The 57,671-nt window shown below is 65.6% G+C and carries 51 protein-coding genes and 4 pseudogenes (2 of these 55 running past the window's edge); 17 read left to right on the top strand and 38 right to left on the bottom strand.

Features of this window, described 5'->3' with window-relative positions:
- Positions 1-730, top strand: a protein-coding gene (locus FA740_RS06660) for an IS5 family transposase (RefSeq protein WP_136856002.1) whose coding sequence is annotated in 2 segments (ribosomal slippage) — positions 1-294 and positions 294-730 — 795 coding nt in all (it extends 64 nt beyond the left edge of the window). Because the reading frame shifts where the segments join, the coding sequence is not laid out codon by codon here.
- Between the two features lie 135 nt (positions 731-865).
- Here FA740_RS06660 and FA740_RS06665 read toward each other — a convergent pair.
- A complete protein-coding gene (locus FA740_RS06665) occupies positions 866-1,489 on the bottom strand; it encodes a TetR/AcrR family transcriptional regulator (RefSeq protein WP_136856003.1) in 624 nt (207 codons plus the stop codon).
- Between the two features lie 129 nt (positions 1,490-1,618).
- Here FA740_RS06665 and hpbA point away from each other — a divergent pair, with 129 nt between their 5' ends.
- From hpbA to FA740_RS06685, 4 genes are all read left to right on the top strand, one after another.
- Entirely contained in the window at positions 1,619-3,655 is a 2,037-nt protein-coding gene (hpbA, locus tag FA740_RS06670; RefSeq protein WP_136856004.1) for an N-methyl-L-proline N-demethylase HpbA, read from the top strand.
- Positions 3,656-3,717: 62 nt separating this feature from the next.
- The gene (locus FA740_RS06675) at positions 3,718-4,704 is read left to right on the top strand and encodes an ABC transporter substrate-binding protein (protein WP_136856005.1); all 987 of its coding nucleotides are present in this window, start codon (positions 3,718-3,720) and stop codon (positions 4,702-4,704) included.
- A 66-nt stretch (positions 4,705-4,770) separates the two neighbouring features.
- Positions 4,771-5,814 (top strand): ABC transporter permease, encoded by a 1,044-nt coding sequence (locus tag FA740_RS06680; protein WP_136856006.1) that lies wholly within the window; start codon positions 4,771-4,773, stop codon positions 5,812-5,814.
- Entirely contained in the window at positions 5,814-6,836 is a 1,023-nt protein-coding gene (locus FA740_RS06685) for a quaternary amine ABC transporter ATP-binding protein (RefSeq protein WP_136856007.1), read from the top strand. The genes FA740_RS06680 and FA740_RS06685 overlap by 1 nt, the downstream gene beginning before the upstream one ends.
- A 347-nt stretch (positions 6,837-7,183) precedes the next feature.
- On the opposite strand, the gene FA740_RS06690 is transcribed toward FA740_RS06685, so the two are convergent.
- From FA740_RS06690 to FA740_RS20005, 5 genes and pseudogenes are all read right to left on the bottom strand, one after another.
- Positions 7,184-8,563: a TrkH family potassium uptake protein gene (locus FA740_RS06690; RefSeq protein WP_420873132.1), complete on the bottom strand. Its 1,380-nt coding sequence runs from the start codon at positions 8,561-8,563 to the stop codon at positions 7,184-7,186.
- Complete coding sequence (locus tag FA740_RS06695; RefSeq protein ID WP_136856008.1) at positions 8,560-9,210, bottom strand: potassium channel family protein; 651 nt, start codon at positions 9,208-9,210, stop codon at positions 8,560-8,562. Before FA740_RS06695 ends, FA740_RS06690 begins: the two co-directional genes overlap by 4 nt.
- A 231-nt stretch (positions 9,211-9,441) precedes the next feature.
- Positions 9,442-9,750, bottom strand: a pseudogene (locus FA740_RS06700) (IS481 family transposase); the annotation flags it as partial.
- Between the two features lie 345 nt (positions 9,751-10,095).
- Positions 10,096-11,100, bottom strand: coding sequence for an IS110 family RNA-guided transposase (locus tag FA740_RS06705; RefSeq protein WP_136856009.1), 1,005 nt, complete (start codon positions 11,098-11,100; stop codon positions 10,096-10,098).
- A gap of 102 nt (positions 11,101-11,202) precedes the next feature.
- Positions 11,203-11,392, bottom strand: a pseudogene (locus tag FA740_RS20005) (IS481 family transposase); the annotation flags it as partial.
- Between the two features lie 370 nt (positions 11,393-11,762).
- Between FA740_RS20005 and FA740_RS20485 the strand changes: the two are divergent.
- Together FA740_RS20485 and FA740_RS06720 are read left to right on the top strand one after the other, a co-directional pair.
- Positions 11,763-12,014, top strand: a pseudogene (locus tag FA740_RS20485) (TRAP transporter large permease subunit); the annotation flags it as partial.
- The gene (locus tag FA740_RS06720) at positions 11,971-12,465 is read left to right on the top strand and encodes a TRAP transporter large permease subunit (RefSeq protein WP_136856011.1); all 495 of its coding nucleotides are present in this window, start codon (positions 11,971-11,973) and stop codon (positions 12,463-12,465) included. The pseudogene FA740_RS20485 and the gene FA740_RS06720, both read left to right, overlap by 44 nt.
- A 12-nt stretch (positions 12,466-12,477) precedes the next feature.
- Here the strand turns inward: FA740_RS06720 and FA740_RS06725 are convergent, their stop codons facing one another.
- The 8 genes from FA740_RS06725 to FA740_RS06760 form a co-directional block, all read right to left on the bottom strand.
- On the bottom strand, positions 12,478-13,416 hold the full coding sequence (locus FA740_RS06725; protein WP_136856012.1) for a DMT family transporter: 939 nt from the start codon (positions 13,414-13,416) through the stop codon (positions 12,478-12,480).
- Positions 13,417-13,652: 236 nt separating this feature from the next.
- The gene (locus FA740_RS06730) at positions 13,653-13,931 is read right to left on the bottom strand and encodes a DUF6522 family protein (protein ID WP_136856013.1); all 279 of its coding nucleotides are present in this window, start codon (positions 13,929-13,931) and stop codon (positions 13,653-13,655) included.
- Between the two features lie 509 nt (positions 13,932-14,440).
- Positions 14,441-14,776 carry an NO-inducible flavohemoprotein gene (locus FA740_RS06735; RefSeq protein ID WP_136856014.1) on the bottom strand — a complete coding sequence of 112 codons (336 nt, stop codon included), beginning with the start codon at positions 14,774-14,776 and terminating at the stop codon, positions 14,441-14,443.
- A 464-nt stretch (positions 14,777-15,240) separates the two neighbouring features.
- Positions 15,241-17,025 carry a 4-alpha-glucanotransferase gene (gene malQ / locus FA740_RS06740; RefSeq protein ID WP_136856015.1) on the bottom strand — a complete coding sequence of 595 codons (1,785 nt, stop codon included), beginning with the start codon at positions 17,023-17,025 and terminating at the stop codon, positions 15,241-15,243.
- Positions 17,022-18,794, bottom strand: coding sequence for a malto-oligosyltrehalose trehalohydrolase (gene treZ / locus FA740_RS06745; RefSeq protein ID WP_136856016.1), 1,773 nt, complete (start codon positions 18,792-18,794; stop codon positions 17,022-17,024). The genes malQ and treZ overlap by 4 nt, the downstream gene beginning before the upstream one ends.
- Entirely contained in the window at positions 18,791-20,971 is a 2,181-nt protein-coding gene (glgB, locus tag FA740_RS06750) for a 1,4-alpha-glucan branching protein GlgB (RefSeq protein ID WP_136856017.1), read from the bottom strand. The genes treZ and glgB overlap by 4 nt, the downstream gene beginning before the upstream one ends.
- Positions 20,968-24,270, bottom strand: coding sequence for a maltose alpha-D-glucosyltransferase (gene treS, locus FA740_RS06755; RefSeq protein ID WP_136856018.1), 3,303 nt, complete (start codon positions 24,268-24,270; stop codon positions 20,968-20,970). Before treS ends, glgB begins: the two co-directional genes overlap by 4 nt.
- Complete coding sequence (locus FA740_RS06760; RefSeq protein ID WP_246053506.1) at positions 24,267-26,228, bottom strand: alpha-1,4-glucan--maltose-1-phosphate maltosyltransferase; 1,962 nt, start codon at positions 26,226-26,228, stop codon at positions 24,267-24,269. The genes treS and FA740_RS06760 overlap by 4 nt, the downstream gene beginning before the upstream one ends.
- A gap of 429 nt (positions 26,229-26,657) precedes the next feature.
- Here FA740_RS06760 and FA740_RS06765 point away from each other — a divergent pair, with 429 nt between their 5' ends.
- On the top strand, positions 26,658-28,151 hold the full coding sequence (locus FA740_RS06765) for a chemotaxis protein CheB (protein ID WP_136856020.1): 1,494 nt from the start codon (positions 26,658-26,660) through the stop codon (positions 28,149-28,151).
- Between the two features lie 153 nt (positions 28,152-28,304).
- Here FA740_RS06765 and FA740_RS06770 read toward each other — a convergent pair whose 3' ends face one another.
- The 4 genes from FA740_RS06770 to FA740_RS20330 all read right to left on the bottom strand — a co-directional run bounded on the left by FA740_RS06770 (position 28,305) and on the right by FA740_RS20330 (position 32,543).
- Positions 28,305-28,910, bottom strand: coding sequence for a CDP-alcohol phosphatidyltransferase family protein (locus tag FA740_RS06770; protein WP_136856021.1), 606 nt, complete (start codon positions 28,908-28,910; stop codon positions 28,305-28,307).
- On the bottom strand, positions 28,907-31,057 hold the full coding sequence (locus FA740_RS06775) for an FAD-dependent oxidoreductase (RefSeq protein ID WP_136856022.1): 2,151 nt from the start codon (positions 31,055-31,057) through the stop codon (positions 28,907-28,909). Before FA740_RS06775 ends, FA740_RS06770 begins: the two co-directional genes overlap by 4 nt.
- Positions 31,058-31,477: 420 nt before the next feature.
- Positions 31,478-32,167, bottom strand: coding sequence for a haloacid dehalogenase type II (locus tag FA740_RS06780; protein ID WP_246053496.1), 690 nt, complete (start codon positions 32,165-32,167; stop codon positions 31,478-31,480).
- Between the two features lie 241 nt (positions 32,168-32,408).
- Entirely contained in the window at positions 32,409-32,543 is a 135-nt protein-coding gene (locus tag FA740_RS20330; RefSeq protein ID WP_277355193.1) for a hypothetical protein, read from the bottom strand.
- 261 nt (positions 32,544-32,804) lie between these two features.
- Between FA740_RS20330 and FA740_RS06785 the strand changes: the two genes are divergently transcribed.
- Positions 32,805-33,281 carry a DUF421 domain-containing protein gene (locus tag FA740_RS06785; protein ID WP_136856024.1) on the top strand — a complete coding sequence of 159 codons (477 nt, stop codon included), beginning with the start codon at positions 32,805-32,807 and terminating at the stop codon, positions 33,279-33,281.
- Between the two features lie 67 nt (positions 33,282-33,348).
- Positions 33,349-34,557, top strand: coding sequence for an MFS transporter (locus FA740_RS06790; protein WP_211243653.1), 1,209 nt, complete (start codon positions 33,349-33,351; stop codon positions 34,555-34,557).
- An 18-nt stretch (positions 34,558-34,575) separates the two neighbouring features.
- Here FA740_RS06790 and FA740_RS06795 read toward each other — a convergent pair whose 3' ends face one another.
- The 7 genes from FA740_RS06795 to FA740_RS06815 form a co-directional block, all read right to left on the bottom strand.
- Positions 34,576-36,213, bottom strand: coding sequence for a TonB-dependent receptor (locus FA740_RS06795; RefSeq protein ID WP_246053497.1), 1,638 nt, complete (start codon positions 36,211-36,213; stop codon positions 34,576-34,578).
- The gene (locus FA740_RS20015; RefSeq protein ID WP_246053498.1) at positions 36,210-36,689 is read right to left on the bottom strand and encodes a TonB-dependent receptor plug domain-containing protein; all 480 of its coding nucleotides are present in this window, start codon (positions 36,687-36,689) and stop codon (positions 36,210-36,212) included. Before FA740_RS20015 ends, FA740_RS06795 begins: the two co-directional genes overlap by 4 nt.
- Before the next feature lie 117 nt (positions 36,690-36,806).
- Entirely contained in the window at positions 36,807-37,607 is an 801-nt protein-coding gene (locus FA740_RS06800; protein WP_420873136.1) for an ABC transporter ATP-binding protein, read from the bottom strand.
- Positions 37,608-37,609: 2 nt separating this feature from the next.
- The gene (locus tag FA740_RS06805; protein ID WP_136856027.1) at positions 37,610-38,635 is read right to left on the bottom strand and encodes a FecCD family ABC transporter permease; all 1,026 of its coding nucleotides are present in this window, start codon (positions 38,633-38,635) and stop codon (positions 37,610-37,612) included.
- Complete coding sequence (locus FA740_RS06810; RefSeq protein WP_420873133.1) at positions 38,632-39,438, bottom strand: FecCD family ABC transporter permease; 807 nt, start codon at positions 39,436-39,438, stop codon at positions 38,632-38,634. Before FA740_RS06810 ends, FA740_RS06805 begins: the two co-directional genes overlap by 4 nt.
- Before the next feature lie 39 nt (positions 39,439-39,477).
- Positions 39,478-39,639 carry a hypothetical protein gene (locus FA740_RS20415; protein WP_338119659.1) on the bottom strand — a complete coding sequence of 54 codons (162 nt, stop codon included), beginning with the start codon at positions 39,637-39,639 and terminating at the stop codon, positions 39,478-39,480.
- Complete coding sequence (locus tag FA740_RS06815; RefSeq protein ID WP_136856028.1) at positions 39,636-40,622, bottom strand: iron-siderophore ABC transporter substrate-binding protein; 987 nt, start codon at positions 40,620-40,622, stop codon at positions 39,636-39,638. Before FA740_RS06815 ends, FA740_RS20415 begins: the two co-directional genes overlap by 4 nt.
- 118 nt (positions 40,623-40,740) lie before the next feature.
- Here FA740_RS06815 and FA740_RS06820 point away from each other — a divergent pair, with 118 nt between their 5' ends.
- Together FA740_RS06820 and FA740_RS06825 are read left to right on the top strand one after the other, a co-directional pair.
- On the top strand, positions 40,741-41,391 hold the full coding sequence (locus FA740_RS06820; protein ID WP_136856029.1) for a pyridoxamine 5'-phosphate oxidase family protein: 651 nt from the start codon (positions 40,741-40,743) through the stop codon (positions 41,389-41,391).
- A gap of 116 nt (positions 41,392-41,507) precedes the next feature.
- Positions 41,508-42,584: a siderophore-interacting protein gene (locus FA740_RS06825; RefSeq protein WP_136856030.1), complete on the top strand. Its 1,077-nt coding sequence runs from the start codon at positions 41,508-41,510 to the stop codon at positions 42,582-42,584.
- A gap of 48 nt (positions 42,585-42,632) precedes the next feature.
- Here the strand turns inward: FA740_RS06825 and FA740_RS06830 are convergent, their stop codons facing one another.
- The 4 genes from FA740_RS06830 to FA740_RS06845 form a co-directional block, all read right to left on the bottom strand.
- Positions 42,633-42,938, bottom strand: coding sequence for a hypothetical protein (locus tag FA740_RS06830; RefSeq protein ID WP_211243654.1), 306 nt, complete (start codon positions 42,936-42,938; stop codon positions 42,633-42,635).
- A 67-nt stretch (positions 42,939-43,005) separates the two neighbouring features.
- Complete coding sequence (locus FA740_RS06835; RefSeq protein ID WP_169306240.1) at positions 43,006-43,911, bottom strand: MarR family transcriptional regulator; 906 nt, start codon at positions 43,909-43,911, stop codon at positions 43,006-43,008.
- Positions 43,912-44,258: 347 nt separating this feature from the next.
- The gene (locus tag FA740_RS06840) at positions 44,259-45,356 is read right to left on the bottom strand and encodes a ParB/RepB/Spo0J family partition protein (RefSeq protein WP_136856032.1); all 1,098 of its coding nucleotides are present in this window, start codon (positions 45,354-45,356) and stop codon (positions 44,259-44,261) included.
- Positions 45,353-46,657, bottom strand: a complete 1,305-nt coding sequence (locus tag FA740_RS06845) for an AAA family ATPase (RefSeq protein ID WP_136856033.1) — start codon at positions 46,655-46,657, stop codon at positions 45,353-45,355. The genes FA740_RS06840 and FA740_RS06845 overlap by 4 nt, the downstream gene beginning before the upstream one ends.
- Before the next feature lie 439 nt (positions 46,658-47,096).
- Between FA740_RS06845 and FA740_RS06850 the strand changes: the two genes are divergently transcribed.
- From FA740_RS06850 to FA740_RS06860, 3 genes are all read left to right on the top strand, one after another.
- Complete coding sequence (locus FA740_RS06850; RefSeq protein WP_136856034.1) at positions 47,097-47,777, top strand: DnaA N-terminal domain-containing protein; 681 nt, start codon at positions 47,097-47,099, stop codon at positions 47,775-47,777.
- Positions 47,778-47,842: 65 nt separating this feature from the next.
- Positions 47,843-48,079 (top strand): type II toxin-antitoxin system Phd/YefM family antitoxin, encoded by a 237-nt coding sequence (locus FA740_RS06855; protein ID WP_136856035.1) that lies wholly within the window; start codon positions 47,843-47,845, stop codon positions 48,077-48,079.
- Entirely contained in the window at positions 48,076-48,462 is a 387-nt protein-coding gene (locus FA740_RS06860) for a type II toxin-antitoxin system VapC family toxin (RefSeq protein ID WP_136856036.1), read from the top strand. The genes FA740_RS06855 and FA740_RS06860 overlap by 4 nt, the downstream gene beginning before the upstream one ends.
- A 4-nt stretch (positions 48,463-48,466) precedes the next feature.
- On the opposite strand, the pseudogene FA740_RS06865 reads toward FA740_RS06860, so the two are convergent.
- Positions 48,467-49,349: pseudogene (locus tag FA740_RS06865) on the bottom strand (recombinase family protein).
- 1,241 nt (positions 49,350-50,590) lie between these two features.
- On the opposite strand from FA740_RS06865, the gene FA740_RS20020 reads away from it, so the two are divergent.
- Complete coding sequence (locus FA740_RS20020) at positions 50,591-51,550, top strand: SOS response-associated peptidase family protein (RefSeq protein ID WP_246053499.1); 960 nt, start codon at positions 50,591-50,593, stop codon at positions 51,548-51,550.
- A gap of 35 nt (positions 51,551-51,585) precedes the next feature.
- On the opposite strand, the gene FA740_RS06875 is transcribed toward FA740_RS20020, so the two are convergent.
- Together FA740_RS06875 and FA740_RS06880 are read right to left on the bottom strand one after the other, a co-directional pair.
- Positions 51,586-52,287 carry a thermonuclease family protein gene (locus FA740_RS06875; protein WP_136856038.1) on the bottom strand — a complete coding sequence of 234 codons (702 nt, stop codon included), beginning with the start codon at positions 52,285-52,287 and terminating at the stop codon, positions 51,586-51,588.
- 138 nt (positions 52,288-52,425) lie between these two features.
- Positions 52,426-52,989: an MOSC domain-containing protein gene (locus FA740_RS06880; protein WP_246053500.1), complete on the bottom strand. Its 564-nt coding sequence runs from the start codon at positions 52,987-52,989 to the stop codon at positions 52,426-52,428.
- 28 nt (positions 52,990-53,017) lie between these two features.
- Here FA740_RS06880 and FA740_RS06885 point away from each other — a divergent pair.
- A protein-coding gene (locus FA740_RS06885) for an IS3 family transposase (RefSeq protein ID WP_136856039.1) occupies positions 53,018-54,243 on the top strand; the annotation gives its coding sequence in 2 pieces (ribosomal slippage) (positions 53,018-53,360 and positions 53,360-54,243; 1,227 coding nt in all).
- Positions 54,244-54,833: 590 nt separating this feature from the next.
- Here FA740_RS06885 and FA740_RS06890 read toward each other — a convergent pair.
- The 6 genes in view from FA740_RS06890 to FA740_RS06915 are tightly spaced (at most 41 nt apart) and all read right to left on the bottom strand, a layout consistent with a single transcriptional unit that may run on beyond the window.
- Entirely contained in the window at positions 54,834-55,049 is a 216-nt protein-coding gene (locus tag FA740_RS06890; protein ID WP_136856040.1) for a hypothetical protein, read from the bottom strand.
- A gap of 41 nt (positions 55,050-55,090) precedes the next feature.
- A complete protein-coding gene (locus FA740_RS06895; protein WP_136856041.1) occupies positions 55,091-55,630 on the bottom strand; it encodes a L,D-transpeptidase family protein in 540 nt (179 codons plus the stop codon).
- A 31-nt stretch (positions 55,631-55,661) separates the two neighbouring features.
- Positions 55,662-56,129, bottom strand: a complete 468-nt coding sequence (locus FA740_RS06900) for a DUF411 domain-containing protein (RefSeq protein WP_136856042.1) — start codon at positions 56,127-56,129, stop codon at positions 55,662-55,664.
- Between the two features lie 3 nt (positions 56,130-56,132).
- Positions 56,133-56,759 (bottom strand): SCO family protein, encoded by a 627-nt coding sequence (locus tag FA740_RS06905; RefSeq protein ID WP_136856043.1) that lies wholly within the window; start codon positions 56,757-56,759, stop codon positions 56,133-56,135.
- Positions 56,741-57,190 (bottom strand): copper chaperone PCu(A)C, encoded by a 450-nt coding sequence (locus FA740_RS06910; RefSeq protein ID WP_246053501.1) that lies wholly within the window; start codon positions 57,188-57,190, stop codon positions 56,741-56,743. Before FA740_RS06910 ends, FA740_RS06905 begins: the two co-directional genes overlap by 19 nt.
- Positions 57,191-57,221: 31 nt before the next feature.
- Positions 57,222-57,671 carry the 3' portion of an SCO family protein gene (locus FA740_RS06915; protein ID WP_136856045.1) on the bottom strand. The gene runs 132 nt beyond the window's last position, so 450 of the gene's 582 nt are visible here — the last part of the coding sequence; its start codon lies off the right edge, out of view — the gene reads right to left on this strand; it ends in the stop codon at positions 57,222-57,224.

Below are 57,671 nucleotides of genomic sequence, written 5' to 3' on the forward strand. Positions count from 1 at the left end.
GCCATGGCCGCCCGCGTGTTGATGATTTGCGCGTTCTCAGTGGCATTATCTTCATCAATCGCAATGGCTTGCGGTGGTGCGATGGTGAGGGCATGAACGCCACCGGTTCGAGAGAATGCCCGAACGGAGAATACGGACCGGCCAAGACGCTCTACAATCGCTGGAAGCGTTGGAGCGATAATGGGGTCTTCGCGCGGATCATGGTCGGTCTGGCCGCCGAATGCGCCGATCCCAAGACGATCATGATCGATGCCACGTATCTGAAGGCGCATCGCACGGCTTGTAGCCTGCGCGCGAAAAAGGGGGGCGGGGTCGCCAGATCGGCCGAACAAAAGGCGGTATGAACACGAAGCTGCATGCCGTCACCGATGCGAAAGGCCGTCCCATCCGTTTCTTCATATCGGCAGGGCAGGTCAGCGATTACACCGGTGCGGCAGCGCTTTTGGGCAGCCTGCCGAAGGCGGACTGGTTTCTGGCTGACAGGGGATATGACGCCGACTGGCTGCGAGAAGCATTGGAAGACAAAGGGATAAGCGCCTGCATCCCCGGCCGGAAATCCCGCAAAAAGACCGTGAAATACGACAAGCGGCGCTATAAAAGGCGCAATCGTATCGAGATCATGTTCGGTCGTCTGAAGGACTGCAGACGTGTCGCCACGCGTTACGACAGGTGCCCGGAAACCTACCTCTCCGCAATCGCATTGGCCGCAACCGTCCTGTTCTGGCTGTGATCAAGAACGAGCCCTGAACCTAGGCTCTCCAGCAATTGTAATGCGGCATAAGCGTGAGGTCGATGGTGCCCCAAATGGGATGGGAACACGGCCTTGTCAGGATAACATCTGTTCAACGACGGTTCGCCTGTCGGGCTAGCCGTTCTGGAACCTTGCATTGAAACGTGCGATTTCGTGCGGATCCGGCAGCGTTCCGGTATAGATCTGCACATAGGACGGGATGCGCGTCAGTCGGGTCGCCAGATCCTCTGACGATTGCATTGAGATATAGCCGATCTGGACCAGATAGATCGTGCGTGCGCGGACATCGGCCGCCATCGCATCGTGCCCCCAGGTCATCAGCATGGCCGACAGCGCCTCTAGGCGCAGGGCGTCCGCGACGGTGACGCGTTGGGCAATGGCCGGGTCCCGCAGGGCCCAGCTTCGCACCGCGAACTCCAGCCGGGAATCAAAGGCGTCGGACAGAAAGCAACCGATGACGGTCAGCATCGCCTCGGCCTGCGTCTGTGCGGGTTCGCGGGTGGCGGCGATCAGGGGACCGGTCGTGTGGCTGTCCCACATGTCCAGCAACGCGTTCAGCAGCGCCTCGCGGTCGTGAAAGAACCAATAGAAGCTCGTGCGCGACAGGCCAAGCCTGCGGGCCAGCGTCATGACCTTGACGCCATCGATGCCGGTTTCGATCAGCGCGTCATAGCCTGCCTGCAACCACCCCTCACGGGAACCCCGCCAGCCCGTGGTCGATATCGCTTTGTCATCCATGCGGCGATGTTACCGGGAGCCCCTTTTCCTAGCAAGCCGCGCCATCGTGCAGCGGCAACGACGAATAAATTGACACAGGTGAACATTTTGGTGTTCCCTTGCTTGAAACCCCGCGTAAGGCTGTCAGTCATGTCCACAGATCCCCTGTTGCAGCCCTATCGCCTCAAGCATCTGACGCTGCGCAACCGGATCATGATCACCAGCCACGAACCGGCCTATCCCGAAGACGGGATGCCCAAGGATCGCTATCGCGCCTATCATGTCGAACGGGCCCGCGCGGGGGTCGCGCTGACCATGACCGCGGGGTCGGCGGCGGTGTCGCGCGACAGCCCGCCGGTCTTCAACAACATCCTGGCCTACAAGGACGAGGTCGTGGGCTGGATGCGCAAGCTGGTCGACGAGTGCCACGATCACGGGGCCGCGGTGATGATCCAGCTGACCCATCTGGGCCGCCGCACCCGGTGGGACAAGGGCGACTGGCTGCCCGTGGTGGCCCCCGGTCACGAACGCGAGGCCGCGCACCGCGCCTTTCCCAAGCGGATCGAGGATTGGGACATCGCCCGCATCATCCGCGACTTTGCGGATTCCGCCGAACGCATGCAGGCCGCGGGCGTCGACGGCATCGAGCTGGAGGCCTATGGCCACCTGCTGGAGCAGTTCTGGTCGCCCCTGACCAACGACCTGGAGGCACCCTGGGGCGGCAACCTGGAGAACCGCCTGCGCTTTACGATGCAGGTGCTGCAGGCGATCCGCGACCGCTGCGGGCCGGATTTCATCGTGGGGCTGCGCTATACCGGCGATCAGGTGCTGTCGGGCGGCATGGGCGCGGAGGAGGGGTTCCGGGTGTCGCACCTGCTGAAGGACAGCGGGCTGGTCGATTTCCTGAACGTCGTGCGCGGCCATATCGACACCGATGCCGGGCTGACCGACCTGATCCCGGTGCAGGGCATGCGCAATGCCCCGCATCTGGAATTCGCAGGCCGGATCCGGGCCGAGACGGGCTTTCCTACCTTCCACGCCGCCAAGATCCCCGATGTGGCGACCGCGCGCCATGCCATCGCCGCGGGCCTGCTGGACATGGTCGGCATGACGCGCGCGCACATGGCTGACGCGCATCTGGTGCGCAAGATCACCCAAGGGCGCGAGGATGATATCCGCCCCTGCGTCGGCGCCAATTATTGCCTGGACCGCATCTATCAGGGCGGGCTGGCCTTCTGCCTGCACAACGCCGCCACCGGGCGCGAGGAGACGATGCCCCACGACATCCCGCCAGCGTCCGACAAGCGCCGCGTGACCATCGTGGGCGCCGGTCCTGCCGGGCTGGAGGCCGCCCGTGTGGCCGCCGAACGCGGGCATGCCGTGACCGTCTTCGAGGCCGCGGACAAGCCCGGCGGCCAGATCCGCCTGACCGCCCAGCAGGAGCGGCGGCGCGAGATGATCTCGATCATCTCGTGGCGGATGGCGATGTGCGAAAAGCGCGGCGTGTCGTTCCGCTTCAACAGCTATGCCGAGGCCGCCGACGTCCTGGCCACCGACCCCGACGAGGTGATCGTGGCCACCGGCGGGCTGCCCCATACGGATGTTCTGGAGGTGGGGAACGACCTGGTCTGTTCGGCCTGGGACATCCTGTCGGGCGATGTGAAGCCGGGCCAGGACGTGCTGATCTTTGACGACGCGGGCGACCATGCGGGCCTGCAGGCCGCCGACATCATCGCCGCCACCGGCGCGCGGGTGGAGATCGTGACCCCCGACCGCAGCTTTGCCCCCGAGGTGATGGCGATGAACCTGGTCCCCTACATGCGCAGCCTGCAGCGCCGGGACGTGACCTTCACCGTGACGTGGCGCCTGCTGTCGGTGGTGCGCGACGGCAACCGCCTGCGCGCCACGCTTGGCAGCGATTACGGCGACATGACGCGCGAACGGCTGGTCGATCAGGTGGTGGTGAACCACGGCACGCGGCCCCTGGACGAGCTGTATTTCGATCTGAAGCCTCTGTCGCGCAATCTAGGCGCCGTCGATTACGACGCGCTGATCGCGGGCGACGCCCAAGGCGCGGCCCCGAACCCCGACGGGCGGTTCCGCCTTTTCCGCATCGGCGACGCGGTCGCCGCCCGCAACACCCATGCCGCGATCTATGACGCGCTGCGGCTGGTCAAGGATCTTTGATACGTCACGGCGACCGCAGAAGTCGCCGGGCATCCCAACAGACATCAACCGGGAGACTGACGATGAAATACCTTCTATCCACGACGGTTCTGGCCCTTGGCACAGCCCTTGCCGCCCCCGCGATGGCGCAGGACGCGCCCGCCGCCTGCGGCGAGCTGTCAATCGCCCAGATGGGCTGGACCTCGGCCGAGATCATCACCGAGGTGGCCAAGTTCCTGCTGGAACAGGGCTATGGCTGCGACGTGACGCTGGTCAAGTCGGACACCATCCCGGCCATCACCTCGGTCGCCGAGAACGGAGAGCCGGACATCGTCACCGACCTGTGGCTGAATTCGGCAGGCGAAGCCTATACAAGGCTGGAGGCCGCGGGCACCATGGTCACGCTGGCCAACGTGCTGGATCCGGGCGGGATCGAGGGATGGTGGATTCCCACCTATCTGGCCGAGGCGCATCCCGAACTGACCACCATCCAGGGCGTGCTGGACAACCCCGAACTGGTGGGGCGATTCAACAACTGCCCCGAGGGCTGGGGCTGCCGCGTGGTCAGCGACAACCTGATCCGCGCGCTGGACCTGGAAGGCGCGGGGATCGAGGTGTTCAACCACGGATCGGGCGAAACGCTGGCATCGTCGATGGGGTCGGCAGTCAGCGCGCAAGAGCCGTGGTTCGGGTACTACTGGGGCCCGACCGTGCCGCTTGGCAAATACGACATGACCCGGATCGACCTTGGCGGCTATGACGAGGCCAAGTTCACGCCCCTGACGAACCCCGATGCCCCCGACCCGCAGGCGTCCGATTTCCCCGAGGCGCCCAGTGTCACCGCCGTCACCGCAGCGCTGGTCGACGACCAGCCCGAGGTGGTGGAATTCCTGCGCAAGATGACCTTCAAGACCGACGACCTGAACACCCTGCTGGCGTGGCAGGATGAGAACAGCGCCTCGGCCCAGGAGGTGGCGGTCCATTACCTGACGACCAACACGGACGACTGGTCCGGCTGGCTGTCGGACGATGCCAAGGTCAAGCCGTCGGCCCTGCTGGGCCAGAACTGATCGGCGGGCCGGGCCGGGGGCTGTCCTGGCCCGGCATCGCGGAGGCGCATCCATCGGGGGACTGACATGGCGACCTATGACGGGCTGTTCAACGCCCTAGGACTGAGGGACTGGTGCGATGCGGGCGGCGGGGGCGGCGGGCCAATGTCGATGGCCGACCTGATGGCCCGGGCATCGGGCAACACGGCGGCGCAGGAGGTGTCGTGGTGGGACCTGCCGCTGCCGTCGCTGAACAACCTGCACGCGGCCTGCGGTGCGATCTGGCAGACGCGTGACCTGACCCTGGGGCTGGAACGCGCGTTCCTGTCGGCGCGCGACGCGCTGCGCATCGTGCTGGACCCGGCGACGCAACCGCTCAGCTGGATGCTGCGCCAGATGATCTGGCTGATGGTGGCAACGCCGTGGTTCATCATGCTGCCCGTGCTGCTGGCCGTCACCTGGGCGGTGGCGCGGTCCTGGCGCGTGGTCGGGCTGGTGGCGGTGTCCCTTGGATTCCTGGCCTTTGTCGATCATTACACCGAAGCGATGCAGACGCTGGCGATCATCTTTGTCTGCGCCTTCATCTGCGTGCTGATCGGGGTGCCGGTGGGCATCGCCATGTCGCGCAGCAACACCCTGCGCCGGATCGGCACGCCGGTGCTGGACATGCTGCAGACCCTGCCGGCCTTCGTCTACCTGATCCCGCTGATCTTCCTGTTCAGCGTGACCGAACCCAAGCTGTATGGCATCGCGATCATCCTTTACGCCATCGTGCCGGTCATCCGCCTGACGGACCTGGGCATCCGCCTGGTCGATCCCGACGTGATCGAGGCCGCGGACGCCTTTGGCATGACCCGCGGACAAAAGCTGTGGCGCGTGCAGATCCCGCTGGCGCTGCCCAACATCATGGCGGGCGTGAACCAGACCATCATGATGAGCCTTGCGATGGTGGTCATCGCATCCCTGGTCTCGGCGCCGGGTCTGGGCGTGCTGGTGCTGCGCGGCATCCGCAACCTGGAACTGGGCGTTGGGCTTGTGGCGGGGTTCGGCATCGTGCTGCTGGCCATCATCCTGGACCGCGTGACCAAGGCATCGCTGGCGCGCATCGATGTCAGCCGGGACGGCCGCTGATGGACGCCCCGGTCAAGATCCGCATCCGCAACCTGTACAAGATCTTTGGCAGCAGGCCCGCCGCCGTTCTGCCTCAGGTGCTGGAGGGCCTGTCGAAACCCGACCTGCTGGCGCGCCACAACCACGTGCTGGGCCTGCGCGACATCAACGTCGACATCCGCGAAGGCCAGATCACCGTCATCATGGGGCTGTCCGGGTCGGGCAAGTCCACGCTGATCCGCCACCTGAACCGTCTGATCGAACCCACCGCCGGAGAGGTGCTGGTCGATGGCGACAACATCCTGACCTGGAACGACCGCCGCCTGCGCGACCTGCGGCGCAAGACCATGTCGATGGTGTTCCAGAAATTCGCCCTGCTGCCGCATCGCACGGTGCTGGACAATGCAGGCATGGCGCTGTTCACACAGGGCGTCCCGCGCAAGGGCTACGAGGCCGATGCCCGCAAGTGGCTGGACCGGGTGGGCCTGGGCGGATACGGCGCGCATTTCCCGCACCAGCTGTCCGGCGGCATGCAGCAGCGGGTGGGGATCGCACGCGCGCTGACCTCGAACGCGGGCATCATGCTGATGGACGAGGCGTTTTCCGCGCTGGACCCGCTGATCCGCACCGACATGCAGAACCTGCTGCTGGAACTGCAGGCGGAACTGCACAAGACCATCGTCTTCATCACCCACGACCTGGACGAGGCGCTGAAGCTGGCGGACCACCTGGTGATCCTCAAGGACGGTCAGGTCATCCAGCAGGGGGAACCGCAGCACATCCTGCTGAACCCCGCCGACCCCTATATCGAGGCATTCATCGCCGACATCAACCGCGCCCGCGTGTTGCGCGTCCGCTCCATCATGCGCCAGCCGATAGGCGACGGGGCGGTCGATGGAGAGATTGAGGCCGATGCCACGCTGGAGCAGGTGATCGCCGCGTCCCAAGGCGACCTGTCCCGCCACTACCGGGTCATCGAGGATGGCAGGCCGGTCGGAATGCTGGACATGCCCAGCCTTGTTCGCGCCCTGGTTCCACGCTGAGCGCCCTTGGCCGGACCGGGCGGCGTGCAAGAGATGGGTTCTGCAAGGCAGGCTGTTTGACCCAACGGTTTGATGGTGCGGTCCTTGCCTTGGAATGGTGGGAGGCATGATGGCCCGTGACCATTCAGGTGGTTCGGTTCGTCCGAACAGGCTCCGGGCATTTTCCAAGTGCTTTTCCGCCTCGGTCTGCCGCTGCCGCTACTGGCACCGGCAAGTTACAGTAGGCATGGTCGGGCGCTTTCCCTGCAACTGATGAACGCGGCCGGGGTATCTTGAACGTCCTGACCGAGCCTCGGATACGCGGGCATAAATGCAGGATCTGCGCCCGCTCAGAGGCCAACAGGCAATCAGCCAAGATGGACCTGACCGGCGGGATAACGCACGCGCGGCACCATCCGCGTCGCCAGGAAGAAGCCGAGCGTGAGGGGGCCGACCCGGCCCAGGAACATCACCGCCATGATGACCAGGCGGCCAAAGTCGCTCAGCTCGCCCGTGTAGCCGCGCGACAGGCCGGTGGTGCCGAAGGCCGAGGCGACCTCGAAGCTGATGTCGATGAATTCGCCGTCATGGCTGAGGGTGAGCAGGAAGACCGCCGTGAAGACCAGCGCGGCCGCGATCGAGATCAGGGCCATCGCCTTGAGCACGTCGCCAAGCGGGATGGAGCGGCCAAAGGCCCAGATCTCGGTCCGGCGGCGCAGGAACGCGACCGTCGCCAGCACCATCACCGCGATGGTGGTCACCTTCACCCCGCCCGCGGTCGAGGTCGGCCCACCGCCGATCGCCATCAGCGCCATGTAGAGCAACGACGTCGAGTCGTGCAGACCCCCGATATCGGTGCTGTTGAAGCCTGCGGTCCGGGTCGTCACCCCCTGAAACCACGCCACGGTCAGCCGGGCTCCGGCGCTGTCGAACTGCCCGAGCGTGCGTGGGTTCGTCCATTCCAGGACAGCCGTCAGACCGACGCCGATGACGCTCAGGACCCCGGTGCCGATGATCATCAGCCGCGTGTGCAGGCTCCAGCCGCGCCAGAAGGGGCGGTTCCAGACATCAGCGACGACGACATAGCCGATGCCGCCCACGATGAACAACGCCGGGATCACCGTGTTCACGATTGGATCGAGCGCATAGCCTGTCAGCCCCGGTGAAAAGGTCGAAAAGCCCGCGTTGTTGAACGCCGAGACCGAGTGGAAGATCGCGTGCCACAATCCATCTGCCAACCCGTGATGGGGCATGAAGGACAGGCACAGCAGCATGGCGCCCGCAACCTCAGCGATGATCACGACGCGGAAGATGGTCCAGACAAGCCGCGTCAGCCGGACATAGGACGTCTGGTTCAAGTCCTCGCGGAGGTAGTTGCCCTGCGTGATGCCCAGGGTCAGGCCCAGGGCCGACCAGACCAGAACGGCGAAGGTCATCAGCCCCAGGCCGCCCAACTGGATCAGGACCGCGACAACCAGCTGCCCCCAGAAGGTCAGGTCGGTCTCCGTATCGATCACCGCAAGCCCCGTCACGGTCACTGCCGAGGTCGAGGTGAACAGTGCATCCATCAGCGTGATCGGCTGGACCGTCATCGGCGGCAGCAGCAGCAGAACCGCCCCCATGCCGATCAACGCCAGATAGCCCGAGGCCAGCACCGCAGGCGGCGGCGTCCGGCCCAGCCAGCGTTTCAACGCCCCCGTCAGCCGGTCCGGCAGGCGCGGCCGCCGGCGCGCGCCGGTCTGGCTCACAGCCGGTCCCCGAAACGGGTCAGATCGACGCGCTTGCCCAGCAGCAGCACGCGGTCGTTCGTCGCCAGCAGCATGTCGGGGTCGCGGCGGTATTCGGTGCCGCGCATCACGCCCAGGATCTCGATGCCGGGGCCGGCCTCCAGTTCGGGCAGGCGCCGGCCGGCAAGCCGCTGCGGGATCATCAGGTTCACCACCGAATAGCCATTGCCGAGTGCCACATAGTCCTGCACCGCCGGATTGTTCAGCATCTGCGCGGCATGGCGGCCCATCTCCAGCCCGGGCATGATCACCCGGTCGGCGCCGATCTTGGACAGGATGCGGTGATGCGTGCGGCTTTCGGCCTTGGCCCAGACCGTACCCACACCGACAAGGCGCAGGTTCATCGTCGCGATGACATTGCTTTCCAGGTCGTTGCCGATCGAGACGAGGCCGACATCATAGCGGTCCACCCCCGCCTCGCGAAGCGCGCCCTCATCCGTGGCATCAAGGATGACCGACGAGGGAAGCTGCTCGGCCAGCGCGGCAACACGGCGCGCATCCTTGTCGATCCCGAGAACATGATTGCCGAAACGCGCCAGTTCCAGCGCGACCACACTGCCAAAGGCGCCAAGGCCGATGACAACGAAGCTGCGGGTCTTCCTGCCCATGGTGGTCCTCCGGGCCCAACGTTGTGGGTGCAGGCAGAGCACCGGCAAGAGCAGCCGTCAAGCCCCGGAACCATCGGCCTCGTTAGTAAAGCAGACGCCGAAGCGGCCGATCCTCGTCGCGGTCAGAGGCCCCACAGCGCGATTGACGAAGTTTTTTGCGGGTTCGATCAGATCTGCCGCTGCCGATCATGCGTCGGAATAACGTGCAATGACGGCTTTTGGTTAAGGGACTTACGTGTTCAGTCCCGGCATCTGGTTGATCGGGTTTAGGATGACTCTGTCTGGCTCGGATGTCCAGATCTTGCAGATGTATTTGTGGGGCGTGAGCCCTCCGAGGGTCTTGAGCCAGCGGGCGAAATTGCATTCTGCCATGAAGACCGCCAGGTGGGTGCGGAACTGGTCGTGATCGTCGTAATGGAAGCGTTTGACGGCCGCGTCCTTGATCGGGCGACGCGTCCACTCGACCTGCCCATTCGTCCAAGGGTGGTTTGGCGTCGTGAGGCGGTGCTCGATCCCGTTGGCCTCGCAGATCATGTCGAAGCGCATGGGCCGGGAAGAGATGGTGTTGCGGTTCCGCGGTTGCTTGGGCCGAGCTGAATGCCCCTCGCCATCGGGCTTGAACCGTGTATGGATGGCTCCCGCGTGGCAAGAGGCTTGTGATATTCGGCATCTGGTCGGGTGCAGCCATGTATTCGGCGTCTGATCTGCGGTAATCCGCGCGCCCTGATGAACGTCCGCCTGAGGTGTGGGTCCCTATCAATGGCACGCGCCCAAGGCGCTCCGGTTCAAACGGGGTGTCCCTGCCTCTTTTCCGTCAGTTTGCCATCATCTCACGGTGCCCTCGCCATTTCGGTCAGGCCGCGAGCGGCCTGTAGTTCAAATCGCTCATGTTGGGCGCCAGACCTCGCCCGTTTTCAACATGGCCCAGATGGCCCGCGCCATGCGATTGGCCAAGGCTATGGCAGCAACCTTGAGCGGCTTGGTCGCGATCAGTCGTCCTAGCCAGTCGGTGCCGGGGTCAGAGCGTTTGCGAGCGGAGATCACGCCCATGGCGCCAAGATAAAGCAGGCGTCGGATATACCGGTTGCCCATCTTTGAGATCGACCCAAACCGTTCTTTGCCTCCGCTGGAATGGGGCTTTGGCGTGAGGCCCAGCCAAGCCGGTAAGTCACGGGCTGATCTGAAGCTCGACACATCGGGCAGCGTTGCGGCCAGCACGCTGGCGGTAATGGGTCCAATGCCCGGCACAGTCTGGAGACGGCACGCGGTCTCGTCTTTCTCTGCGTCGGCTTTGAGCTGACCGGTCATGACATCGATGCGCTGCTTCGTGTCGCGGAACTGGCCGGCAAGCAGATCGAGCGGCATCCGCGCCTCGGGCGGCAGATCGGCTGTTTCCGCCTCGGCAATGAGGCGGCCCATGTTGTGAACGCCCTTTGGGACCACGATGCCGAACTCTCCCAGATGCGCGCGGATTGCGTTGACAAGCTGCGTCAGCTGGCGAACGAGAAAGTCACGCGTCCGGTGCTGCATCAGCACCGCCTGCTGCCTCTCGGTCTTGACCGGCACGAAGCGCATGTTCGGACGGGTTACCGCTTCGCAGATCGCCTCTGCATCAGCCGCATCCGTCTTGCCCCGCTTGACGAAGGGCTTGACGTAGGAGGGCGGGACCAGCCGCACATCATGGCCAAGCTTTGCCAGTTCCCGTGACCAGTAATGGGCTCCTGCGCAGGCTTCCATGCCAACGAGGCAAGGTGGAAAGCGTGAGAAGAACAGCAGGACCTGGGCTCTCCTGACCTGCCGCCGCACGAGGACGATGCCTTTGGCATCAACGCCATGAACCTGAAACACGTTCTTGGCCAGATTCAGGCCAATTGTGGCAACCTCCTTCATGGATGGCTCCCTTCATTGGTAGGTGTGACAGCACCCAATGTGGCACATTGCGATGCCGGGAGCGGGAGCCATCCACTCCATCAATGGCGCCGCAATGGTTCACCGATGCAACGCCGAGCGCGTCAGATGAGGGATTGATGGCTGCAGGGCATAGAGGCAGTCATCCAACGGCAGCAGCCAGTGCCAACGAAAAGCGACGACGGGCGCCTCCCCGGCCTTGCGTCAGGATCGTCGATTGCGGTTCCTTTGGCCCGGTCTTGAGATCCTCGACCGTCTGACGCTTTCGCCACCGTCTTCTGACTGATGCCCATCTCCCGGCTTAGCATCGCGAGCGAAGCTTGCGATCATTCGGGCCGGGCCCTCGGACCGATGGCGGGGCGGGGCGGGCCTCATTCCTGCCGCTCTGACGGCGTGCGTGGTCGTGGCGCTTCCGTGGCGAACCCGGCCCACAATGCTTCCTTTCATACCAGCGAAAGGATTGCACCATCAAACCGTGAGATCAAACAATTAAGCTCTGCTGTAACGCCATCAGAGCCATTTGGACATCTCACCTGTCTCATTTCAGGAATTGGTAACACGGCTGCAGGTGCCGCACGCGGACCAACAGGTCCGATAAGCGGATGGATCAGAGACGTTTGCAGTAGCGGTGTGATCCTGGCTTTGCGGCCGAGGTGAACATCGCGAGTGCACCGACGGGGATGCTGATCCCGCCGTTGATGGCTGTCATCATCTACTTGCCGATTGCCGGCGGCGCCTCGATCAGCGCGCTGTTTCTGGGCGGTGCCGTGGCGGGAAGCCTCTGGGGCATCAGAGTGATGATCCTAAAGGGCTCCGGCGCCCCTGCAGGGCTTCCGGAACGAGACGGACCACATGACCGGCGCGACCATGCTGATCCTGGCATCGCTCAGCTTTAGGATATCTTTCACGGGGATGCCGGCGACGGCGACCGCATTCATCGATGCCATCTCCGAGGGACCCGTAATGGTCATGCTGATCCTCAACCTGCTGTTGCTGGTCGTCGGGTGCGTCATGGACATGGGGCCGGCCAACTTGTTCTTCATCCCCATCCTGCCGCCCATCGCCCAGAAGGCGGGATATGTCCCCGTACATTTCGGCAGCATGATGATCTTCAATCTGGCGATGGGCACCATCATTCCGCCGGTCGGACCGGGCCTGTTTGTCGGCGCCAGTGTGACCCGCGTCAAGGTTGGGACCGTAATGGTCCTCCCTGCCCCTTGCTACCTGATGGTTCTTGCGCTTCTGTTGGTCATCACCCACCTTCCCTGGCTTAACGTGTGGCCGCTTCGGGCTCTCGCAACTGTTTTCATCAACCGTCCTGCGCGGGGCAACGCGGATATCAATTGACCGCTGGCGCCCTCATCGCGGCGGGTCGGGGCGGACCAGGGGTTCGACCTCGGCGGCGCCGGTGATCCTGCCGCGCCGTTCGGCCAGGACCGCCTGCAAGTTCGACAGGATGATGATGCCGCCGCCCAGAAACACCCACAGGTCGATCGCTTCGCCATAGGCGTAAAAGCCCACCACCGCGGCCATCGGCCCCCGCAGAAAGTCGATGGGAATGACGACCGATGCCTCCAGCCGCCGCAGGGCCTGTGCCTGGCAGAAGTGCGCCGCCAGCGCGCCGATGCCCGCGACCACCATCCAGGGCACCGCGGCCATCGGCACCGGGCGCCAGTCGGTCAGCGCCGCGATCAGCCCAAGCGGCAGCTGGATCAGGATCAGCCAGACCACGATCGCGCCCGGCGAACAGTGCCCCGTCAGCCGCTTGACCATGATCAGCGACAGCCCATAGCCCGCCGCGGCGATCAGCACCAACCCCGCCGCCGGGTCGATCATGCCGATGCCGGGGCGCACGATGACCAGGACGCCCACGAACCCGCCCGCCGTGGCCAGGATGCGCTGGCGGCTGACCTTTTCGCGCAGCAGCAGCCAAGCGAACAGCGTCACCCAGATGGGCATGGTGAATTCCAGCGCAAAGACCGAGGCCAGCGGCAGCAGCACGATGCCGATGGTCCAGAAATACTGCGCGGTGAAATGCACCACGTTGCGCGCCAGATGCAGCGGCACCGCCCGCATCCGCCGGATTTCGGGAAAGACCGCGCGCCCCACCGCCAGAATGACGAACAGCCCCACCAGCGCGCGAAAGAACAGCACCTGCCGGATCGACAGCGTCCCGGCCATCTCGCGAGAGCCGACGGACATGGCGATGAAGGCGACCATGCTGAGGCCCATCCAGATCAGGCCCTGGACGAAGGGCGATCCGGGCAACGCCCGGTCAGAGGGGATCGTGTCGGTCATGGGAAACCTCTTGGTGCTTCGGCGGCCCCGTTCTTGCCCGTCCCGACCCCGGATGGAAGGGCCGATGGCGCAACGCACGGCTTATCCACAAATTCTGGGGATGGTTTCGGGGATAGCGCCAATTTCCGCCCTGGCATCGCACAGTTGGCCAGATGCCATGCCATTGGATTCAAGCACCCAGACGGGCGAGTACCAGTTCATAGATCAACGCACTTGCGTGGCGGCGACCGTGACATCTAATCGCCAGTCATCGGGTGCACGCTGCCCCCGGGCAATTTCAGCCGTGTCGTTGTCAAGACAGCGCCGTCCCCGGTACAGGTCAGCCTGACGCGCCAGTCTGGTGACTGAAACGTCAAGCGCAGCTTGCCTGCATCCACCCCGGTACCGCGCTCGACCCCGGTCCGGATGTGACCCGATTGCATCAGAACCTGAAAGCCGATCACGTCCAGCTCCATCAGCGGCGCAATCTGCGTAGCATCGACGATGGGTTTGTCACCTTCGAACTCGATTTTCATGGTAGATTTCTCCCCCTGTCGTGCGTCACCATCAGGCCGCAAGCTGCTCATCCGCGGACCAAAGAATGGATAGCGGATTTGGTCGGCACGAACGCCCCCCTCCCTCAGGCCCGCCACGACGTATCGGGGGGCCGCACAGATCGATGACGGCCTCAGTCAGCGGGACGCTGGTCGGCTACCAGTCCCTGCTGATCCGCCCGGGATAGCCCAAGATACCCGCGCCGCTTTCATAGACCGTGCTGACCGATATTTCCATGGCGATCCGCTGCGTCCCGCACCTGCCGGGTTAGCGCGTGATGTGCGGGACAGCCTGTTCCGTGGACGGAATGGGCTGGGACTTCCCGCATGCTGACCATCGGCGTCAGGCCAACCCCACCCGACAGCAGGACAACCGAATGCAGCGGGTTGTCCGCCCGGTGACAATCACCAGTGGGCATTGTGATGCCGGAAGGTGAAGGGCTCCCCGTCCGCCTCGCGCTTGACGGGATGCAATTGCACTGGTCGCCCGGCTAGCTGGAGATCGGATGGTTGCGCTTGACCCTTGGCAGTCCGGCCGCGCCAAAGCGCAACGTCAGATATTGGACGGGACGGTGGAGAACGGCACGGCTTCCGTCCTCAGGGCGCAGCACGAAGGAAACAAGCCCTCCGGCCTCGGCTTGCTGTTCGGCGACCGTAAAGCGGCGCCAGTTGGTCCAGCCGTTGCCCAGAACCTTCTTGATGGCGAAAGAATTGTGCCCAAGCGGGGTCGTAGAACCGATATGTTTCCCGGCGATCCGTTCGCCTGCCGCACCCAGAGCCGGCACGTTTTCGGTGTTTCGGCCATAGGCCGGAACGACCTGCGTCAAGGCCAGCCGCTTCGTGCCTTTTTCTGGTTCGACTGGTTGGACAAGGAAGCGATACGGCCATTGCGGAACAGCCGCCGGTACATCGTTTCAGTGATCAACGGTTTCCTGTTTCAGTGCGGGAACGCTGGCCGTTGCGACCATGAAGGTCTGCGGGGAGCACTCCTAAACGTGCCTTTGTATGGTCCTGGTAGAGATCGGCGACGATGCATCTATAACAAAGGCAAGAAACATAGGGCGTTTAGCCCCACGGCTTGTCGGTGCGACTCCGTGTCATGGCTGGAGAGAAACAGTAGGGCCTATGTCCGCCGTGGAAGCAGACTAAAAAAACGACGACACGGGTGCGGCGGCAGTGTCCGACCGCCCGCCGCCCTCAGTTCTCTCCTATCTTGTGCAGTCGGATGGTCCGGGCCATGCAGGCTTGGTCCGGGTGCCTATCTCGGTTGAGATCGCCGTCCGCGATGCTGTCAGACGGGACGCTCGGCTGCCAGTGCCGCTGCCAGGTCGCGATACAGGGGTGTGTCGACCAACTTGTCCAGCGGCACGGTCAGCTTGCGACGCCAGTTCGGGTATTCATCGACGGTCGAGGGCACATTGACCGGAGAAAGCTCCGCCGCCATATCCTCCAGCCGCACCGCGAACAGGCGTGAGGGTGCACGGGACAGGTGCTTGTGGACCGCAACCGTCAGCGCGGGTGGCGCATCGTCGGGGCCGATCGTCCCGGCGGCCTCGGCCGTGATCAATCCCGCGGCCACCAGATCGCCAAGCAGGTCCGCGCGCTCGGCCGCACGCGATCTGCGCTGTTCGTCCGCCGCCGTCTGCCCGATGAACCCAAAACCCTCGCGCAGCGCCACGTCATCGCCGCGCCACCACCCCCGGAAGGTTGGCAGATCATGCGTGGACAGGCAGGCCAGCGCCTCGCGCGGATAATTCTTCGGCGGGATGAAACCCTGCGCATCGCGCTCGAAGAAGAAGATGCGATAGGACAGGATGCGGCAGGCTTCCATCACGTCGCGGAATCCGGGCGGGACATTGCCAAGATCCTCTCCGATGATGGTGGTGGCGTTCTGCCGGGATGCCTCGGCCAGGGCGGTCAGCATGTCGGCCAGCGGATAGCGGGCATAGGTGCCGTCCGCGGCCCCTGCCCCCTGCGGCATCAGGAACAGTTGCCACAGCCCCATGGCGTGATCGATGCGCAAGGCGCCCGCCTGACGCGTCGCCCGACCGATCAGCTCTCGGAACGGCGCCGCCCGCGTGGCCGCCATCGCCACCGGCGACAGCGGTGCCAGACCCCAATCCTGTCCCTGCTCGTTGAAGTAATCCGGCGGCGCGCCGATGCGCACATCGGGCAGCACGATATCGCTGCCCCAGCTGCCCGATCCGTCGGCGGCCTCGCCGACTGCGAAATCCAGATAGAGGCCGATCGCCATGCCCAGGGACCGGCACCGGTCGCGCAGCGCCTGCAGCTGCGTCTGGCACAGATATTGCAGCCACATGTGAAAGGCGATGTCGTCGGACCGCCTGTCCGCCAGGGTGCGGACGGCCTCTCCGTCCACGGCGCGCCAAGCCTCGGGCCAGGACAGCCAGCCTGCGCCGTGCCCCTGTGCGACCATCTCAGTCGAGACGACCTCGAACAGGGCGTGGCGGTACAGGTCATCACCGCCCTCGGCGCGGAACGCCTCGGGCACTGTTGCGCCCTTGGCCCAGATCGCGCGCAGGGCCGCCAGTTTTGCCGCAGCCACCGCCGGATAGTCGACCAGCGGTGCAGCGCGCAGATCATGCAGTGCGGCGGCGTCGGCCATTGCAGGATCAAAGCCGGGCACCGCGTCCACTGCCAGATAAAGCGGGTTCAGAAACCGCCGGTTCGACGGAGAGAACGGGCTGCACCGCGACGGGTCGGCCAGAAACATCGCATGCAGCGGGTTCAGCCCCAGGAACGCGGCCCCCGCCTGCGCCGCATGCCCGGCCAGGACCTGAAGGTCAGCGAAATCGCCGATGCCCCAGTTGCGCGCGCTGCGCAGCTGATACAGCTGCAGCGCGATGCCCCAGTGACGCCCCTGCCCCGGGACGTGGCACTGCGCCCCGGGCGGCGCGACAAGCTGCGGCTCGTCCGCCAGCGGGGGCAGGCGGTCGGCGCCGAAGGCCTGCAGCAATCCGCGCAGGGTATTGTCCGGGGCATCGCGCTGTGCGCCGCCGACCAGATCATATTGGGGTTGGATGCCATAGGCGCGCGCCCGGTCCCGCAAGGTCATGATGCGCGCTCCGACCAGAGGGCGACGGCGTCGGGTGCCAGCACACCGGGACGGCCCGCAAAACAGGTGCCCGCCGCCGGCGGCAGGTCGGCCGCCCGGTCCGACAGGTTCGCGCGCAGGGACAACCGCGCGCCGTCCAGCTGCCAATCCACCGCGATCAGACCGTCGCGCGCCAGCAGTACCTGGCCCGCATGCCCCCCCGCACCGGCCAGATGTGGCGTCACCCACGTCCGGCGCAGGGCCAGCAGGCCGCGCGTGAAGGCCAGCCAGTCGCGCCCCTCGGCGGATGCCGCGCGGTCCCAATCGATGCGCGAGGCCGCGAAGGTCGCCGGATCGTTGGGGTCGGGAATGGTCTGGCGGGCCGCACTGTCCTGGAACGCGCCAAAGCCCGCGAATTCGCGGCGGCGACCGTCGCGGACGGCCTGGGCCAGATCGCCGTGAAAATCGGTAAAGAACGCGAATGGCCGCGTTTCACCCCATTCCTCGCCCATGAACATCAGCGGCACATGGGGCGACAGCAGATGGATCGTCATCAGCGCCCGGACCTTGTCGCGCGATGACAGCGCCAGCAGCCGCTCGCCAAGGGCGCGGTTGCCCGTCTGGTCGTGGTTCTGGAGGAAATCGACAAAGGCCAGCGGCGGCAGATGCGTCGAGGGTTCGCCATGCGCGTTCCCGGACACCGGCATCGCTTCGCCCTGCCAGACGAAACCCTGAGCCAGGGCACGGGCGAACTTGCCCCACCGGTCCTCGGCGAAATCGGCGTAATAGCCCTCGGTCTCGCCGGTGGCGATGACATGGGCGACGTTGTGGAAATCGTCGTTCCACTCGGCGGAATAAAGGCGCGGACGGCCCTGATCGTCGCGCGTGTGCAGGCTGGTGATGTTGCGGTTGTCCTCGGTCGTCAGGTGGGCGTCGGGAAACCGCGCCCGGACCTGTTGCGCGATGCTGACCAGCAGTTCCGGGTCGGATGCGTCGCGCACATGGTCCACCGCATCCAGCCGCAGCCCGTCCACATGAAACTCCTCCATCCAGTACAGCGCGTTCTCGATGAAGAACCGCCGCACCGGGTCGCGGCCATAGGCGATCGCGTTCCCCCAGGGCGTCTGGCGGTCGGCGTCGAAAAAGTCCGGCGCATAGGCCGACAGATAGCTGCCTTCGGGGCCGAAATGGTTGTAGACCACGTCCAGCAGGACCATCAGCCCGTGACCGTGACAGGCATCGACCAGCGCCTTGAGGTCATCGGGCGTGCCATAGGCCGGATGGGGCGCATAGGGCAGAACACCGTCATAGCCCCAGCCCCGGTTGCCCGCGAATTGCGCCACGGGCATGATCTCGATGGCGGTGATGCCGGTTTCCGCCAGATGCGGCAGGCGTTCAATGGCCGCGCGGAAGGTCCCCTCCGGGGTGAACGTCCCGATATGCAGCTCCAGGATCACGGCCTCGTGCCACGGTCGGCCCTGCCAGGGGGACCAGGAGAACGCCTTCGGGTCCGTCACGACCGACGCGCCATGCACATCCCCCTCCTGCGCGCGCGCGGCGGGGTCCGGCACCACGCGCCCATCCTCCAGCACAAAGGCGTATCTGGCCCCCGCCCCGATGCCCGGCAGGGTCACCTCGAACCAACCGTCCGCGTCACGATCCATGGCGTGATCACGACCATCGAATCGCAGCAACAGGCGCCGCTGACCCGGCGCCCACAGACGGAACCGGGTGCCGCCAGCACCCAGTTCGGCACCCCAGCTTTTGCGAAATGCGCGTCGGTCGGTCATGACGGCGCGGGCATCAGAACGATGGTCGCCAACGGCGGTAAGGTCAGGCGCAGCGACTGATCACGGCCGTGCCAGACCGTGGCCTCGCTCTCCAGCGCGGCGGGATTGGCCACGCCCGACCCGCCATAGGCGGCGCCGTCGCTGTTCAGCACCTCCTGCCACGCTCCGGGCAGAGGCACGCCGATGCGATAATCCTCGCGCACCACCGGCGTCAGGTTGCACACCACCACGACCGGCGGCGCACCGTCATCGGATTTGCGCATCCAGACCAGGACGCTTTGCGCGGCGTCCCTGCTGTCGATCCATTCGAACCCGTCGGGGTCGCAATCCAGACGGTGCAGCGCGGGCGTGTCGCGGTACAGCCGGTTCAGGTCCGCAACCAGCGCCTGCACGCCCGCATGCAGGGGGTCGTCCAGCAGATGCCAGTCCAGCGACTGGTCGTGGTTCCATTCGCGGTCCTGCGCAAATTCACAGCCCATGAACAACAGCTTTTTGCCGGGATGGGTCCACATGAAGGCGTAATAGGCCCGCAGGTTCGCGAATTTCTGCCAGCGGTCGCCCGCCATCTGGCGGATCAGCGACCCCTTGCCATGCACCACCTCGTCATGGCTGAGAGGCAGGACGAAATCCTCGGAAAAGGCATAGACCAGACCGAATGTCAGGTCGTTCTGATGGTACTGCCGATGGATCGGATCAAGGCGGAAATAGGCCAGGGTGTCGTGCATCCAGCCCATGTTCCATTTGAACGCAAACCCCAGGCCGCCCTCGTCCACCGGACGGCTGACCATGGGAAAGGCCGTCGATTCCTCGGCGATGGTGATCGCGCCGGGATGATCGGTGGTGACGCGGGTGTTGACCTCACGCAGGAAATCGATGGCCTCAAGGTTCTGGTTGCCGCCATGACGGTTGGGCACCCATTCGCCTGGCTGGCGGGAATAATCCAGATACAGCATCGACGCCACCGCATCGACGCGCAGCGCGTCGACGTGGAACCTGTCCACCCAATACAGCGCGCTGGCCTGCAGGAAATTGGCGACCTCGCGACGGCCGAAATTATAGATCAGCGTGTTCCAGTCCTGATGAAAGCCCTGCCGCGGATCGGCATGTTCATACAGCGCCGTGCCGTCGAACTGCGCCAGCCCATGCGCGTCGGACGGGAAATGCGCGGGCACCCAATCCATGATGACACCGAAGCCCGCCAGATGCAGACGGTCGACCAGGCGCGCAAAGGCCTCGGGCGATCCAAAGCGGCTGGTCGGCGCGAACAGACCGACCGGTTGATAGCCCCAGGAGCCGGTAAAGGGGTGTTCGCTGACCGGCAGGAATTCGACATGGGTAAAGGCCATGCGTTCCAGATAGGGGACCAGCAGGTCGGCGATGGCGTCGTAGTCGAGGATCTCGGCGTCGCCGCCGCGCCGCCAGGACCCCAGATGCAGCTCATAGATCGAGATCGGCGCCTGCCGGTCCTGCCGCCGGGCACGCGCCGCCATCCAGTCGCCGTCGCGCCAGTCGTGATCCGGCAGGCCATGCACGACCGATGCTGTCTCTGGCGGCAGCTGATGGGCGAACCCCACCGGATCGGCCTTGAGCGGCAGGCGTTCGCCATGCGCGCTGAGGATCTCGTACTTGTAGATCTCGCCGGTGGTCAGGCCGGGGATGAACAGCTCCCAGATGCCGGGGCCAAGGCGCCGGCGCATGGGGTGGCGCCGCCCGTCCCATGCGTTGAAATGGCCTACCACACTGACCCGGCGGGCATTCGGCGCCCAGACCGCAAAAGCCACGCCTGGCACGCCCTGATGGGTCACCGGATGCGCGCCCAGCTTGTCATAGAGGCACCGGTGGCTGCCCTCGGCCAGCAGGTATTCGTCCATCTCTCCCAGCACGGGGCCAAAGCGATAGGGGTCGTCGACCTGCCATTCATGGCCACCGGCCTTCATGGCCAGCCGGTAGGGACCCTGCGGAGCGGGCCCGCAAAAGAACCCCTCGGGGTGGATGCGCTGCAACGGAATGGCCCCGTCATCGCTCACGGCGCGGATTTCGGCGGCCTGCGGCGCAAAGACCCTCAGCTGCCCGTCATGCGGACCCAGGATCGCGAAAGGGTCGTGATGCTGTCCGCGCAGGATCGCCTCGATCCCGGAGGAGGTGAGCCCATCGGGCAAAGATGCGACATCGGTCATGCGTTCTCCTGCGTCAGCAGTTCCAGGATGCCGGCCAGCGGAATGCCGACCCAGGCCGGGCGGTTGCCCAGCTCGTATCCGGTCTCGTAGATGGCCTTTTGCAGCAGGAACAAATCCAGCAGCGCATCGGCCGCGGCGCGATCCGAGGGCAGGTTCGCGGCCCCCTCGACGTGATCGCGATAGCTGTCCAGGAACGCGGCGCTGGCGGTGCGCCGCCAGTCCTCGATCCGCTCCAACGCCTGTTCGGCGGTCGCGCCAAAGCTGGCGAGGTGCCGGGCGACCACCGTCAGCGCGGCATAGTCGAACGACCGCAGCATCCCGGCCACGTCGCGCAAGGGCGACGACAGCGCCCGACGTTCATCCAGCGACCGCGCGGGCTCCCCCTCAAAGTCGATGATGGCCACGTCGTTCTGCGCCAGCAGCACCTGGCCCAGATGATAATCACCATGGATGCGCGACAGCCCCCCGGTCGGCGTCAGGTCCGCGACGCGGCGCAGCCGGTCCAGCAACCTGGCGCGCTGTGCCAGCACCTGTTCGGCCAGCGGTGCGGCGTCGTCGGGCAGATCGGCCTGCTGCAGCCGGGTCAGCATGGCCTCCGCATCGGCGACCGCATCATCGGCCCATCCACGCAGCGTCTCTGCCGTCAGATCCCGCAGCGCGAAGGCCGGATCGTCGGTCGGCGTCGCCAGCGCGCGGTGCAGTTCCGCCGTCCGCTGTCCCAGCAGGGTGCCGATCGACAGCGGAAAGTCGTATCCATGCCGCACGGGCGCGGCGGCATCGCCCGCCGATGTCCAGCCGTCGCTTTCGTTCAGCTCCAGCATCAGCGCGTCGATGATGCCGGTCCAGGCGTCGCCCCGGTTCGGGACAAAGGCGAATGCCGCCGCCAGCGTCGTGCCTTGATCGCCCTTGTGGTCCAGATGGCCCAGATAGCGCGGCGTGTTGGCAAAGCCCGCAACCTCGGTCAGGAACTGCGCGACCTCGACATCGGGCTGATGCCCGGGGCGCAGGCGACGATACAGCTTCAGGATGATCTGGTCCGAGAACGCGATGGACAGGTTCGACTGCTCGACCCCCATCTGGCGCGGGGTGCCGGGTTCGGTGATCGCGCGCAGCGCGTCGGTGCCGTGAAACTGCAGGTCGCCCTTGGCCGTGCCTTCGACCATCCCGTCCAGCAGCAGCTGCGGCAGGCGTTCGTCAAAAGCGCCGTCGACCAGCGCGCCAACCCGTGCGGTGTGACGGATCTTGGCCAGCGTCCAGGACAGCTTGGGCGCACCGGGACGCAGGTTCTCATCGCCCCACCGGGCCGACAGGGGCAGGAAGTAGCTCTGATCGTCGCCCTCACCGCCGGGGGTCACGTCCAGCGCGACCATCGCATGTTCGCCCTGCCCCAGATCGCCTAGCTGACGCAGGCGGACACGGGCCGGAATGGACTGGTCCTTGGCCGCGAACCAGCGCTGCAGGGGCAGCCATTGCGGCAGAACCTCTGCCTGCAACTGGGCGCCTTCGCGACCGGCCAGCGCGGTGCTGACCGTGCCATCGCGGGTGGTCAGCGTCATGAACTCCGGCAGGATGTCGGGCAGCTGTTCGTGCCAGGACGGCATCTCCTCCTCACCCGACAGGGCAAACCAGAAGAACCCATAGGCCGGCAGCGTCAGCATATAGGGCAGATCGCCGATCGGCGGAAAAGCCGACCGACCCGTCAGTTCCACCGGAACCATGCCGCGACGGCTGGCCAGATCCAGCTCGACCGCCTGCGCGCTGTCGGACAGGTTGGCCACGCACAGATAGGCGCGCCCCTCGTGTTCGCGGATATAGGCCAGGATCTTGCGGTTGCGCGGATAAAGCAGCGTCATCTCTCCACGCCCGAAGGCTGGGTGCTGTTTGCGCACGGTGATCATCCGGCGCATCCAGTTCAGCAGCGATGACGGATCGTCCGCCTGCGCCTCGACATTGATGACCTGATGGCCGTAGACGGCGTCGATGATCGTGGGCAGGTACAGCTGCTGCGGCTTGGCCGTGGAAAAGCCCGCATTGCGGTCGCCCGACCACTGCATCGGCGTACGCACCCCGTCGCGGTCGCCCAGATAATAGTTGTCGCCCATGCCGATCTCGTCGCCGTAATAGATGATCGGTGTGCCGGGCATCGACAAAAGCAACGAATTCAGTAGCTCGATCTTGCGGCGGTCGTTCTGCATCAGGGGCGCCAGGCGGCGGCGGATGCCCAGATTGATGCGCGCCCGCGTGTCGGTGGCATAGGTCTGCCACAGATAGTCACGCTCCTCGGAGGTCACCATCTCCAGCGTCAGCTCGTCATGGTTGCGCAGGAAGATGCCCCACTGGCAGTTCTCGGGGATCTCCGGCGTTTGGCGGATGATGTCGGTGATCGGGTGCCGGTCGGCCTGCGCCAGCGCCATGTACATGCGCGGCATCAGCGGAAAGTGGAACCCCATGTGGCATTCGTCGCCGTCGCCGAAATAGGGGCGGGTGTCCTCGGGCCACTGGTTCGCCTCGGCCAGCAGCATCCGGTCGGGGAAATGCTTGTCCAGATCGGCGCGGATGGCCTTCAGCACGTCATGCGTCTCGGGCAGGTTCTCGTTGTTGGTGCCGTCGCGTTCGACCAGATAGGGGATCGCGTCCAGACGCAGGCCGTCGACGCCCATCTCCAGCCACATGCGCATGACCTTGAGCACCTCGGCCAGCACCTTGGGGTTGTCAAAGTTCAGGTCCGGCTGATGCGAATAGAACCGATGCCAGTAATAGGCGCCCGCGACGGGGTCCCAGGTCCAGTTCGACTTTTCGGTATCCAGAAAGATGATCCGCGTTTCGGGCCATTTCTCATCCGTGTCCGACCAGACATAGAAATCGCGCGCCGCCGATCCGGGCTTGGCGTGGCGGGCCTTCTGGAACCACGGATGCTGGTCGCTGGTATGGTTGATGACCAGTTCGGTGATGACGCGGATGCCGCGCCGATGCGCCTCGGTCACGAAGGCCTTGAAATCGCGCATCGTGCCATAGGACGGGTTGATCGACCGGTAATCGGCGATGTCATAGCCGTCATCGCGCAGCGGCGACGGATAGAAGGGCAGCAGCCAGATCGCCGTGACGCCCAGTTCCTGAACATAGTCCAGCCGCTGCATCAGCCCGGCGAAATCGCCGATGCCGTCGCCGTTCGAATCCATGAACGCCTTGATGTGCAGCTGATAGATGACGGCATCCTTGTACCAGTCGGACTGGTCGCGGTCGATGCCGCCGGTCACGGCAAAGGTGGCGCCATCGCGCTTGGGGTTCGGGATGTTCATGGGCGCGGCGCTCCGGGTGCGATGAGTTGCCAGATGGCATAGGGACGGGTGTGCGGGTCCAGTTCCAGCCACTGGTTCTTGCCGTGCCAGGTAAAGCTGTTGCCGTGGATCAGATCGCGCACCTCGATCGAGGCATCGTCGGGCAGCCCGAATTCCCACAGCGGGACCTCGAACTGGAAGGTCTGGGCGTTGTGGGGGTCCAGATTGACGTGGATCAGCACGTAATCGTCGCCCGCGCGCTTGGCATAGGCCAGCACCTGGTCGTTCTGGGCCACGTGAAAGGTCAGGTCGGTAAACTGACGCAGCGCGGGATGATCACGCCGCAGGCGGTTCATCAGGCGGATATCGTCCTGGATGTTGCCCGGCTGGTCCATGTCCCAGACCCGCAGTTGGTATTTCTCGCTGTCCAGATATTCTTCCTTGCCCGGCACGGGCGCAGCCTCGCAGATCTCGAACCCGCTATAGACGCCGTAATTGCCGCCCAGGGTCGCGGCCAGCGCCAGCCGGATGCGGAACCCCGGCCTGCCGCTGGACTGCAGAAAGCGCGGATTGATGTCGGGCGTGTTCACAAAGAAATTCGGGTTCATCACCAGACGGCTGTCGGTCTGCGTCAGCTCGGTCAGGTAATCGGTAAGCTCGGCCTTTTCGTTGCGCCAGGTGAAGTACGAATAGGATTGCGAGAAACCCACCTTGGCCAGCCGCTTCATCACCTTGGGTCGGGTGAAGGCCTCGGCCAGGAATATCACGCCGGGATCGACGCGGCGGACCTCGGCGATCATCCATTCCCAGAACGGGAACGGCTTGGTGTGCGGGTTGTCCACGCGAAAGATGCGCACCCCGTGGCCGACCCAGAACAGCACCACGTCGCGCAGCGCATACCACAGGCCCGGCAGGGCATCGCGATAGAAATGGACGTTGACGATGTCCTCGTATTTCTTGGGCGGATTCTCGGCGAACTTGATGGTGCCGTCGGGGCGCCAGTCGAACCATTCGGGATGCTCCTTGATCCACGGATGATCGGGCGAACACTGGATCGCGAAATCCAGCGCGATCTCCAGCCCGTGGTCGCGGGCCGCATCGATCAGGCGGCGGAAATCGTCGAAATCGCCCAGCTCCGGGTGGATCGCGTCATGCCCACCATCGGCAGATCCGATCGCATAGGGGCTGCCGGGATCGTCCGGGCCAGCGGTCAGGCTGTTGTTCGGACCCTTGCGGTTCTTGCGCCCGATCGGGTGGATAGGCGGAAAATACAGCACGTCAAACCCCAGATCGCGCACATAAGGCAGACGGGCGATCACGTCGTCGAACGTGCCGTGCCGGTCCATGCTGCCCGATTGCGACCGGGGCATCAGCTCGTACCACGCGCTGAAGGCTGCGGCCTGCCGGTCGACATGCAGCGGCAGCGGGTCCGATTGCGTCAGGTCCGTGCGGGGCGCCGCGCGGATCATCAGCGTGGTGACCTGATCCTCCGTCAGCGCGGTCAGGCGGGCGGCATCGCCCTGCGCCGCCAAGCTCTCATCCTGCGTCAGGACCGCCTCCAGCGCAGCCTTGTCCTCCGCGGTCGCGCGGCCTTTCGGGCCAGCGGCGGCCTCGATCAGCCGCCTCCCTTCGGTCAGCTCCAGGGATATGGCCTGGCCCGCCGCGTGCTTGGCCAGAATCTCCTTGCGCCAGGTCGCGAACAGGTCGCGCCATGCGGCAAAGGCAATCTGATAATCGCCCGGCTGGTCAAACGCCTGCACAGCCTGCCAGCGGTCATTGACCAGAAAGGTCATCGGCACCTCGGCAAAGGTGTCCTGTCCGACGGGACGCGACAGCAGGGCCGCCGCGATGATGTCATGTCCGTCCGAAAAGATATCCGCCTGAAAGACGTCCGGCTGCCCTGCGACGACCTTCGCGGCAAATCTCCCTCCGTCCACTTCGTGAGAGATCCCCTCAATCGCAAGTCTGGCGGCGGCCAAGGAGAAAAGATGGCGTTCGGCATCGTGTTCGTGGGACACCGACGTCTCATCGGCATCTGCATGTGACGTCACGGCGAACTTATCGTTGGACACGGACATTCCTCCTTGGGTCGGACCCTACAAGAACCAGCATGGCCCTGAGTTGTTCCTTGCTGTTTTATAGCGACCGCCGATTTGACTGCGCATTTGAAGTGGCCCGGTTCAAGAGGCTCCAGGCGGATCACGGGCGCCAAGGCCCGTACTGACAGAGCGCCCCCGTGTGAGGCACGCCCCAATTTCACACGTCATCGACGCCGGCCTGATGCACGCGGCCATCCCTGCCTTCCTTTTGCCTGGCGGGGGCGGTATGGTTCACGGGCCGCGTTTCTTGAAACCTTCGCGTCGGGATGTCAGCCCGCGTCAAGGGGGGCGCGGACGTAGGAGATCGGGATGGCGGAAGATGAGCATCTGGGCATGCCGCGGGGCGTCCCGATCTGTGCCATCGGCGCATCCGCAGGCGGCGTGAAGGCCCTTCAGGAGTTTTTCCGGCACGTGGCGGACGATCTGGGCCTTGCCTATGTGGTGATCATCCATCTTTCCCCCGATCAGCCAAGTTCACATGGCGAGATTCTGGCCTCGGTCACGCGGATGGCGGTTCACCAGGTCGCGGACAGTTCCGAACTGACCCCAGACTGTGTCTATGTGATCGCACCGGATCGCGAATTGGTGGTCCAGGGCAGCCGCGTCATGGCCCGACCCTTTACCGATCCGCGCGGCCAGCGCGCGCCCATCGACATGTTCTTCCGGTCGGTCGCCGCGGTGCATGGCAACGGGCTGGCGGTGATCCTGTCGGGGGCGGGTTCGGATGGCGCGCTTGGCATCCGCGACATGAAAGAGGCCGGGGCCGTCGTCTTTGTGCAGGACCCGGCGGATGCCGAATTCTCGATGATGCCGCACAGCGCCATCGCCTCGGGGGCCGCCGATTTCGTCGCGCCGATCCCGCGGCTGGTGGAACGGATCGTCGAGGTGGTGCACAGCAAGGACGCCGTCCGGTCGCTGTCCCAGGAAGTCGCGCATCACTATCTGCAACGGATCGTCACCTTTCTGCGTGCGCGGACCGGGCACGATTTCTCCAGCTACAAGCGGGCCACGGTCATGCGGGGCGTGGCGCGGCGCATGCAGGTCACCCGCAGCGCCGGATTGCAGGAATATGCCGCCTATCTGTCGGATAACCCCGAAGAGGCGCAGGAGCTGTTCGGCGATCTGCTGATCTCGGTCACGTCGTTCTTTCGCGACCCCGGCGCCTATGACGTGCTGGCGCAGGAGGGGCTGGGCCGCCTGTTCGATCAGGCGGACGAGGGCGGCATCCGGGCCTGGGTCGCAGGATGCGCCACCGGCGAGGAGGCCTATAGCCTGGCGATCCTGCTGCTGGAGGAGGCGCAGCGCCGGCAGGTGACACTGCCGATCCAGATCTTTGCCACCGACCTGGACGAGGGCGCGCTGGCCACCGCGCGGGACGCGCGATACCCGTCCAGCATAGAGGCCGATGTCGATCCTGAACGTCTGACCCGGTTCTTTGTCCGCGAAGGCGCGCATTACCGCATCCGCAAGGAGGTGCGTGACATCGTGCTGTTCGCATCGCACAGCGTCGTCAAGGACCCGCCCTTTCTGCGGCTGGACCTGATTTCGTGCCGCAACCTGCTGATCTACATGGAACGCCAGCTGCAGCGCGAGGTATGCGCCCTGTTCGCCCATGGGCTGAAGCCCGACGGCCTGCTGTTTCTGGGATCGGCCGACCCGCCCGTGTCGCGCCCGGCGGCGCGCTCTGCCAGCACGCGCGCCACGGCATCGGCGGTGTCGGCAAGGCGCACATGCCGCAGCGTCACGCCATGGCGGTCCAGAACCTCGTCTCCGACCGAGGCGATGAAGTCGTTGGTGCGCTGATCCCCGCCACAGGCATGGAAATAGACGGTCTGGCCCCGGGCCTCGTCAAGGACGTCCTGCCAGGTCTGGGACAGTGCGGGCGTGATGCCCAGCAGCAGGGCGGCGGCGGTCAAGGCAGTGCGGGGTTCATCGGCGTCTCCGGTCGTTCGGGGATCAGCGAAAGGCGGTCCAGCCCTGATGCCAGCGTAGGATCGTCGTCACGCCGCAGGCGGCGGCAAAGATCCAGGCCAACGTCGGAAAGGACGCAGGAAACAGGCAAATGGCCAGAAACAGCACGATGGTCTCGAACCCTTCGGTCAATCCACCCAGGTAATAGATGCCCTTGGTGCGAAACCGCGTGGCACGGTCACCCCGCTTGGCGGCGATCGCGGCAAAGGCCAGAAACGACGACCCGGTGCCGACAAAGGCGGCGATCAGGACGGCCGCCGGCAACGCGTTCGCGGCCGGGTCGTGCAGCGCAAAGCCCAGGGGGACCAGCGCGTAGAAGACGAAATCCAGCGCGATGTCCAGAAACGCGCCGCGGTCGGTCGGGCCGTTGATGCGCGCGACCGCCCCGTCCAGCCCGTCCATGATCCGGTTCGCGGCGATCAGCACGAACGCCGCCGTCCACCAGCCGAATGCCAGCGCCGGAATGGCCAGCAGGCCGATCACGAACCCTACGATGCTGATGGCATCGGCGCTGACGCCGCGCGCTGCCAGCAAGGCCGCCGGGGGTTGCAGGACGGCGCGCTGCAGGGGTTGTAGACGGGCGTCGATCATCCGCGCCTCCAGTCGTGGAACCGCTGGACGATGGCCAGCAGGCGGGGGTTCACATGCGCCCGGCGCCAGGTCCCGGCGACGGCCTTGTTCGCCTCGGCCCAGGTCGGATAGATGTGGATGGTGCCCAGGATCTTGTTCAGGCCCAGGCCGTGCTTCATGGCCAGGACAAACTCGGCGATCAAATCGCCGGCGTGATCGCCCACGATGGTCACCCCCAGGATGCGGTCCGTGCCCGGAGCGGTCAGGACCTTGACGAAACCATGCGCCGCGCCGTCGGTGATGGCACGGTCCAGCCCCGCCAGGTCATGGCGCGTGACCTCGACCGCGATGCCCCGGTCGCGGGCCTCGGCCTCGGACAGGCCGACGCGGGCCAGTTCGGGCGCGGTAAAAGTTGCCCAGGGGATCACCCGGTAGTCGGCCTTGAACTTGCGGAACGTGCCGAACAGCGCGTTGACCGACGCGAACCAGGCCTGATGCGAGGCGGTATGGGTGAACTGGAACGGCCCCGCGACGTCGCCCGCCGCCAGGATGTTCGGGAATCGCGTCTCCAGATAGTCGTTCACGGCGATGGTCCGGTCGCTGGCGATGCCCAGCTCCTCCAGCCCGAAACCCTCAAGACGCGCGCTGCGACCGACGGCCACGATGATCTGGTCGAACGCGATGCGGCGGGAGCCTCCGTCATGATCGACCTCGATCCACTTGCCGCCCTGATCCACACCGCAGGCCACGGCCCGGTGACCGGTCAGGACCGACACACCATCGGCCTGCATCGCGGCCGTCACCAGTGCCGCGGCGTCCGCGTCCTCGCGCATCATCAGCCGGGGCGCCATTTCGATCTGCGTCACGGTGGACCCAAGCCGCGCGAAGGCCTGCGCCAGCTCGCAGCCGATCGGCCCGCCGCCCAGCACCACCAGACGCGGCGGCACATGATCCTGCCCCTGCAGCCGTGTCCACAGCGTATCCGAGGTCAGCGGATCGACCAGATCCAGCCCCGGCAGCGGCGGCAGGGATGGCCGCGCGCCGGTCGCGATGATCACCGCGCGGGTCGTCAGGCGCTGCCGTGCACCCGCCGCATCGGTGATCTCGACCGTCCAGGGGTCGATCAGGCGCGCATGCCCCTGCAGCACCTCGACCCCCAGCTTGGTATAGCGCTCGACGCTGTCATGCGGGGCGATGTCGGCGATGATGCGGTGGATGCGGTCCATGACGGACCGGAACGGAATGGCCGGCGGCGTATCGGTCAGGCCGTACTGTCCGGCATGGCGCATCTGATGCGCCAGGGTCGCGCTTCGGATCAGGGCCTTGGACGGCACGCATCCATAGTTCAGGCAGTCGCCGCCCATGGCGCCCGCCTCGACCAGGGTCACGCGCGCCTTGGTGGCCGCCGCGAGATAGGCCGAGACCAGCCCCGCAGAGCCTGCCCCGATCACCACCAGATTGCGGTCGAACCGCTTGGGCCGGGTCCAGCCCGCATAGACGCGCCGCCGCCGCCACAGGCCCAGCCCCGCACGCGCGATCCAGGGGAACACCGCCAACAGCGCGAATGACGCCAGCAGCGGCGGAGAGACAATGCCCGACAGGCTGTCCAGGCCCGCCAGTTGCGTGCCGGCATTCACATAGACCGCGGTGCCCGCCAGCATCCCCAGCTGGCTGACCCAATAGAACCTCCAGGCCGGGACCCGCGTTAGCCCCATCAGCAGGTTCACCGCAAAGAACGGCACCACCGGCATCAGCCGCAGCGAGAACAGATAGAACGCCCCGTCCCGCGCAAGCCCCGCCTCGATCGCTTCGGCCCGCGCGCCCAACCGTGCGCGCACCCAGTCCCGCAGCAGATAGCGCGACGCCAGAAAGGCCAGCGTCGCGCCCATGGCCGAGGCAAAGGACACGATCAGCAGCCCCGTCCAGAACCCGAACAGCGCCCCACCCGCCAGCGTCAGCCAGACCGCGATGGGCAAGGACAGCGCCGTCACCGCCACATAGGCCACCAGGAACAGGCCCGCGACCAGCAGCGGGCGGTCCTGCTGGACCGTGCCGATCGCGGCCAACCGGTTGCGCAGGCTCTGCAGGTCGATGTCCTGACCGGCCAGCAGCCACAGCGCCGCCACGACAAGCCCCGCAAGAGCGATGAACAAGACGGGTTTCTTCACATTGCGTTCCTTATGGCCATCCGCATCAGTCCCTTGGCCGTGTCGCCCTGACAAGTCTACCGGCAGTCATGTTTGTTACAGAGGTTTGCCGGAAGCCGGATCACGACCGCGTGTGCGGTCCCTCCGGGGCCAGCAGCGCCGACCGGTGCCAGCCTGTCCGCCCCCCTGCGCCGAACGCGCCCTTTAGACGATGCCGCGGCCAGCGCCGCGAACCGCCGGTCACGCTTGTCCTGGAACCCCGCCGTCGGCACCGCCGACCAGATCCACGACCTGCCCGAAGACCGTCACCTGATCCTGTGCCAGCGGGCCGTTCGGCCCCAGGGCCGGAAGCGGCCCCTCCTTGTCACCGGACAGGTGAAAGAGGCGGTTTCGACACGCCGGTTGCGGACCCGCGAAAAGCCGCGGGGACAGAATTGCGTCCTATCGACCGCCCCACCGCTGGACGATGGCCTGCGCCAGGGTCCGAAGGTCAGGGGCCACCACATCGGGGTGCGGCACGCCCGGCAGGACCAGCGGGGCGTTGACCCCATGCGTGACCAGCGCGCCCAGCCCCCCCATCGCCTGCATCCCGATCGTGTCCCACGCATGACAGGCCACCAGACACAGATCGCGCGGCGACATCGCCAGCGCATCCGCAACCTGCTGATAGGTTTCCGGCGCGGGCTTGAAGCGGTTGGTGGGCTGCACGCTGAAGCTGGCCTCGACATACGGCGCCAGTCCCGCCCGCTCCAGCGCCGAGGGCCCCCTGGCCGGCGGCGAATTGGTCAGCGTCACCAGGCGGAACCCCTGCTGCGCCAGGTGATCCAGCGCCCAGGCCGCGTCGGGATGCGCGGGCATCGACCCGATCGCGTGGCGCAACGCGCAGCCCTCCGCCTCCGAGATGGCAACCCCGCGGATATCCCCGGTCATGCGCAGGACCGCGACCGCAAGCGCGCCGAAATCGCTGCGAAGCCCGCTGATCGTCAGGGTCTGCGAATAAAGGATCAGCTGTGCGAACCACTCCCGCATGACAGAACCGTCGCCAAAGATGTCGTGAAACAGCGGGCACAGGTGATCCAGATCCAGCAGCGTTTCATTGACATCGAACACCAGTATCGGGCGGTGGGGCATGAGCATGGTCCTTGAGTGCGGTTGATCTGAAACCATCCGTTCCGAAAGTCGTTCCCTGCGCCGCCGATCCAAGCGTTCCAGCGAAAGGCCGCATTCCTGACCCACACCAGCCCCCGCAGCCCCGGATGTCCATGCCGTCATGATCGACCGCACCCCCTCTGCCCGCACCTGGACACCCCAATCCAGAGAGCGCGTTCGTGATGCAGCACGACGCTCCGGTCCGCGACACGGCGTGTCCGGTTCAGGCCGCCGATGCTGTCACCGGCCCCAGCATCCCGGCGCCGTCGGGGCGAAAGGCGCTGCCCGGCCGCGCCCCCGAGGCGATCCGGCGGCTGTCCAGTTCCGACGCCTGCCCCGCCTGCCATGTCAGGACCACGCCCCCTTCGGCAATCCGGCCCGCGCTGGCCGGGCGGCTCAGAGGTCACGCCCGGTCACCCCACCGCACGACCCGCTCCAGCGGCGGGATGCCATGGGGCGGCTACTTGCGCGCACAGAGAAAGGCGCTGGCGACACAACCATGCGTTCCTGATGCCCCGCACCGCAAATGGCCTCCGCGCGCGGTCACCTTGTCTGCCGCCTGCCAGCCTGCGATGCAGGGCCAGTCCGCCACACCGACAGATCACCGAAGGGAGGCACCATGCCCGATCCGATCCTATTCGACAGCTGGCCCAGCCTGATCCGCATCCCGCTGGTCGGACTGCTGGCCTATGCCGCGCTGATCCTGATGCTGCGTGTCTCGGGCAAGCGGACGCTGAGCAAGATGAACGCCTTTGACCTGATCGTGACCGTGGCCTTGGGGTCGACCCTGTCGACGGTGCTGCTGGACGACGGCATCCCGCTGGCCGAGGGGGTGGCGGCGGTGGCCCTGCTGATATGCCTGCAATACGCCATCACCTGGGCCTCGGTGCGGTCGCCGCGCTTTCAGGGGCTGATCAAGGCAGAGCCAACCCTGCTGGTCCATCGGGGCCGCTATCTGCCCGACGCCATGAGACGACAGCGCGTCACCCAAGACGAGGTCCAGGCCGCCTTGCGCCAAAGCGGACAGTCGGACATCGACGCGGTCCTGTGGGTCATGCTGGAGACCGACGGCTCGATGACGGTTGTGCCGCGATGACCGCGACCAAGGCTCGACGGTCGCCGGTTTTGCTGAAACGATGGGCCGTCGCCGCAAAGGACCGCCCATGACCGCACCGTCGCAGCACCATCGTCCCGGGGCGGTCGCGGTGATCTCATTGGCCCAGCTGTTCGGGACCTCGCTGTGGTTCAGCGCGAACAGCGTGACCGAGGGGCTGATGCTGTCCTGGGGCGCGACGGTCGCGGATATCGGCATGCTGACGAATGCCGTTCAGATCGGGTTCATCGCAGGCACCCTGATCATGGCGCTTGGCGGGCTGGCGGACCGATTTCCGGCCAGCGTGATCTTTGTGATCTCGGCGCTGGCGGGGGCGGCGTTCAACCTGGGCTTTGCCCTCATCGCCCAGGATGTCGTGACCGGGGCGGCCTTCCGCTTTCTGGTGGGCCTGTCCCTGGCCGGGATCTATCCGATCGGGATGAAGCTGATCGTCAGCTGGGCACCGGACCGGGTCGGCCAGTCGCTAGCCCTGCTGGTGGCGATGCTGACGCTTGGCACCGCCCTGCCCCATCTGCTGCGCTCCACGACCGGGGCGCTGCCCTGGCACTGGGTGGTCGCCGGATCGTCGGGCCTGGCCATCATCGGCGCCGCGCTGATCGCCCGGTTGGGCGACGGCCCCCACCTGCCCCGCCCCACCCGCCGCGCGCGCAGGCCCGACGCGCGTCACCGACCGGCAGTCATGGATGCCTTTGCCGTGCCCGCCTTCCGCGCCGCCGCCCTGGGCTATTTCGGACATATGTGGGAGCTGTATGCCTTCTGGACCCTTGTTCCGCTGCTGGTCGGTGCGACGGGGCTGGCCGCGGTCTATCCCGCGCTTGGGGTGGCGGGGCTGTCCTTCCTGATCATCGGGACGGGCGCCCTGGGCTGCCTTGCGGGCGGCCGTCTGGCGACGGTGATCGGCAGCGCACGGGTCGCCCTGGGGGCGCTGATCCTGTCGGGGGCCTGCGCGGTCGGTGTGGCCGTGTTCTGGCAGGGGCTGCCCCCGGCGCTGCTGCTGGGGTTGCTGCTGGTCTGGGGCGCCTTGGTCGTGGCGGATTCGCCCCAGTTCTCGGCGCTGTCGGCGCGGGCCTGCCCGCGCGATGCCGTGGCAGCCTCTCTGGCCATCCAGAACGCGGTCGGATTTGCGATCACCGTGGCCTCGATCACGCTGACCATGGCGCTGTTCCAGAGGATCGGACCGGCCGCCGTCTGGCTGCTGGTCCCCGGTCCGGTCATCGGCGTCCTGGGCTTTGCCATCGCGGGCCACCGGGGACGCTGACCATCCGGCCAGCCTGCATCAGAATCGGCTGCGCAGGGTCAGCGCGACCTCGCGGCCGGGGTTGTAGTAATCGGCGCTGCCGCGACCGACGACGTGCTTTTCATCCGTCAGGTTGTGCACGTTCACCGCCAGCTGCGTGCTGTCCGTGATCGCATAGCTGTAGGCGGCGTCCAGCAGCAGCGCGGCCTGGCTGCGACCGTTGTTGTTCTGCGTCGCAAAGAAATACGTGCCGGTATAGCGCGCGCCCAGGCCAAAGGTCATGTCGCCCCGTACGCCCGCACCGGCCAGCGTATAATCCACCCAGACCGAGGCGGCGTGATTGGGGACCGACCCCATCTCGTTGCCGACGATGTCCACGCCGCGGACCGGGTTCGACCGCAGCACCTGGCTGTCGGTGTAGGAATAGGCCGCAAGCAGGCTCAGATCCGGGGTGATCTCGGCCTTGGCCTCCATATCGACGCCGCGCACCCGGATCTCTCCGACCAGGGAGCGATCAAAAGTGTCGGGGTCGACGACCGTGATGTTGGTCTTGCGCAGATCATAGACCGCCGCGCTGAACAGGGCGTTCATGCCTTGGGGCGCGTATTTCACGCCCAACTCGTATTGGTCGCCGCGCTCGGGCTCGACCCCGAGGGCGGGCGGCGCCACCGATTCGGCATAGCTGACATAGGTCGAGATATCGGGCGTCACCTTCCAGGTCAACGCCGCCCGGCCCGAGGTCTCGGCATAGTCGTCATCCAGATCGGTCGCGGCCAGCAGGTCCGCCTCGCGCAGGGTCAGGCGGTCGTGACGGGCCCCGACCGTCAGGATGAAGCGGTCGTCTAGCGACAGGTTCTGCTGGGCAAAGACGGCCTTGTTCGTGCTGTCCCGGCGCTGGTCCAGATAGGGCACCAGGCTGTCCGGCGCACCGGTATAGACCGGATCGCGCGGGTCGATCGGCGCGGCACCCGCGAAATACGAGGTCTGGTTCGACGACACGTCGCGATATTCGATCCCGGCCAGGGTGTTGCTGTCGATGCGTCCGAACTGGCGGGCATATTGCAGAATGACGTGGCCCGCGCGTTCGTCGGCCGCGCCATCGGTCGCGATGAAACCGCGCCCGACGGGAAAGACCCCGTCATCGCCCGCGATGTAGACATAGCCGTAATCATCCGCCGTGTCGCTATAGCGCAGGTTCGACCGCAGGGTCAGCCCGCCGCCGAAATCATGGTCGACGATGACGCTGGCGGTGGTGCGGTCGACGTTGAGATAGTTGAAATCCGGCTCGCCCAGGAACAGGCCGCGGTCATAGTCGCCAAAGCGCGGATAGCCGCCGCCATTCGGCGTCGCATCCTGCTTCAGATGGTCCACGATCAGACTGACCGAGGTCACGTCGCTTGGCTGCCAGGTCAGGCCGCCCATCAGAAAGCGCCGGTCATCGCGCGAGAAATCGTATTCGCGGGCGCTATCCTGAACCTTGCCGGTCAGCCGCCAGGACAGGGTCGCGTCGGGCGTCAGCACGTCGCCCACGTCAAAGCCCACCTCCTTGCGGTCATGCGATCCGACGGTGGCAAAGACATCGGCGATCCGCTCGCCCCGCGGGCGCTTGGTCACGAAGTTGATCGAGCCGCCCGGATCGGCCACCCCGAACAGGGTGGAATTGGCGCCGCGGATCACCTCGACCCGTCATAGGCCAGGGGTTCCTCGCGGATGCCGCGCATTGACCCCAGGGTGATCCCGTCGCGATAGGTCGAGGCCTGGAACCCCCGGATCAGGAAATAGTCATTGCGGTCGTCGGTCCCGTAATAGTCGCTGATCGCGCCCGCGGAATATTGCAGCACATCCTCCAGGGTGCGGGCATCGCGGCGCTCGATCTCCTTGCGGGTGATGACCGAGACGGAGGCGGGCGTGTCCAGGATGCTGGTCGCGATCTTGCCGCCGACCGCCATCTCCTGCGCGACGACAGTGCCTGCATCGTCATCGCCGCCCGACACGTCCAGCGTGATCCCGGGCAGCAGGATGACCGGCGAGAGCCGGGTCGCCTCGGCCTCCTGCGCCAGGGCCGCGGGCGGGGCCGATAGCAGGGCGATGGCGGCGCAGCAGGACAAAAGCGCGCGGCGACAAGGCCGGCTGGCATGACGGGAGGAGGGCATGGCGAATCCTTATGGAAATAGTCGGACTTCCTGCGCTCTATGCCCGCCGGACCCGTGCGACAAGCGAAGGGGATCAAAGTTCCACTGCCGTTGCCGAAAAGCGACAGATTCAGTCAACTACTCGGCCGCCAGCCTGTGACGCCCGATCGGCAGCATCATCGGGCGGCCCGACACCGGGTCGCGCATCACCCGGGCGGACAGGCCAAAGACCTGGGCGATGGTCGCCTCGGTCAGGACCGCGTCCGGGCTGTCCTGGGCATGCACCCGCCCGGCCCTCAGCGCGATCAGCTGGTCGGCATAGCGCGCCGCCAGGTTCAGGTCATGCAGCACCATCACGATGGTCGTGCCGCGCCGGGCGTTCAGATCGCACAGCAGGTCCAACAGCTCGATCTGGTGGGCGACGTCCAGATAGGTCGTCGGCTCGTCCAGCAGCAGCAGGTCGGTGTCCTGCGCCAGCGCCATGGCGATCCAGGCGCGCTGGCGCTGTCCGCCCGACAGCTCGTCCACGGTCCGGTCGGCCAGATCGGTGATCCGCGTGGCCTCCAGCGCGGTGGCGACCGCATGGTCGTCCGCCGGGCCCCATCGCGACATCAGGCCGTGATGCGGATGCCGCCCGCGCCCGACCAGATCGGCCACGGTGATGCCTTCGGGCGCGATGGGCGATTGCGGCAGCAGGCCCAGAACGCGGGCCAGCGCCCGGGTCGGCATGCCGTGGATCGCCGCGCCGTCCAGCGCGACCTGCCCGCCGCGCGGGCGCAGCAGGCGCGCCATGACCCGCAGCAGGGTCGATTTTCCGCAGGCATTCGCCCCCACGATGGCCGAGATGCGACCGGGCAGCAGGTCGATCCCCAGTCCCTTGATGATGGTGCGGTCGCCGTAACCGGCGGTCAGATCCTGCACCTGCAGGCGGTGGTTGATGGTCACAGCGACCCTCCGGTACGATTGGCGCGGATGATGAGCCAGATAAGGAACGGCGCGCCAAGCGCCCCGGTCACGACGCCCACGGGATAGCGGGCGGGCAGCAGGAACTGGCCCACGTAATCGCCCCCCAGCACCAGGATCGCCCCGGTCAGCGCCGCCGGGATCAGCACGGAACCATGCGGCCCGATGATCCGCAGCGCGATGGGGCCCGCCAGAAACGCGACAAAGGCGATCGGCCCGGTGACCGAGGTGGCGACGGCGATCATGCCGACCGCGCCCATCATCACCGACAGCCGCACCGCGCCGACCCGCACGCCCAGGGCCGCGGCCATGTCGTCGCCCATGCGCAGCGTCTCCAGATCGCGGCTGCGCGACAGCACCAGGCCACCGAACAGCACCAGGGCTGCCAGCAGCGGTCCGGCCTGTTCGATCCGCACGGCATTCACGCTGCCGCCCAGCCAGCGCAGCGCCTCCTGCAGGCTCCAGCCGGGGGCGCGGACCAGCGCATAGGCGATGAAGCTGTTGATCATCGCCGAGATTCCGATCCCGACCAGGATCAGCCGCGCGCCGCTGACCCCATCCCGAAAGGACAGCAGATAGATCAGCGCCGCCACCCCCAGCCCCGCCGCGATGGCGATGATCGACAGGCTGGCACCGCTGACCGACAGAAAGACGATGGCAAAGACCGCCGCCGCGCTGGCCCCGGCGCTGACGCCGATGATGTCGGGGCTGGCCAGCGGGTTGCGCAGCATCACCTGAAAGGCCGCGCCGCCCAGGCCCAGGCACATCCCCGCCAGCGTCGCGATCACCGCCCGCGGCAGGCGCAGCTGCCCGACCGTAAAGCTGGCGCCGGGCACGTCCTGCCCCGCCAGCACGCGCAGCACATCGCCCGGCGGCGTCAGGCTCTGCCCCAGCATCAGCGTCAGCGCGAACAGCCCCGCCAGCATCCCGGCCAAGGCCAGCATCACGATGCGGCGGTGGGCCAGCCGACGGTGGCGGCCCGGAGTGGCAAGGGTCGCGATCATAGCGCGCGCAGCCGCTGGCGGCGCACGATCCAGATGAACACGGGCGCGCCGATCAGCGCGGTGACGATGCCGACCTCCAGCTCGCTTGGGCGGGCCAGGATGCGGCCCGTGATGTCCGAGGCCAGCAGCAGCCCCGCCCCGCCCACCGCCGAGGCCGGCAGCAGCCAGCGATGATCCACCCCCAGCAGCAGCCGGCAGACATGCGGCACGACCAGCCCGACAAAGCCGATCGGCCCGCAAACCGCCGTCGCCGCCCCACACAGCAGGATCGCACCCAGGGAGGCGCCCGCACGCGCCAGCGCGACCTTTTCCCCAAGGCCCGCGGCCAGGTCGTCGCCCAGGGCCAGAAGGTTCAGCTTGCGTGCCGACAGCAGCGCCAGCACCAGCCCCGCCCCCAGAAACGGCAGCACCAGCAGCGTCCAGTCCAGCGTCGCGCCGCCCACGCCGCCCACCTGCCACGACTGCACGCCCCCGGCGATATCCGCGCGCGGCAGCACCACCGCCAGGGTCAGCGACGACAGCGCGACCGAGGTCGCAGCCCCCGCCAACGCCAGCTTCAGCGGCGTGGCCCCGCCCCGCCCGATCGAGCCGACCGCATAGACGAAGGCCGCCGTCAGCCCTGCCCCCAGGATCGCCAGCCAGATATAGCTCGACGCCGCGCCGATCCCGAACCACGCGATTCCGATGACGACCGCCAGCGCGGCGCCGTTGTTGATGCCCAGGATGCCGGGATCGGCCAGCGGGTTGCGCGTCACCCCCTGCAGGATCGCCCCCGACAGGCCAAGCGCCGCTCCGGCCAGCACCGCCAGCAGCGTGCGCGGGACGCGCAGCCCGGCGGCGGCCTAGCCAATCGTCTCGGTGCGCCCGGCCAGCCCGCCCAGCACCTCGGCCAAGCCAAGGGACCGCGTCCCGACCGCGATGGACAGGACCGCCAGCAGGCACACCACGGCCAGGGCGCCCAGCAGGATGGCGCCACGCGGAACGGGGGTAGGGCGGGCGGTCATCGGACGGCGCGGGCTGCCTCGGCCAGCGGGCCGACGTAATCATCCAGCACCCAGGGGATCGACAGCGGCGTCGGATTGGCCCCGGTCCCCGTGGCATCATTGCCCAGCATCACCAGCGCCCCGGCGGCGACCGCGGGCATATGCGCGACCAGCGGATCGGCCATCAGCCCGGCCCGCAGCTCTGGCCCGCCATAGGAGACGAAGATGTCCACATCGTCGAAACTGTCGATCAGCTCGGCGCTGGTTTCGCCGGAATACTGGCCGGGCCGGGTGGCGTCGCGGACGCTTTGCGGCATCGACAGACCCAGATCGGCAAAGAACTTCACCCGCGTGTCATTGGCTGAATAGAACCGGATCACGCTCAGGTTGGTGGTGTCCAGATGGGTGATGAACATGGCCGATGTCCCGGCCAGCTCGGGATGCGCGGCGGCGGTGTCGGCGATCTGCGCCTCCAGCGCCGCGATCAGGGCCGCGCCCTCGGATGCCATACCCAGGCCTGCGGCGTTCAGTGTGATCACCTGGCGCCAATCGGTGGCCCAAGGGGCGTCCGGATAGGCCACGACCGGCGCGATCTGGCTGAGCGTGTCGTAATCGGCCTGGCTCAGCCCGGAATAGGCCGCCAGGATCACGTCCGGCGCGCTGGCGGCGACCGCCTCGAAATCGATGCCGTCGCCCTCGTCGAACAGCGGCGGGGCATCGGCGCCCAGCTCGTCCAGGCGGGCCTTGACCCAAGGCAGCAGGCCGTCGCCATCCTCGTCCCCGAACCCCACGGCGGCAAAGCCCACCGGCACGATGCCCAGGGCCAGCGGCACCTCGTGATTGGCCCAAGCCACCGTCGCCACGCGCTCGGGTCGCGCCGGGATCACGGTCTGGCCAAAGGCATGGTCGATGGTCAGGGGAAACGCGGTCTCGGCCCCCGCAGGGACGGTCGCACCGGCGATCAGGCAGGCTTGCAGCAGAACGGAGCGGAAGATCGAGGCCATCGCGATTACCTTATAGATTCAGTCGGGCTTGTCACGGCGCCTTGGGCTTGTCAACATGTCCGCGCGGCGCAGACCCGGCGTGACGCATCACCGGCCCGCGCCAGCAAAGGAGACACCCATGACCGACACCCGACTGAAGCCGGAATTCCTGGTCCGGGACGAGGCCGCGTTGCGCGCCCTGTTCCCCAAGGTCCACGATCTGGCCCTGCGCAAATGCCTGGACCGGCTGGACCCCCATGCGCGCGATTTCATCGCCCGCGCGCCGTTCCTGTGCATCGGCACGCAGACACCGGACGGCATGGCCGATGTCAGCCCGCGCGGCGATCCGCCAGGCTTCGTCACGGTGCTGGACGACAAGACGCTGCTGATTCCCGACCGGCCCGGCAACAACCGGCTGGACAGCCTGTCGAATCTGATCGCCAACCCGGTCGTCGGCCTGCTGTTCCTGATCCCCGGTTTTGACGAGACCCTGCGGGTCAACGGGCGTGCCGCCCTGACGCGAGATCCCAATCTGCTGCGGATGATGGCGGTCAATGACCGGGCCCCCAGGCTGGCCATCGCCGTCACCGTCGATGAGGTCTTTCTGCATTGTGCCAAGGCCCTGCGCCGATCCCGGCTGTGGGACCCCGCGCACCATCAGGACCGGGCGCAGATGCCGACCCTGACACGGATCATCCTCGATCAGACCGCGGCCCCGCCGCAGGACCCGGCCGAGATGGCGCGTCTGGATGCCGGTCTGGAACAGGCCTATCGCGACTCCATGTATTGACCGCACGGTGCGGCACCCGATCCCTGCGATATTGCCCATGCCGCCGCCATCGGCTAGAGGCGGGCGCAGCCAGGCCCGTGCCGCAGCCAAAGAAACCTCTGACCCGAGAGACCTTGATGCTGCATGCGCAAACCCGGCTTTCCCATCCCGACGGCGTCCGCGCCATGGCCCAGTTCGCCGCGGACCATTCGGAATACATCTTCGGCGGCCCGGACGGCCCCTGGGACATGCCGCTGTCCCTGGGCCGCCTGCGGGTGCATCGCGACGGCGACGGGCTGGCCGTCCTGGCCGATGGGGTCAACCCGATCGGCCTCAGCTATATCAAGCTGATCTTCGTCGATCACATCCGCGAATATCTGGCGCAAGAGGTCGAGTTCCAGTGGCAGGGCGACGGTCAGACCGAAGGTCTGCCGCCCTTCTTCCGGCAGGCCACGGTGACCGCATCGCGCCGCGTGACCCCCGCGGTCCAGCGCGTCACCCTGGCCGTGCCCGACCTGCAGGCCCTGCCCATGGACGAGCTGCATGTCCGCCTGCTTTTGCCCCTGCGGAACCGCCGCGCGGACCTGCCGCCGGTCTGGCCGGTGCTGACGGCCAGTGGCGCGCTCAGCTTTCCCAAGGACGACGATGCGCTTATGGTGCGGGTCTATACGATCCGCACCGTCGATCTGGCGCGCGGCCAGCTCGAGATCGACTTTGTGCTGCATCAGACCGACGCCGATTCGGCGGCCAACTGGGCCGCGTCCTGCCGTCCCGGCGATGTGGCGGGCCTGCTGGGTCCGGGGGGCGGCCCGCTGCCCGCGGCGCCGCATCTGCTGTTGCTGGGGGACGAGACCGCCCTGCCCGCCATCGCGCGCATCCTGGAATCAGTGCCCGACAGCACCCGGTGCGACACGATCATCGAGGTGGACGGCCCCGAGGACGAACAGACCCTGGCCCGCCCGGTCGAATGGCTGCACCGGCGCGGCGCGGAGCCCGGCACGACGGACCTGCTGGCCCAAGCCCTCGCCCGTCGTCAGCCGGTCGAGGGGATGTATGTCTGGGCGGGCTGCGAGTTCTCGGCCTTTCGCGCGCTGCGCCGCCATGTCCGCTCCGACTGGAAGCTGCCGCGCAACCGGCACATGATCACGGCCTATTGGCGGCGCGGCCTGGGCGGAGAGATCGCCGAGGAACCCCACCACACCCCGCCCTCCTGACGGGATCGCCGCTTCCCCGTTCGACGGGCCGGACAGCGGCAGGTGCGGTCAGCCCGTCGAACCGCCCCTGCCCGCGACCGGGAACATGTCCTCACCATATTGATGCAGCTTGACGTGATGCGTCCGGCACAGCCAGCGCACCTCCAACGGCCGTTCATAGCGGTCGTGATGCGCGTCCACGGTCGCCGCGCCGCAGACCTCGCACGGCGCCTTGGTCAGGCGCCCGGACGCCAGCGCCCGCCGCACCGCCAGATGGGCACTGTATTTCAACAGGTTGGCACGGCGCCAGTTGGTCTGGCGCGTGTCGCTGGTCAGCACGGGCGCGGCGGGGTCCGCGGGCGTCCTGTCTGTCATCGGGTCCTCCCTGCCGCATCCGTGTCGGGGCTCTGCGGGTGCCAGCCCGCGGCGTGGTGCTGGTCCATCATACCGCCACCGTCCACAATCTGAACCGGCGATGACCGGTGACCTCGCGGATCAGACCCAGATCGGTCAGGCGCTTCAGCATGCGCTCTGCCGTCGGCCTGCTGACCCCGGCCCGCGCCTCCACCTCCATGGCCGAGACCAGCGGCCGCGCCGCCAGCACCGCGATGACCCGCGCGGCGTTGTCGCCCTTGATCGGGGCGGTGGCGCTGCGCGCCCGCGCGGACCAGTCGCGGATACGCTGGATCAGCGCGCGCCCCTCCTGCGCGCCGGCGCTCAGCGCCGCCAGATGCGCGGCCAACCGGTCCGCAGGCGGGCCATAGCCCGTCCAGACCCGCCGCCCGTGCCGTCCCATGGGCACAAAGCGCACCCCCTCGGCCCCGATGGCCATGTGCCGGGCGGACCAGATCGCAGGCTCGACCACATGCCCCGGGGACGACAACCCGGCCATGCGCCACAGCGCCAGGATCGCAGGCCCGCGCGCCAGGGGATGCAGCGCCGCGAACCCGTCCGCCGTGTGAAGGAACTCGGCCGCAGCGGCGTCGAAATCGTCCCCCCGGGGCCGCAGATCCAGGCCGGGCACTGGCGCGTCATCGGCACTTGCGCGACGGTGCAGCCCCAGAAAGGCAGGAAGATCGGCCAGCGCCCCCTGCCCGTTCAGCCGTCGGATCGCCCATCGCGCCAGGCGCACCGCCTCCGGGTCTGCGCGCGTGACCGCCTCCATCACCTCGCGGCCGATCTCGCCCTGCGCCAGCATCAGGCCCTGCGCGCGCAACATCGCCTCGACCTCGATCAGCGCCAGGCGTTCGCGCGCGCCGGCAGCCTCGTCGGGCGACAAGGCGGCAATCGTCGCCTCCAGCCGCCCAAGATCACGGGCAGCCTCGGCAAGGCCGCGCCCTTGCTCCACCTGTGCCGCAAGCCACGGGGTGGGATCGGACAGAGACTGCGTGTGATCGATCGACCTACCCTCCTGCGAACCCATTTTCTTCTGATGTGGTCCCTTGATTATCGTCACAATACCTCAATTTTGACGATCACAGAAGCCTTTCGAAGATGATCTTGAACCTGATCGATGGCGGCACAGCATTTCGCATCTGGCCCAACACGCAGCCTGCCGCTAAGAAGAATGGCCAGATATTAATCAAACTATTGCTTTTAAACGTTTTATTATCTCGCCCTAGCGACAACGCCAGCCCATAAGGCGACCGCCCTGCCCGCGGACGGTCGCCGTTACCCCCTTCCCCGCGGGGAAGATCACTCGATCTGGTCCAACATCGCCGCGACGGCGGCCTCCAGCTTGCGGCGATCAACGGAGGAAAAATCGCGTGGCAGCCGGATCTCCAGGCGCCCGTTCGCCGCCGTGCATTTGGCGTTGCCCTGAGGCCTGCGCAGCTGGAATGTCGTCTTGGCCCTGGCAGTCGATGGTGTCGGCGCAGCCGGTGTCGAGGGCTTGCCCGCCGGCGTGACCTCGCCCTCCCCGGCATAGCGCCGCAGAACCCCCAGCTCATCCACGATCGACCGTGTGTCCCAACCCTTCAGCTCAGTCTTGATGGCCGCGGCCAGTCCCGGAACCTCGGTCAGACGCTGCGCCAAAGCCAGCCCCAGGGCGCGCGGAATCTCTTGCGGATAAAGCAGCGTCTCGCCCAAGCGTTCGACCAGCGGAATGAAGTTCCGGATATAGCTCCGCTTCTGATAGCCCGCGGACTTGAACAACAGCGCCACCGCCTTGTCGGCATCCGTCTCGGCCGTCAGCGGGTCCATCGCGTAATGCACCGCCAGCTGCGCCATCTCGGCGAACGAGATGTCCTTGCGCACCAGATTCTCGTCGACCATGCGCCGATACAGATTATCCAGCGCATCGCCCCGCGCGGCGATGCCCGCCGGAATCCGGCCCCATGCCTCGGTGTCGCCCGTCTCCTCCAGCAGCTGTCGATAGGCGGACAGACGGCGATACCCCTGGATCAGCTCATAGCGCCCATCGGCGCCGGGCTCGACCCGGATCGGGTTCGACAGGCCGACCTCGCGGATCGACGACACCAGCTCGGCCAGTTCGAAATCCGCGACCGGGCGGCGGTCGCGGATCAGCTTTTGCGTGTCGATCAGGTCCAGGGCGATCAGGTCGGTGATCAGCCCTGCCCGCTTCAGCCGGACATGCTCCTGCGCCAGGGCGTCGTTCTCCTGCCGGATCTGCGCCTCGATCTGCGCACGGTCGCGTGACGAGGCGACGGTCTCGTTGATGGCGGCGGCCATGGGACCGCGGCGCTGGTCGACCTTCCCCGCGGGGAAGTCGGCCCCTTCGGCGGCATCCTCGGCCGGGATATCGATGTCGAACATGCGGCGCTTGCGGCTCATGCGGCGTCCTCCAGCTGGGTCCAGGCCGTCAGCACATGACCGCGAAATTCCTCATAGGCCTGATCAAAGGTCGCCCTGGCCCGCCGCCAGGTGCCGCGGGTCATCTCACGATAGTCGATCTCATAGATCGAGCTGAGGAACCGACCCGACTGCTCGACCGCGCGCGTCAGCTCGATCGGGTGCTGGGCAAGGCGGTCGCCAAAGACCTGGCGGAAGGCGCCGAACATCGCCTGATGCAGCTCGTTCGATGGCTCGAACCGGGTCATCAGGAATCGGACATCGGCAAAGGTCTTGGGCAGGGCGATCTTCCCCGTGGGGAAGTTTTCAAAGCCGTGCGACAGATCCTCCAGCGCCTCGGCCAGCTGGCCGATGAAGCTGGTGGTCGAATCGTATTCCCAGTAGCCGGGCCCCGAGGGGATATAGAGCATGTCTGCGGCAAAGACCGCGTTCATCGACTGATAGCCGATCGCAGGCGGGCAATCGAACAGGATCAGGTCGTAGGCATCGTCAGCCAGACTGTCCAGGAACCGAGACACGGCCCCGAAGAAGGTCCATTCCGGGTTGAGGTGGCGATACTGGGCGCTGGCGAACTCCACGAAGGCCGCGTTGGCGCAGCTGGGCACGATGTCGATGGTCGACCAGGCCGTGGGCTTGATGAAGTCGGCAGCCCGCAGAGAGCCCAGGCCCATGTCGCGGATCGTGGCGGGCAGCTTGCGGTGGGGCAGGGTGGTTCCCGACTCGGCGCCCGCCGATGCCGCGTTCATGCGGTCGGTCTCGCGCTCAAGGTCGCGGGCCATGATCCCCCAGACCGTGTGATCCTCGCCGACATCCGACAGACCCATGGAGTGGGACAGAGTCGCCTGCGGGTCGAAATCCACAACCAGAACACGATAGCCGTCCAGCGCCGCCGCCTGCGCAAAGTGTAGCGCCACCGTCGACTTGCCTGCGCCACCCTTGAAGTTAGCAATGGCCGCCCGAAACGCGCGCTTGCCCTCGGGGCGCGGCGGCATGAGCGATTTCTTGTTGATACGGATGCGGCGGCGCAGCTCGTTGACCTCGTCCAGGCTGAACCAGCGCTGACGCCCATCCTCCTCGACTTCCCCGAGGGGAAGGTTCGGATCGGCCGCCAGCTTACCCCGAAAGGTCGACTGATTGATGCGGAAGATCAGCTCGGACACCTCCCAGGAGGAGAAGCGGCGGAGCGTCTTCTCATTGGCCGGGCTAAAGGTCTGGCGGCGGATCCAGCCCTGCATCTTCAGGGACTGACTTTGCAGCCGCGCGAGGTCCTGATGGGTGTACATAGTATGCCTGTTCTCCGGAACGCTAATCATCGTCAGTTTCCCGTTTACGCCGGATTTGCGTCTTTGGCAAAACAGTTGTTCACTCAAGGACGCAAATTGGACGCAGAATACCCGATCTGCGAATCGCCCGCGCCACCAGGCGGCACCGCCTGACCAATGACCGCGCCCGATTGCGAATAAATCAGGGACGCCCGCAGCCCCTCCGCCCTAAAATAGGGGACATTCGTGGAGAACAGAGGGACATCCTAGACGTCCCCGTATACCAATGATACCTGATTTCAAACATGCAAGACAAAGACGATGCCCGTGGCAACCGGTTCTGTCTTGACAGGATCGCCCATCAGGACGCTAATGGAACAAAGATGGCCAAAGGCGTTGGGCGAATCGCAAAACCCGACGCTGCAGCGGAGACAACCGCGCCGCCAATGCAGGAGCAGAGATGCGTGTGATTAAACCGGTGGGCCGAGATGCGGCCGTCAGAAAATACGACATTCTGTCGGCGTTGACCGCGCACGCCCTGGCCTCTGATGCCCAGAGCCAGCGGCTGGTCCTGCGACTGACCGTCCTGATCACCGCCCGCTACAACTGGCAGAGAGACGAGTTGATCACCGGCCAGAAAGAAATCGCCCGGATGTGGTGCGTGGACGAACGAACCGTCAAGCGCGACATGGCGCGTCTGCGTGCCATGGGCTGGGTCATCGTCAAGCGACAGGGCGCAAGGGGCCGCGTGTCGGTTCTGGGTCTCGACCTGGATCGGATCATGATCGATACGCGGCCGTCCTGGACCAATATCGGCGAGGATTTCGTTCAGCGCATGACCGGGCCGGAGATTCCCTCGGCCGCGGATAATGTCGTGCCGTTTCGTCGTCTGGACATGCCCAATCAAGGCGACGGCCTTTGGCGGCGGGTGTGCGAGCAGCTGCAGACGGAGGATGCCGCCATTTTCGACGCCTGGTTCCGCCCGATGATCGAGACGGGGCAGGCCGAGGGGGTGCTATCCCTGACCGCACCCTCACGGTTCCACGCCACCTATCTGCGCACGCATCTGCTGAGCCGGTTGCAATCGGCGCTTCGTCGCGCCGAACCGGGCATGGTGGCGGTCCGCATTGAAGCGCCGTGACCCGCATGGTTGAAGATGCGTCCCAGATGGGCTAAGTTGAGTGAACTAAGCTTATGGGGGCGGCAATGAAGACGGTCAACATCCACGAGGCCAAGACGAACCTGTCGAAACTGGTCGACGCCGCGGTCCAGGGCGAGCCTTTTGTCATCGCCAAGGCCGGGCGTCCCCTGGTCAAGGTCACGCTGCTGGAAAGCAGGATGCCCACGCGGATCGGATTTCTGGACGGCGCCTATGCTATCCCCGAGGATTTCGACCGGATGGACGGGGCAGAGATCCAGTCCCTGTTCGAGGGCGATGCGTGAACTATCTGATCGACACGCATGTGCTGCTCTGGGCGGCGTTCCAGTCGTCGCGTATGCCCGCCGCCGCGCATCGGTTGATGTCGGACCCGCGGCATGCGCTGTGGTTCTCGGCCGCGTCCATCTGGGAGGTGTCGATCAAGCGGGCGCTGAACCGGCCCGATTTCACCGTCGATCCCGGCGTGCTGCGGGCAGGGCTGCTGTCCAACGGCTATGATGAATTGGCCATCGAAAGCCGGCATTGCCTGGCGCTGTCGGCCCTGCCTCCGCTGCATTCGGACCCGTTCGACCGGCTGCTGTTGGCGCAGGCGATCACCGAGGGGATGGTGCTGCTGACGGCGGACAGCGCCATCGCGGGCTATGGCGGACCCGTCGAAAAGGTCTGAAGCCTCAGAGCAGGCCCAACCGGGTGGCGCGCTGCAGCAGCATCCTGACCGATGACGGCTGCCATTTCGTGCGGCCGCGCGGGGTGCGTTCGCGCATTGCCTCCAGCCTGTCGCACAGACCCTGAAGCGTGATGTTCGGGTCCGCCCCCCGGGATCGCCGCCACGATGGCGGGCAGGCGGTCATCGACCGGCCGCCGCGGCGCGCGCGCCAACACTTCCGGCGGCAGGAACCCGTCCCGGACATAGGCCCGCACCGCCCTGAGCAGGCGGGCCTGGCTCCAGCGGGCGCGGTCGGGCAGGGGGGCGTTGATGATGCGCAGGACGTCCTCCCACGCCATATCCGGGCGCAACCGGCGCACATGGGGCACCCATTCCGGCGCGGTGCGGCCGATCCTGTCAAGATAGCCCTCGCTCCGTGCTAGCCTGAGCTTTCGCACAGCCACGGGGTCTTAGGCACGCAAGCCGGGATTGCCGCCTATCCGTCCCGCCAGACGCGCGCTGGCCAGACCGGCCCTGGTCCGTTCGCGGATCAGGGCGCGTTCGAATTCGGCAGCCGCCCCCAGGACCTGCAGGGTGAACTTGCCCTGCGGGCTGGCCGTGTCGATCGGGTCCTCAATCGAGCGGAAAAACGCGCCCTTGGCCTCCAGTTGCTCGATGACCTCGAGAAGATGCGAGAGCGAGCGTGCGAGGCGGTCGATGCGGACAACCACCAATGTGTCACCCCGGCGAATTCCGTCCAGTAGCATGGCCAGCACAGGCCGTGCCCGATCCCCGCCGGAGGCCTGCTCCCTGTGGATTACGGGGTAACCGGCTGCCGTCAGGGCCTGAACCTGGGGCAGGAGGGTCTGATCATCCGTCGAGACACGGGCATAGCCGACAAGAGGCATTGTGGACCGAACTGCAATATTATGAGCTGTCACTAAACGACCGTTTGTAAATGGGTGCAAGGGTGCTGGTATTGTCTGAAATTTGGTTTTCTCATCATAGCCAAGGTCCATCGCGCGGTTTGGCGAGCCCGAAGCAAGGGAGTCTAGGCTCTTATGAGGCAGTCGGAGGAAGACAGCGGAGTACTCATCAAAACTGTTAATTAGTGATGATAAAATAATTAAATTGTTGATATGTATTCTTAATAAATAGGTACTGTGGCGCCTGCGATGTCCTCAGACAAACGCCTTGGCTTGGAGATGCAACCGGTGCTGGCTGGTTTGGAGGTTGATGCTAGTTGAAAGTAATCGCCTGGAGATACCTTTCCTGATGTTGCCCGCGGCGGGGGAACTGCGGTCGTGATCGCGTAGTCCATACAGACCTTGAAGCCTGCTCACCGGCGAACTGTCTATCGCGGCATGCGCGCCGCATCGTCAGCCGCAGGCACATCAGGAGGGTTCGTGTCCGACCAGATTGGCACTCTTTTCATCGGCTGGTCCATATAGGGTTCGCCTGGTTTTCCCGCAGCCCTGCGGTCCGCAATCCGGATTTTCAGGATTGTTTTCTTGGTACCCATGAACGGGTCCTCCGATAATTCGTCCGGTGAAACCCGTCCGACCCTGATCATATGGGTGTCCACCGCTTTAATGCACCGGCCCAAGAAGGGGAAAAAGCTATAGCCGTTCGATTGTGAAAGCCTCGCACGACGGCCACGAAGAAACGTCCTCGATCCTGCATTTATTCATGGCAAAGCTGCTCTGGATCAGTCCAGGCCGCAACGAAACCTGACAGCGTTCGCAGGAGACGTCAGCCCGGCCCGGCCATCCTGATCTGGGGGACCAAAGCCCCCGGGGTCGGCATCGCGTACCGAGGGCGGGTGTCGGGCAGGCGATGCGGGGCAGTAGTTGATAGGGCGCCACGGTCGCGACCTGTGCACGAGATGGCGCTCCACCCCCGCTAGAGACCTAGCCGAAACCACAGACATAAGAGCGCACAGATGGTCGATCAGAGACGCCCCCCGGTCCAACACACCGGGACAAAGCCTTTTACACGGCTTCTGCCCGGCTCCTTTCGGCGTGGATCGCAACAGCCATGGTGCGACAGCGCTCCGGTCCGGTCCGAGCTGTTCAGCATCGAGCGACTGGAGGGCCACGCTCTGACGCTGGCGGCGGATCAGGACGTAACCGACCGGCCTCCCCGGGTCATGGCCCTGCATGCGCGGCTGGACGACAATGCCCACGTGCTGCGCGCGACCGGTCGGGACCAGGCCCGCGACGTCGCAGCTGGTAGGTCGATGGTGCCCGCCGCAGACTGGCTGCTGGACAATTTCCATTTGGTTGAGGCGCAGATCCGCGAAATTCGGGTCGATTTACCCGCTGGCTATTACCGCCTTTTGCCCAAGCTAGCCTCGGGGCCGTTTGCGGGCTACCCGCGCGTCTTCGGTCTCGCTTGGGCTTTTGTTGCCCACACTGACAGCCATTTCGACGCGCAGGCCCTGCGGCGGTTCCTGGCCTCCTATCAGACAGTGCAGCCGCTGACGATCGGAGAGTTGTGGGCAGTCTCAATCACCCTCCGCATTGTGCTGATCGAGAACTTGCGGAGGCTGGCCGATCAGATGACCGCAGGCCGGGCCGAGCGCCGCGATGCGGACCAGCTGGCGCCGATCATTCGCAACGGCGACGACGGGCCGGAGCTGGTCAAGGCGCGATGGGGCATGCCCTCGCCACCGTCGGTCCTGAAGACCGCGCGCGATCCCGGTGTCACCAATGTGCGCAACCTCGGCTCGCCGCATTGGCGGCGCTGGCTGGGGCAGGGGCACCGCTGCCTGGTGCCGGTCACCAGCTTCTCGGAGCCGCGCGGCAAGGGGCAGGGGGTGCAGTGGTTCGCACCGACTGACACGGACGCGACGATGTTCTTCGCCGGGATCGAGACCCGCGGCTGGACCTCGCTCCGCAAGGTGAAGGATGGCGAGACGACCGATGATCTCTACGCTTTCCTGACTTGTCCGCCGAACGCCGAGGTCGCGCTGATCCATCCCAAGGCGATGCCCGTGATCCTGACCTGCCCGGAGGAGTGGGAGGCCTGGCTTGGCGGGATCAGCGCCGAGGAGTTGCAGCGACCGCTGCCGGATGGCGCGCTGAGACTGGTCGACGAGGCGATCTGAGCAGCACGGATGGCGGGGCGGAGACCGTGGATGCTCTAGCCCCGTGGCGCCCGCCACCCGGCCGTCCGCGCCTCCTCCTCGCTGCAGAACCAGCGCTCTCCCTTGGCTTCGCTGATCCGGGTCGCGGCATAGCTGCGGCTGTCGGGCAGGTGATAGATGCGATCACCCGATTGCGAGATATTGCCTTTGATCCGGCATTCAGGCGCGTCTGAAGTATCTGCCCGCCTGATGGCTCGATACTCCCACGCGGGCTGATTGACTCCGGACCAGATCCCGAACCCCTGCTGCCGGGCCACGGTTTCCACGGGTGCGTAGGTGTCGGAATAGCGGAGATACGCCCATGCAAGGCCTTCCGCCACCATGGCCTCAGCAAGGTCGACCCCCGCCGCCTCACAGCGAGCAACGCTTCGGTCATAGCGGTCGCGATCCAGCTCCCGGCAGGTTACCATGGTGTCGGCAATCATCTGTGCGAGGCGATCGGTAGCGGTTTCCCCGCAGCGCCAGATCGCTCCTTCGGCATTTTGGCAGGTTTGATCATGCTCGGGAGCGTCAATGCCGTGGAGACGAATGACGACACCCTGAAGGCGCAGGCCGTCGGCATCGACGACCTCAGCAGCTCCCGCTTGGAGGGGGCTGGGAAGATCAGCGGCTTGGCCGGGCGGCGCATGACCCAAGATGAGGGCGGCGACAGAGAGGCTGAGCGTTACGAAGGAGCGTGTGAGACGGATATAGGGCATACCCGAATTTATAGGGCAGCGACTCGGCCCGGTGTTGGGCCATCTCAGTCAAATGCTCGCTATAGGGGGGCACTGCCAAGGCGCCTATGATCGCGGGGTCGCTTTCCCATACCGGGCTGCTGCTCATCGGATGGCCTCTTAGATTGGCTTCAGCGATTTGTGCGGTAGGGGCGGATCAACAATTTCGATCAGATCCCCCTTTCTGACAACACCGCCTGTCTTGACCACGGCCATGATGCCGGACTTTCTTACGAGGCGCCCATCTGCGCTCTTATAGAGCACCGCGCCAAGAAGACCCTTCTGGAACTTTTCGATTTGCACGCACGGATTGCGCAAGCCCGTCACCATCAGTTCCACTTCGAAACCAATGCGCAGAACAGTGTCTTCCGCCAAGGCCAGCAGATCAACTTCAGCAGTCGTGATGTTCTCCCCCAGATCGGTCGGGTGGACCTCAAAACCTTTGCCTGCCAGCTCCTGAAAGAGTTCCGAGGAGATCAAGTGGACCTGGCGCAGGTTGGGTTGCGTCGGATCGGCGGCCACCCGAGAGCGATGCCTTACTGTGGACCCATAATGCGCGTCACCCGCGACACCGAGCCCTTCCACAACTAAAATTTCAAGCGCCGGGTCTTTTGAGAAGCGATGACCCTTGGCTTTTGCCACTGCAACCACGGTGCTGAACTGGCCCCCGTTTCGACCGGACACTTGGGCATAACCATGGAGGCTTAGGCATATGCCTAAGCACGTGCTTATGTCTGATATAGAAATCATCACCGATGGCGGCCGTCGGCGCCGCTGGAGTGCGGCCGAGAAGCTGCGGATCGTTGAGGAGACGCTGGACGACCGGGCCAGCATCTCGGTGGTCGCCCGCCGCAATGGCGTCGCGCCGAACCTGCTGTATCGTTGGCGCCGGCTCATGCTCGAAGGGGGGAGTGTCGCCGTGGCCGAGAACGATGACGTCACCAGCAACAAGGTTGTCCGCCAGATGGAGGACCGCATCCGGGAACTCGAACGCCAGCTCGGGCGCAAGACGTTGGAGGCCGAGATCCTGCGCGAGGCTCTAGACAAGTCACGCTCAAAAAAACTGACCTTGCTCGCGCGGTCGCCGTTGAAGGACGATTTCCGATGAAGGCCGTGGCAGAAACCCTGGGCGTGGCCCGGTCCAACCTGATCGACCGGCTGCACGGTAGGACAAAGCCGCGTCGGTGCTATCACAAAGCGCAAGACGCGGCGGTGGTGCCAAGGATCACCGCGCTGGTGACGGCGCGGCCGACCTATGGCTACCGGCGGATCACGGCGATCCTGAACCGCCAGCTGCGCTCGGAAGGTCTGGCGCAGGTCAATCACAAGCGGGTTTATCGGATCATGAAGGCCCATAGCCTGCTGCTCGCCCGGAAATACACGGAGCGGCCCGAGCATGTCCACGACGGGAAAGTCATCGTCCTGCGCTCGAATCTGCGCTGGTGCAGCGACGGGTTCGAGTTCACCTGCTGGAACGGGGACATCGTCCGCGGCGCCTTCATCATCGACGCCCATGACCGCGAAATCATCGCCTGGCGCGCGGTGGTCAATGCCGGGATCAGCGGGTCCGACATCCGTGACATCATGCTCGAAGCCGTAGAGCGCCGCTTTGGCACCTACCGCGCACCTTCGGTCATCGAAATGCTGACGGATAACGGCTCGCCCTACATCGCGAAGGACACGCAGATCTTTGCCCGCCAGTTGGGCCTGAAGCCCTGCTTCACGCCGGTCCAGAGCCCGCAGAGCAACGGCATCTCGGAGGCTTTCGTGAAGACCCTGAAGCGCGACTACGTCCAGGTGACGCCGCTGCCGGACGCCCAGACAGTTCTCAGATTGATCGGAGGCTGGATCGAGGACTACAACGACAACCACCCGCACTCAGGGCTGAAAATGCGCTCGCCCCGCGAGTTCATCGCAGCTCAAACCGCAACCGCCTGAGTGTCCAGTGAAACGGGGGCAAGACCAGGTGCCTACCATAGACGCCTCACTTCCGTAATACCTGAGACGGGATTAGGCCGTACCAGGAAGAGCGGTCAAGCAGGGTTGATGCACGAATTCAGCCAACAGCCAGACCTCCAGCGGCTGCGACGCGGCGAGAGACAATGGCAACGGCAGGACCCAAGGGCCAGAAAGTCTGTTACACAGCCAACGCCGATGTGTTCTTCAGCGCCGCGTGGAGGGCGGACTTGCTAACCCTGGGCGATATCAGCGACCCCGACCATCTTGACACGCTCAGGCGCCCATTCCGTCTAAGTAGGAGGGATGTTCACACCCAAGACGTGTATCAAAAGCCGTGCCGTTTTGAGACATGTCGCAAAAGTGCGTTCTACGACGGCTTATGCAGCACGCTGGACGATGTTGCACCAACGATCGTTTTTGAACACGTTGATAAAGGGGCAGGGGAGGCGGGCATTCGTTGATCCGCGTTGCAGCTTTGGACTTCTGCATGTCACTGCGTTTGCCTGCCTAGGAAAGCAGTATGACCTTTTGGTCCGACAAAAGGTCAAAATGACGTTTTTTCTTGACACTCACGGGCTGCCATCGGGATCGGTGATTTCGGTTACCGCGATCACCACACCTCTTTGGAAAGCAGCCCAACGGCCGAAAGCCAGCATCGACGCGAAGAGCCCACAGCCGACGGTCGCCATAGCTGCAGCGAATGCAGTGGCAGCAAGAGGATTTGTTGAAAAGCTTCCGGTCAAGAAACCAGCTTTACCGTCGCGCATTTTCCCAAAAGCCGCCATTCGAACTTCCCATGGCAGCCCTATGAGGCAGATGGCCGCGTTCAGCCGTAGATCATCACCGGCGTGCCGAGCTGCAGCATCGCATAGACATCCTCTATTTCCTGGTCTGTCATAGCGATGCAGCCGGCAGTCCAGTCCCGGTTCTTTGGTGCAAGGACACGACCCTCGGGACCGCGACCGTGAAACATGATGTCGCCGCCGGCATTAAGGCCGAATTGCGCCGCATAGGCTTTGTCACGCTCGTTCGGGTATGAGATGCCCACGGACAGATGATACCGGCTACGGGGGTTGAAACGGTCTACGAAATACTGCCCCTCGGGCGTCTTTCCGTCCCCCTCGAACTGCTTGTGGCCGACCGGCTGATTGCCGAGCCCGAAATCATAGGATTTGAGGACCGTCTGACCGCTCAGCAGATGCATCCTGCGCTGTCCCTTCTGAACCACCACCTGAGTCACTGGAGGGCCGGAGTAGCGCTTGAACTGAGGGATATCGGCTGTCCGGGTGCCCGATTTGGGACCCCCGCAAGCGGCAAGAGCCGCGATCAGTCCCAATGCGGCGTGGCGGCGGTTCAGGATGGTCATTTGGGCGAGCTTTCAAAGCGTGTTGGCAAAATCAGGCTGCAGGATAGCGCGTGAAGACCTCGGCATTGCCATCCTTCCGGATCAACAGAACATCATAGGCCTCGCGTTTGCTTTCAGGTCCCATCCCGGGGCTGCCATACGGCATTCCGGGGACAGCAAGCCCCCTTGCGTCAGGGCGCTCGGCGAGCAGCTTGCGGATGTCGGCGGCTGGCACATGCCCTTCCAGGAAATAGCCATCGATCAGGCCGGTATGGCAGGACGAGACCTCGACAGGAACGCCAAGATCCAGCTTGTGCTGCATGAGCAGCACGCCGAAACGCTCTTCGTGGGTCACCTCGAAGCCGTTGTCCTGCAGGTAGCGGGTCCACTGCTTGCAGCACTCGCATCCGGTGCCTTCGACCACATGGATCAGGTCTGTGCTCCTTGCGACAGCGAGCCGTGGCAACGCGCCTGCTACGGCAGCAGCGCATATCAAGGCGCGTCGGGTCATGGATGTCATACTCTATCCCTCGTCGTTCAGCGCCTGCCGGATTTTCGGCACGGCGAATTGCGGGTCTTCATGGAGGTCGATGATGCTCGACAGGCGCCCGTCCGTGCCAAACACGAAGACGCCGGCTGTATGGTCCACCGTATAGTCGCCATCATCGCGCGGAACGCGGCGGTAGGTCACATCGAACGCCTGCGCGGCATGGGCAACCTCATCCGGCGTGCCGGTCAAGCCGGTGATGCGCGGATCGAAATTCGCCAGATAGTCGGCCAGCACTGCAGGGCTGTCGCGTTCGGGATCGACCGAGAACAGATGAACGGCAAGCCGGTCGGCATCGGGGCCAAGATCCTCCAGCCAGTCGCTGATGTTCAGGAGCGTCATCGGGCAGACGTCGGGGCACCAGGTGAAGCCGAAAAAGACGAGGCTCGGTGTGCCAATCCAGTCCTGGGGACGGACGGTTTCGCCTTCATGGCTGGTGAGTTGCCATGACATCGCGCCGAGATCGGCAGCGCGTATGCCGGATATAGCCGCCTGTTCTTGCTGCCACGGCAGATCACCGCTTCGCCATGCCCCGACGCCGAGCATCGTGCCCAGGACGAGTATCAGTCCGCCGCCTCCAAGGATCAGGGCGCGGGGGCGCATGGGGCTTCCCGTTCGCGGATGGAGACCACGTCGGTATCGATCGTGAGGGTACCGGCATTCTGAAACTGAAGGGTCATGGGAAAGCTCTCTCCTTCCGTCAGCGCCTCGTTCAGGTCCATCAGCATGCCGTGATAGCTGCCCGGTGCCAGGCTGACGGTTTCCCCTGCGGCGATGGAAATCTGATCTGCGTGCGGCATGCTGGCCACCCCGTCCGACAGCACGGTCTCATGCAGCATGGGCATGCCCGCCACGGGCGTCTCGATCCCGATCAGGCGGTCCTCGGTGCTGCCGTTGTTCTGAATGGTGACATAGAAGACCGCAGGACGCGCAGTGCCGATGGTGGCACGGGACCAGGCGGCGCTGATGGAGAGGTCGCCCTGAGAAACCTCGGCGCATTCAGCATGTGCCATGGCCGGCAGGACGGCCGCCATTCCCAGGGTCGCGGCAATCAGTTTCAACATGTTACAGGCGTTCTTTCAGATCGGCGGTGATGTCGTCGGCAGGTGTTCCATAGGTATATTGGCGCAGCCAGTCACCGCGGGGCCCGAGCAAAAACAGGCTGGAGCTGTGCGACATGGTGTAGCCCCCCGGCTGCGAGGCGTCGTTTTCCTGATCGTAGAAGACCTTGAAGCTTTCGACCGCCGCCTGTGTGGCTGCCTCGTCGCCGGCGAGTCCAAGGATGCTAGGATGAAACGCGGCCAGGTATTCGCTCAGACCGCTTTCGCGGTCACGGACCGGATCGACAGAAATGAACAGCGGCTGCACCTCATCCGCATCCGGGCCTAGATCCTCCATGACCTGAGCGACCTCCGACATGGTGGTTGGGCAGATATCCGGGCAATTGGTGAAGCCGAAGAACACCAGAAGATGCTTGCCCTCGAACTCCCCGGCCGTCCGGATCGCCCCGCTATC

It is taken from the genome of Paracoccus hibiscisoli (assembly GCF_005048265.1).
GTDB lineage: Bacteria > Pseudomonadota > Alphaproteobacteria > Rhodobacterales > Rhodobacteraceae > Paracoccus > Paracoccus hibiscisoli.

Bases quoted from the DNA above. Each gene is read 5' to 3' on its own strand.
- FA740_RS06685 (WP_136856007.1), top strand. From the start codon at position 5,814: ATGGACGCCCCGGTCAAGATCCGCATCCGCAACCTGTACAAGATCTTT.
- FA740_RS06780 (WP_246053496.1), bottom strand. From the start codon at position 32,167: ATGCCCCACCGCCCGATACTGGTGTTCGATGTCAATGAAACGCTGCTG.
- FA740_RS06815 (WP_136856028.1), bottom strand. From the start codon at position 40,622: ATGGCCTCGATCTTCCGCTCCGTTCTGCTGCAAGCCTGCCTGATCGCC.
- FA740_RS20415 (WP_338119659.1), bottom strand. From the start codon at position 39,639: ATGACCGCCCGCCCTACCCCCGTTCCGCGTGGCGCCATCCTGCTGGGC.
- FA740_RS06695 (WP_136856008.1), bottom strand. From the start codon at position 9,210: ATGGGCAGGAAGACCCGCAGCTTCGTTGTCATCGGCCTTGGCGCCTTT.
- FA740_RS06765 (WP_136856020.1), top strand. From the start codon at position 26,658: ATGGCGGAAGATGAGCATCTGGGCATGCCGCGGGGCGTCCCGATCTGT.
- FA740_RS20015 (WP_246053498.1), bottom strand. From the start codon at position 36,689: ATGCCCTCCTCCCGTCATGCCAGCCGGCCTTGTCGCCGCGCGCTTTTG.
- malQ (WP_136856015.1), bottom strand. From the start codon at position 17,025: ATGACCTTGCGGGACCGGGCGCGCGCCTATGGCATCCAACCCCAATAT.
- glgB (WP_136856017.1), bottom strand. From the start codon at position 20,971: ATGACCGATGTCGCATCTTTGCCCGATGGGCTCACCTCCTCCGGGATC.
- FA740_RS06900 (WP_136856042.1), bottom strand. From the start codon at position 56,129: ATGACATCCATGACCCGACGCGCCTTGATATGCGCTGCTGCCGTAGCA.
- FA740_RS06830 (WP_211243654.1), bottom strand. From the start codon at position 42,938: ATGACAGACAGGACGCCCGCGGACCCCGCCGCGCCCGTGCTGACCAGC.
- FA740_RS06675 (WP_136856005.1), top strand. From the start codon at position 3,718: ATGAAATACCTTCTATCCACGACGGTTCTGGCCCTTGGCACAGCCCTT.
- FA740_RS20020 (WP_246053499.1), top strand. From the start codon at position 50,591: ATGGCCCTGCATGCGCGGCTGGACGACAATGCCCACGTGCTGCGCGCG.
- FA740_RS06895 (WP_136856041.1), bottom strand. From the start codon at position 55,630: ATGACCATCCTGAACCGCCGCCACGCCGCATTGGGACTGATCGCGGCT.
- FA740_RS06790 (WP_211243653.1), top strand. From the start codon at position 33,349: ATGACCGCACCGTCGCAGCACCATCGTCCCGGGGCGGTCGCGGTGATC.
- FA740_RS06720 (WP_136856011.1), top strand. From the start codon at position 11,971: ATGACCGGCGCGACCATGCTGATCCTGGCATCGCTCAGCTTTAGGATA.
- FA740_RS06705 (WP_136856009.1), bottom strand. From the start codon at position 11,100: ATGAAGGAGGTTGCCACAATTGGCCTGAATCTGGCCAAGAACGTGTTT.
- FA740_RS06680 (WP_136856006.1), top strand. From the start codon at position 4,771: ATGGCGACCTATGACGGGCTGTTCAACGCCCTAGGACTGAGGGACTGG.
- FA740_RS06855 (WP_136856035.1), top strand. From the start codon at position 47,843: ATGAAGACGGTCAACATCCACGAGGCCAAGACGAACCTGTCGAAACTG.
- FA740_RS06725 (WP_136856012.1), bottom strand. From the start codon at position 13,416: ATGACCGACACGATCCCCTCTGACCGGGCGTTGCCCGGATCGCCCTTC.
- FA740_RS06665 (WP_136856003.1), bottom strand. From the start codon at position 1,489: ATGGATGACAAAGCGATATCGACCACGGGCTGGCGGGGTTCCCGTGAG.
- FA740_RS06905 (WP_136856043.1), bottom strand. From the start codon at position 56,759: ATGCGCCCCCGCGCCCTGATCCTTGGAGGCGGCGGACTGATACTCGTC.
- FA740_RS06840 (WP_136856032.1), bottom strand. From the start codon at position 45,356: ATGAGCCGCAAGCGCCGCATGTTCGACATCGATATCCCGGCCGAGGAT.
- treS (WP_136856018.1), bottom strand. From the start codon at position 24,270: ATGAACATCCCGAACCCCAAGCGCGATGGCGCCACCTTTGCCGTGACC.
- FA740_RS06850 (WP_136856034.1), top strand. From the start codon at position 47,097: ATGCGTGTGATTAAACCGGTGGGCCGAGATGCGGCCGTCAGAAAATAC.
- FA740_RS06770 (WP_136856021.1), bottom strand. From the start codon at position 28,910: ATGATCGACGCCCGTCTACAACCCCTGCAGCGCGCCGTCCTGCAACCC.
- FA740_RS06825 (WP_136856030.1), top strand. From the start codon at position 41,508: ATGCTGCATGCGCAAACCCGGCTTTCCCATCCCGACGGCGTCCGCGCC.
- FA740_RS06890 (WP_136856040.1), bottom strand. From the start codon at position 55,049: ATGGCGGCTTTTGGGAAAATGCGCGACGGTAAAGCTGGTTTCTTGACC.
- FA740_RS06875 (WP_136856038.1), bottom strand. From the start codon at position 52,287: ATGCCCTATATCCGTCTCACACGCTCCTTCGTAACGCTCAGCCTCTCT.
- hpbA (WP_136856004.1), top strand. From the start codon at position 1,619: ATGTCCACAGATCCCCTGTTGCAGCCCTATCGCCTCAAGCATCTGACG.
- FA740_RS06845 (WP_136856033.1), bottom strand. From the start codon at position 46,657: ATGTACACCCATCAGGACCTCGCGCGGCTGCAAAGTCAGTCCCTGAAG.
- FA740_RS06910 (WP_246053501.1), bottom strand. From the start codon at position 57,190: ATGGCGGCCGTCCTGCCGGCCATGGCACATGCTGAATGCGCCGAGGTT.
- FA740_RS06730 (WP_136856013.1), bottom strand. From the start codon at position 13,931: ATGAAAATCGAGTTCGAAGGTGACAAACCCATCGTCGATGCTACGCAG.
- FA740_RS06805 (WP_136856027.1), bottom strand. From the start codon at position 38,635: ATGATCGCGACCCTTGCCACTCCGGGCCGCCACCGTCGGCTGGCCCAC.
- FA740_RS06820 (WP_136856029.1), top strand. From the start codon at position 40,741: ATGACCGACACCCGACTGAAGCCGGAATTCCTGGTCCGGGACGAGGCC.
- treZ (WP_136856016.1), bottom strand. From the start codon at position 18,794: ATGACCGACCGACGCGCATTTCGCAAAAGCTGGGGTGCCGAACTGGGT.
- FA740_RS06785 (WP_136856024.1), top strand. From the start codon at position 32,805: ATGCCCGATCCGATCCTATTCGACAGCTGGCCCAGCCTGATCCGCATC.